The organism is Psychroserpens damuponensis, from assembly GCF_000826655.1.
Lineage (GTDB): Bacteria > Bacteroidota > Bacteroidia > Flavobacteriales > Flavobacteriaceae > Psychroserpens > Psychroserpens damuponensis.
Genome location: NZ_JXJO01000016.1, coordinates 1 through 57,671, shown reverse-complemented (window position 1 = coordinate 57,671; position 57,671 = coordinate 1). Strand labels below are relative to the sequence as shown.

Annotated in this window: 59 protein-coding genes and 2 tRNA genes (1 of these 61 running past the window's edge); 29 read left to right on the top strand and 32 right to left on the bottom strand. The window is 31.9% G+C overall.

The genetic code is table 11. The features are described 5' to 3' along the window. The 4 genes from TD29_RS07145 to TD29_RS07130 all read left to right on the top strand — a co-directional run. Positions 1-250, top strand: partial view of a peptidylprolyl isomerase gene (locus TD29_RS07145; RefSeq protein ID WP_040279803.1) — the end only. 455 nt of this gene lie to the left of the window's left edge; only the last 250 of its 705 coding nucleotides appear in the window; the start codon falls outside the window, past its left edge; the stop codon is at positions 248-250. Positions 251-709: 459 nt separating this feature from the next. Further along, positions 710-2,860 (top strand): M3 family metallopeptidase, encoded by a 2,151-nt coding sequence (locus tag TD29_RS07140; RefSeq protein ID WP_040279802.1) that lies wholly within the window; start codon positions 710-712, stop codon positions 2,858-2,860. Between the two features lie 110 nt (positions 2,861-2,970). Further along, entirely contained in the window at positions 2,971-3,480 is a 510-nt protein-coding gene (locus TD29_RS07135) for a TlpA family protein disulfide reductase (RefSeq protein ID WP_040279801.1), read from the top strand. Positions 3,481-3,505: 25 nt separating this feature from the next. Further along, on the top strand, positions 3,506-4,174 hold the full coding sequence (locus TD29_RS07130) for a hypothetical protein (protein ID WP_040279800.1): 669 nt from the start codon (positions 3,506-3,508) through the stop codon (positions 4,172-4,174). On the opposite strand, the gene TD29_RS07125 is transcribed toward TD29_RS07130, so the two are convergent. Next, positions 4,169-4,783, bottom strand: coding sequence for a trimeric intracellular cation channel family protein (locus TD29_RS07125; protein WP_040279799.1), 615 nt, complete (start codon positions 4,781-4,783; stop codon positions 4,169-4,171). The genes TD29_RS07130 and TD29_RS07125 overlap by 6 nt on opposite strands. A 90-nt stretch (positions 4,784-4,873) precedes the next feature. Beyond that, positions 4,874-5,632 (bottom strand): RDD family protein, encoded by a 759-nt coding sequence (locus TD29_RS07120; protein WP_040279798.1) that lies wholly within the window; start codon positions 5,630-5,632, stop codon positions 4,874-4,876. 23 nt (positions 5,633-5,655) lie between these two features. Between TD29_RS07120 and TD29_RS07115 the strand changes: the two genes are divergently transcribed. From TD29_RS07115 to TD29_RS07090, 6 genes are all read left to right on the top strand, one after another. Continuing rightward, positions 5,656-6,633 (top strand): stage II sporulation protein M, encoded by a 978-nt coding sequence (locus tag TD29_RS07115; protein WP_040280118.1) that lies wholly within the window; start codon positions 5,656-5,658, stop codon positions 6,631-6,633. After that, positions 6,620-7,561, top strand: a complete 942-nt coding sequence (locus tag TD29_RS07110; RefSeq protein ID WP_040279797.1) for a hypothetical protein — start codon at positions 6,620-6,622, stop codon at positions 7,559-7,561. The genes TD29_RS07115 and TD29_RS07110 overlap by 14 nt, the downstream gene beginning before the upstream one ends. Continuing rightward, entirely contained in the window at positions 7,554-8,306 is a 753-nt protein-coding gene (locus TD29_RS07105) for a DUF4129 domain-containing protein (protein WP_152611484.1), read from the top strand. Before TD29_RS07110 ends, TD29_RS07105 begins: the two co-directional genes overlap by 8 nt. Next, entirely contained in the window at positions 8,303-9,499 is a 1,197-nt protein-coding gene (locus TD29_RS07100) for a DUF4350 domain-containing protein (protein WP_040279796.1), read from the top strand. The genes TD29_RS07105 and TD29_RS07100 overlap by 4 nt, the downstream gene beginning before the upstream one ends. Before the next feature lie 107 nt (positions 9,500-9,606). Then, positions 9,607-10,605 carry an AAA family ATPase gene (locus tag TD29_RS07095; RefSeq protein WP_040280115.1) on the top strand — a complete coding sequence of 333 codons (999 nt, stop codon included), beginning with the start codon at positions 9,607-9,609 and terminating at the stop codon, positions 10,603-10,605. 148 nt (positions 10,606-10,753) lie between these two features. Further along, positions 10,754-12,034, top strand: a complete 1,281-nt coding sequence (locus tag TD29_RS07090; RefSeq protein WP_052467012.1) for a DUF58 domain-containing protein — start codon at positions 10,754-10,756, stop codon at positions 12,032-12,034. Positions 12,035-12,044: 10 nt separating this feature from the next. On the opposite strand, the gene TD29_RS07085 is transcribed toward TD29_RS07090, so the two are convergent. Further along, positions 12,045-12,722, bottom strand: coding sequence for a class I SAM-dependent methyltransferase (locus tag TD29_RS07085; protein WP_040279794.1), 678 nt, complete (start codon positions 12,720-12,722; stop codon positions 12,045-12,047). Positions 12,723-12,890: 168 nt separating this feature from the next. Here TD29_RS07085 and TD29_RS07080 point away from each other — a divergent pair, with 168 nt between their 5' ends. Both TD29_RS07080 and TD29_RS07075 read left to right on the top strand, forming a co-directional pair. Next, on the top strand, positions 12,891-13,379 hold the full coding sequence (locus tag TD29_RS07080) for an AAA family ATPase (protein ID WP_040279793.1): 489 nt from the start codon (positions 12,891-12,893) through the stop codon (positions 13,377-13,379). Between the two features lie 165 nt (positions 13,380-13,544). Continuing rightward, positions 13,545-13,964 carry a DUF2141 domain-containing protein gene (locus TD29_RS07075; protein ID WP_040280113.1) on the top strand — a complete coding sequence of 140 codons (420 nt, stop codon included), beginning with the start codon at positions 13,545-13,547 and terminating at the stop codon, positions 13,962-13,964. A gap of 94 nt (positions 13,965-14,058) precedes the next feature. Here TD29_RS07075 and TD29_RS07070 read toward each other — a convergent pair whose 3' ends face one another. Genes TD29_RS07070 through TD29_RS07060 form a run of 3 tightly spaced genes read right to left on the bottom strand, consistent with a single transcriptional unit; the run spans position 14,059 to position 17,865 of the window. Beyond that, positions 14,059-16,350, bottom strand: coding sequence for a TonB-dependent receptor plug domain-containing protein (locus TD29_RS07070; protein WP_161792604.1), 2,292 nt, complete (start codon positions 16,348-16,350; stop codon positions 14,059-14,061). Between the two features lie 5 nt (positions 16,351-16,355). Further along, positions 16,356-17,294 carry a FecR family protein gene (locus tag TD29_RS07065; protein ID WP_052467011.1) on the bottom strand — a complete coding sequence of 313 codons (939 nt, stop codon included), beginning with the start codon at positions 17,292-17,294 and terminating at the stop codon, positions 16,356-16,358. Positions 17,295-17,352: 58 nt separating this feature from the next. Beyond that, positions 17,353-17,865 carry an RNA polymerase sigma factor gene (locus TD29_RS07060; protein WP_040279791.1) on the bottom strand — a complete coding sequence of 171 codons (513 nt, stop codon included), beginning with the start codon at positions 17,863-17,865 and terminating at the stop codon, positions 17,353-17,355. 133 nt (positions 17,866-17,998) lie between these two features. Here TD29_RS07060 and TD29_RS07055 point away from each other — a divergent pair, with 133 nt between their 5' ends. Beyond that, on the top strand, positions 17,999-19,651 hold the full coding sequence (locus tag TD29_RS07055; protein WP_152611483.1) for a hypothetical protein: 1,653 nt from the start codon (positions 17,999-18,001) through the stop codon (positions 19,649-19,651). A 93-nt stretch (positions 19,652-19,744) separates the two neighbouring features. Here TD29_RS07055 and TD29_RS07050 read toward each other — a convergent pair whose 3' ends face one another. Then, a complete protein-coding gene (locus TD29_RS07050) occupies positions 19,745-20,224 on the bottom strand; it encodes a Dps family protein (RefSeq protein WP_040279789.1) in 480 nt (159 codons plus the stop codon). 103 nt (positions 20,225-20,327) lie between these two features. On the opposite strand from TD29_RS07050, the gene TD29_RS07045 reads away from it, so the two are divergent. Then, positions 20,328-21,266 (top strand): LysR family transcriptional regulator, encoded by a 939-nt coding sequence (locus TD29_RS07045; RefSeq protein ID WP_040279788.1) that lies wholly within the window; start codon positions 20,328-20,330, stop codon positions 21,264-21,266. A 110-nt stretch (positions 21,267-21,376) separates the two neighbouring features. On the opposite strand, the gene TD29_RS07040 is transcribed toward TD29_RS07045, so the two are convergent. The 8 genes from TD29_RS07040 to TD29_RS07005 all read right to left on the bottom strand — a co-directional run bounded on the left by TD29_RS07040 (position 21,377) and on the right by TD29_RS07005 (position 29,276). Continuing rightward, positions 21,377-22,342 (bottom strand): transporter family protein, encoded by a 966-nt coding sequence (locus TD29_RS07040; protein WP_040279787.1) that lies wholly within the window; start codon positions 22,340-22,342, stop codon positions 21,377-21,379. Then, a complete protein-coding gene (locus TD29_RS07035; RefSeq protein ID WP_040279786.1) occupies positions 22,305-23,348 on the bottom strand; it encodes a cytochrome-c peroxidase in 1,044 nt (347 codons plus the stop codon). The genes TD29_RS07040 and TD29_RS07035 overlap by 38 nt, the downstream gene beginning before the upstream one ends. 69 nt (positions 23,349-23,417) lie before the next feature. Further along, entirely contained in the window at positions 23,418-24,218 is an 801-nt protein-coding gene (locus TD29_RS07030) for an MbnP family protein (protein ID WP_040279785.1), read from the bottom strand. Between the two features lie 127 nt (positions 24,219-24,345). Then, a complete protein-coding gene (locus tag TD29_RS18640; protein ID WP_152611482.1) occupies positions 24,346-24,729 on the bottom strand; it encodes a hypothetical protein in 384 nt (127 codons plus the stop codon). A 343-nt stretch (positions 24,730-25,072) separates the two neighbouring features. Further along, positions 25,073-25,270 (bottom strand): hypothetical protein, encoded by a 198-nt coding sequence (locus tag TD29_RS07020; protein WP_040279783.1) that lies wholly within the window; start codon positions 25,268-25,270, stop codon positions 25,073-25,075. 183 nt (positions 25,271-25,453) lie between these two features. Further along, positions 25,454-27,796: a DUF7619 domain-containing protein gene (locus TD29_RS07015; protein ID WP_052467010.1), complete on the bottom strand. Its 2,343-nt coding sequence runs from the start codon at positions 27,794-27,796 to the stop codon at positions 25,454-25,456. A 96-nt stretch (positions 27,797-27,892) separates the two neighbouring features. Then, complete coding sequence (locus TD29_RS07010; protein ID WP_040279782.1) at positions 27,893-28,690, bottom strand: TIGR00266 family protein; 798 nt, start codon at positions 28,688-28,690, stop codon at positions 27,893-27,895. A gap of 130 nt (positions 28,691-28,820) precedes the next feature. Further along, positions 28,821-29,276, bottom strand: coding sequence for a DUF4442 domain-containing protein (locus tag TD29_RS07005; protein WP_040279781.1), 456 nt, complete (start codon positions 29,274-29,276; stop codon positions 28,821-28,823). 144 nt (positions 29,277-29,420) lie between these two features. Between TD29_RS07005 and TD29_RS07000 the strand changes: the two genes are divergently transcribed. The 7 genes from TD29_RS07000 to TD29_RS06975 all read left to right on the top strand — a co-directional run bounded on the left by TD29_RS07000 (position 29,421) and on the right by TD29_RS06975 (position 34,608). After that, positions 29,421-29,870: a DUF4870 domain-containing protein gene (locus TD29_RS07000; RefSeq protein ID WP_040279780.1), complete on the top strand. Its 450-nt coding sequence runs from the start codon at positions 29,421-29,423 to the stop codon at positions 29,868-29,870. Between the two features lie 54 nt (positions 29,871-29,924). Further along, on the top strand, positions 29,925-30,056 hold the full coding sequence (locus tag TD29_RS18820; RefSeq protein WP_262501108.1) for a hypothetical protein: 132 nt from the start codon (positions 29,925-29,927) through the stop codon (positions 30,054-30,056). Next, positions 30,053-30,397, top strand: coding sequence for a PadR family transcriptional regulator (locus TD29_RS06995; protein WP_040279779.1), 345 nt, complete (start codon positions 30,053-30,055; stop codon positions 30,395-30,397). Before TD29_RS18820 ends, TD29_RS06995 begins: the two co-directional genes overlap by 4 nt. Then, positions 30,390-32,252 carry a PspC domain-containing protein gene (locus tag TD29_RS06990; RefSeq protein WP_040279778.1) on the top strand — a complete coding sequence of 621 codons (1,863 nt, stop codon included), beginning with the start codon at positions 30,390-30,392 and terminating at the stop codon, positions 32,250-32,252. The genes TD29_RS06995 and TD29_RS06990 overlap by 8 nt, the downstream gene beginning before the upstream one ends. Positions 32,253-32,362: 110 nt before the next feature. Beyond that, positions 32,363-32,860 (top strand): nuclear transport factor 2 family protein, encoded by a 498-nt coding sequence (locus TD29_RS06985; RefSeq protein WP_040279777.1) that lies wholly within the window; start codon positions 32,363-32,365, stop codon positions 32,858-32,860. Between the two features lie 23 nt (positions 32,861-32,883). After that, positions 32,884-33,615 (top strand): head GIN domain-containing protein, encoded by a 732-nt coding sequence (locus TD29_RS06980; RefSeq protein WP_052467009.1) that lies wholly within the window; start codon positions 32,884-32,886, stop codon positions 33,613-33,615. A gap of 159 nt (positions 33,616-33,774) precedes the next feature. Beyond that, entirely contained in the window at positions 33,775-34,608 is an 834-nt protein-coding gene (locus tag TD29_RS06975; RefSeq protein ID WP_241485253.1) for a GIN domain-containing protein, read from the top strand. A 122-nt stretch (positions 34,609-34,730) separates the two neighbouring features. Here TD29_RS06975 and trxB read toward each other — a convergent pair whose 3' ends face one another. After that, on the bottom strand, positions 34,731-35,708 hold the full coding sequence (gene trxB / locus TD29_RS06970; RefSeq protein ID WP_040279775.1) for a thioredoxin-disulfide reductase: 978 nt from the start codon (positions 35,706-35,708) through the stop codon (positions 34,731-34,733). Positions 35,709-35,822: 114 nt separating this feature from the next. Between trxB and TD29_RS06965 the strand changes: the two genes are divergently transcribed. Beyond that, positions 35,823-36,314: an arsenate reductase family protein gene (locus tag TD29_RS06965; RefSeq protein WP_152611481.1), complete on the top strand. Its 492-nt coding sequence runs from the start codon at positions 35,823-35,825 to the stop codon at positions 36,312-36,314. A gap of 137 nt (positions 36,315-36,451) precedes the next feature. Here the strand turns inward: TD29_RS06965 and TD29_RS06960 are convergent, their stop codons facing one another. From TD29_RS06960 to TD29_RS06935, 7 genes are all read right to left on the bottom strand, one after another. After that, positions 36,452-37,018, bottom strand: coding sequence for a hypothetical protein (locus TD29_RS06960; protein WP_040279774.1), 567 nt, complete (start codon positions 37,016-37,018; stop codon positions 36,452-36,454). A 69-nt stretch (positions 37,019-37,087) separates the two neighbouring features. After that, complete coding sequence (locus TD29_RS18680) at positions 37,088-37,225, bottom strand: hypothetical protein (protein WP_162835818.1); 138 nt, start codon at positions 37,223-37,225, stop codon at positions 37,088-37,090. 25 nt (positions 37,226-37,250) lie between these two features. Beyond that, complete coding sequence (locus TD29_RS06955) at positions 37,251-37,412, bottom strand: DUF1328 family protein (RefSeq protein ID WP_040280108.1); 162 nt, start codon at positions 37,410-37,412, stop codon at positions 37,251-37,253. Positions 37,413-37,523: 111 nt separating this feature from the next. Beyond that, positions 37,524-38,237, bottom strand: a complete 714-nt coding sequence (locus TD29_RS17840; protein ID WP_152611480.1) for an SOS response-associated peptidase — start codon at positions 38,235-38,237, stop codon at positions 37,524-37,526. 136 nt (positions 38,238-38,373) lie between these two features. Continuing rightward, entirely contained in the window at positions 38,374-38,823 is a 450-nt protein-coding gene (locus tag TD29_RS06945) for a ferritin-like domain-containing protein (protein ID WP_040279773.1), read from the bottom strand. 158 nt (positions 38,824-38,981) lie between these two features. Then, on the bottom strand, positions 38,982-40,064 hold the full coding sequence (locus TD29_RS06940; protein WP_040279772.1) for a DNA topoisomerase IB: 1,083 nt from the start codon (positions 40,062-40,064) through the stop codon (positions 38,982-38,984). 6 nt (positions 40,065-40,070) lie between these two features. Beyond that, positions 40,071-40,505 (bottom strand): hemerythrin domain-containing protein, encoded by a 435-nt coding sequence (locus TD29_RS06935; RefSeq protein WP_040279771.1) that lies wholly within the window; start codon positions 40,503-40,505, stop codon positions 40,071-40,073. A 422-nt stretch (positions 40,506-40,927) separates the two neighbouring features. On the opposite strand from TD29_RS06935, the gene TD29_RS06930 reads away from it, so the two are divergent. Next, a complete protein-coding gene (locus tag TD29_RS06930; protein WP_040279770.1) occupies positions 40,928-41,971 on the top strand; it encodes a helix-turn-helix transcriptional regulator in 1,044 nt (347 codons plus the stop codon). Positions 41,972-42,063: 92 nt separating this feature from the next. Here the strand turns inward: TD29_RS06930 and TD29_RS06925 are convergent, their stop codons facing one another. The 3 genes from TD29_RS06925 to TD29_RS06915 are packed head-to-tail and all read right to left on the bottom strand — an operon-like array spanning position 42,064 to position 42,986. Next, positions 42,064-42,264, bottom strand: a complete 201-nt coding sequence (locus TD29_RS06925) for a hypothetical protein (protein ID WP_040279769.1) — start codon at positions 42,262-42,264, stop codon at positions 42,064-42,066. A 2-nt stretch (positions 42,265-42,266) separates the two neighbouring features. After that, positions 42,267-42,617: a phage holin family protein gene (locus TD29_RS06920; RefSeq protein ID WP_040279768.1), complete on the bottom strand. Its 351-nt coding sequence runs from the start codon at positions 42,615-42,617 to the stop codon at positions 42,267-42,269. 3 nt (positions 42,618-42,620) lie between these two features. After that, positions 42,621-42,986, bottom strand: coding sequence for a YtxH domain-containing protein (locus TD29_RS06915; RefSeq protein WP_040279767.1), 366 nt, complete (start codon positions 42,984-42,986; stop codon positions 42,621-42,623). A gap of 173 nt (positions 42,987-43,159) precedes the next feature. Between TD29_RS06915 and TD29_RS06910 the strand changes: the two genes are divergently transcribed. Both TD29_RS06910 and TD29_RS06905 read left to right on the top strand, forming a co-directional pair. After that, positions 43,160-44,521: an NAD-dependent succinate-semialdehyde dehydrogenase gene (locus tag TD29_RS06910; protein ID WP_040279766.1), complete on the top strand. Its 1,362-nt coding sequence runs from the start codon at positions 43,160-43,162 to the stop codon at positions 44,519-44,521. 242 nt (positions 44,522-44,763) lie between these two features. Beyond that, positions 44,764-45,240 carry a hypothetical protein gene (locus TD29_RS06905; protein WP_040279765.1) on the top strand — a complete coding sequence of 159 codons (477 nt, stop codon included), beginning with the start codon at positions 44,764-44,766 and terminating at the stop codon, positions 45,238-45,240. A gap of 35 nt (positions 45,241-45,275) precedes the next feature. Here TD29_RS06905 and TD29_RS06900 read toward each other — a convergent pair. The 3 genes from TD29_RS06900 to TD29_RS06890 all read right to left on the bottom strand — a co-directional run bounded on the left by TD29_RS06900 (position 45,276) and on the right by TD29_RS06890 (position 47,618). Then, positions 45,276-45,350 (bottom strand) — tRNA-Pro (locus TD29_RS06900). Positions 45,351-45,383: 33 nt separating this feature from the next. Further along, a tRNA-Ser gene (locus TD29_RS06895) sits at positions 45,384-45,472 on the bottom strand. A 100-nt stretch (positions 45,473-45,572) separates the two neighbouring features. Beyond that, the gene (locus TD29_RS06890) at positions 45,573-47,618 is read right to left on the bottom strand and encodes an HD family phosphohydrolase (RefSeq protein WP_040279764.1); all 2,046 of its coding nucleotides are present in this window, start codon (positions 47,616-47,618) and stop codon (positions 45,573-45,575) included. A gap of 166 nt (positions 47,619-47,784) precedes the next feature. Here TD29_RS06890 and TD29_RS06885 point away from each other — a divergent pair, with 166 nt between their 5' ends. Both TD29_RS06885 and TD29_RS06880 read left to right on the top strand, forming a co-directional pair. Next, positions 47,785-48,963: an acetyl-CoA C-acyltransferase gene (locus TD29_RS06885; protein ID WP_040279763.1), complete on the top strand. Its 1,179-nt coding sequence runs from the start codon at positions 47,785-47,787 to the stop codon at positions 48,961-48,963. 9 nt (positions 48,964-48,972) lie between these two features. Then, entirely contained in the window at positions 48,973-49,722 is a 750-nt protein-coding gene (locus tag TD29_RS06880; protein WP_040279762.1) for a C40 family peptidase, read from the top strand. A gap of 54 nt (positions 49,723-49,776) precedes the next feature. On the opposite strand, the gene TD29_RS06875 is transcribed toward TD29_RS06880, so the two are convergent. Both TD29_RS06875 and gyrA read right to left on the bottom strand, forming a co-directional pair. Continuing rightward, positions 49,777-51,051 carry a tetratricopeptide repeat protein gene (locus tag TD29_RS06875; protein WP_040279761.1) on the bottom strand — a complete coding sequence of 425 codons (1,275 nt, stop codon included), beginning with the start codon at positions 51,049-51,051 and terminating at the stop codon, positions 49,777-49,779. A 27-nt stretch (positions 51,052-51,078) separates the two neighbouring features. After that, a complete protein-coding gene (gene gyrA / locus TD29_RS06870) occupies positions 51,079-53,619 on the bottom strand; it encodes a DNA gyrase subunit A (protein WP_040279760.1) in 2,541 nt (846 codons plus the stop codon). Between the two features lie 257 nt (positions 53,620-53,876). On the opposite strand from gyrA, the gene TD29_RS06865 reads away from it, so the two are divergent. After that, a complete protein-coding gene (locus tag TD29_RS06865) occupies positions 53,877-56,426 on the top strand; it encodes an ATP-dependent Clp protease ATP-binding subunit (protein ID WP_040279759.1) in 2,550 nt (849 codons plus the stop codon). A gap of 84 nt (positions 56,427-56,510) precedes the next feature. Continuing rightward, on the top strand, positions 56,511-56,879 hold the full coding sequence (locus TD29_RS06860; protein WP_040279758.1) for a hypothetical protein: 369 nt from the start codon (positions 56,511-56,513) through the stop codon (positions 56,877-56,879). 223 nt (positions 56,880-57,102) lie between these two features. On the opposite strand, the gene TD29_RS06855 is transcribed toward TD29_RS06860, so the two are convergent. Next, positions 57,103-57,671 (bottom strand): T9SS type A sorting domain-containing protein (locus tag TD29_RS06855; RefSeq protein ID WP_040279757.1); only part of this gene is annotated, 569 nt, incomplete at its 5' end.

The following is a 57,671-nucleotide window of genomic DNA, read 5'->3' as shown; positions in this document are numbered from 1 at the left end:
TGGGTTTCATCATGATAGAGGTGTCATTTCTATGCCTAGTAGTGATATTGAAAACCCTCATAAACTCGCTTCTCCTTATGAGTTTTTTATCATGTTAAAAGACGTGCATGAACTGGATGGTGATTATACCATCTTCGGAAAAGTAACCAGCGGACTAGATGTGGCAGATAAAATTGCAAACGTCGAAACCGATGATGCAGATTGGCCCTTAAAAAACGTCTATATACGTCGCGTTGAGATTTTGGATTAGCGTTTAAACCACCTCTTCTTTCATCCTTTTTCTAGGATGAAATTCACTCCTCCTTGAAAAAAGCAGGAGAATCAAAACTGACAATACACAAAATCATAAACCATTAATCTAACAACTATAACTATTTAATTCCTTCCCTTATTTCAAGGGAAGGTGGATTCAATTCCAAAAAAGAAATTGAAGACGAAAGGGTTAACAAAATTTAAGTATACAAGTTTTTTTCATCTAACAACCTCCTCGTCTTTGGTCTTTTCTCTAAGACCAAATCCACTCCTCCTTGAAAAAGGAGGAGAATTTAAATTGTTCAATTCAATTTATCTTAGTTCTTGGTTCTTGAATCTTCTTCTGTCTTCTGTCTTCTGTCTTCTGTCTTCTGTCTAAATAAATTAACAAAATCACAACAATTAACTTGAGCAATTTTACCTAACTTGAAACACACTAATTCAATAAAAATAATTAATGATTTCAAAATCCCTAAAAGCTGCATTTATATGTAGTATTGTTATGTTTTCTAGTTGTAAAGACGATAAAAAATCTAACGAAAAATCAGCTATGAACGAGACAGATAATGTTTTACTTCAAGATTGGACTGGTCCATACCAAGGACTGCCTGCTTTTGATAAAATGAATGTAAACGATATTAAAGATGCTGTCGAAACCGGAATGAAACTCGGTTTAGAAGACATTGAAGCAATTGCGAACGTTAAAGAACCACCAACTTTTGAAAATACAATTGTACCTCTCGAAGCGTCGGCAAGTGTATTAGATCGCGTATTTACATATTACGGTATTTTAAGTAGCAACATGTCTTCACCAGAATTTAGAGCTATCCAAAAAGCATTAGCTCCTAAATTATCAGATTACAGATCGAAAATATCACAAAACGAAACACTATTTAAACGCGTGAAAGCAGTTTATGACGCATCACAAAAAAATCCGTTACCTGACGATCAACAACGTGTGTTAGATTTAACTTATAAAGGCTTTGAAATGAATGGTGCTAATCTTTCCGAAGAAAAGAAAGCACGCTATGCTGCAATTAACAAAGAACTGTCATCCTTATACACAGATTTTTCTAACAATGTGTTACACGACGAAGAGAATTATGTCACGTATTTAAATAAAAACCAACTCGGTGGTTTATCTGAATCCTTTATTAAATCTGCAGCAAAAATTGCAACAGATAAAGGTCAAGATGGCAAATATGCCATTACCAATTCTCGATCTTCAATGGATCCCTTTTTAACGTATTCTACAGAAAGAGAACTTAGAAAAATAGTGTGGACCAATTACTACTCAAGAGGAGATAATGGTGATGAATACGACAACAATGCTATTATTGCTGAAATTTTAAAACTACGTAAAGAACGTGTAGGATTGTTGGGTTACGATAATTATGCACAATGGAGGCTTCAAGATCGTATGGCAAAAACTCCAGAAAATGCGATGGATTTAATGATGGCTGTTTGGCCAGCTGCTATTGCTCGTGTTAATGAAGAAGTTGCAGATATGCAAGCCATTGCTAATAAAGGCAATAATAGGCTCACAATTGAACCATGGGATTACCGTTTTTATGCCGAAAAAGTACGTCAGGAAAAATATGACTTAGATAGTGACGAAGTCAAACAATATTTACAATTAGATAAATTAACAGAGGCTATGTTTTATGTTGCAGGTCGATTATTTAATTACAAATTTACTCCTGCAGAAAAAAACATCCCTGTTTTTCATGAAGATGTAAAAGTTTGGGAAGTGTCAGATAAAGATACAGGCAAACATATTGGACTTTGGTATTTGGATCCTTATGCTCGTGAAGGAAAACGCTCTGGAGCTTGGGCAACAACCTATAGAAGTTACACATCGTATCAAGGTGAGACGAATGTATTGGCCTCAAATAATTCTAATTTTGTAAAACCAGCTCCTGGAGAATCGGTTTTAGTGTCCTGGGACGATGCCACTACATTTTTTCATGAGTTTGGTCATGCACTGCATTTCTTTTCTAGCAATGTAAAATACCCAACTTTAAATGGAGGTGTAAGAGATTACACTGAGTTTCAATCGCAGTTACTAGAGCGTTGGTTATCTACAGATGAGGTGATTAACCAATTTTTAGTGCATCATAAAACAGGCGAACCAATACCTAAAGCATTAGTTGATAAAATAAAAAAAGCATCAACATTCAATCAAGGTTTTGGCACAACAGAATACTTGGCATCAGCCTTAATGGATATGAAATTGCATCTTGCTGACCCTTCAAATATTGATATTGATACCTTTGAGCGCGAAACTCTAGCAGACTTAAAAATGCCTAGTGAATTACCTATGCGTCATAGAACTCCGCATTTTGGTCACGTATTTTCTGGAGAAGGTTATGCAACCGCTTATTATGGTTATATGTGGGCAGATGTATTAACAAGTGATGCTTCGGAAGCGTTTAAAGAAGCTCCAGGCGGATTTTACGATAAAGCAGTTGCAGATAAATTAGTGAAATATTTATTTGCACCAAGAAATGCTATGGATCCTGCTGAAGCTTATCGCTTATTTAGAGGTCGTGATGCTAAAATTGAAGCCTTAATGAAAGATCGTGGATTTCCTATTCCTGAGAATTAAATAAGTCTCAGTTTCTATAATTTTAAAAACCTCCTGTGTATAGTTGACTATATGTAAGAGGTTTTTTTATATTTTTATTTCTGAAATATCAAACACTTAAATCCTCAACTATGAAACATATCTTAATCCCTCTACTTTTTTTATGTAGTATGGCATTAAACGCTCAAGCAGATAGAGGCTCAATACTTAAAGAAAAGGATAAAGCAGCAGACTTTACCGTAGAAATGTTAGATGGCACATCTATCACCTTGTCAGATTTAAAAGGAAAAGTAGTACTTATTAATTTTTGGGCAACCTGGTGTGGACCATGCATGGCTGAGTTTAAAGAAATCCCAAAAGAACTTTTAGAACGTTTTGCAAATGAAGATTTTGTATTTGTTCCTATTTCTAGAGGAGAAAACAAATTTTTGGTCGAACAAAAAATGGAAAGCCTTAAGAAAAAAGGGATTAATTTTAATGTTGGCCTAGATCCTACAAAAGACATTTGGGATTTGTATGCGACTAAATACATCCCAAAAAATTATTTAATTGATAAGAATGGTGTGATACGTTATATTTCTACCGGATATTCTAAAGAAAGCATGAAAACGCTTGTTGAGGAGATTAGAAAGCTACTTTAAATTAAAAAACCATTAAAATTCATATATGTCAATTAGATTCTTAATGCTGTTCATATCAATAGTTGTTTTATCATCATGTCAACCTGAATCTAGGTCTACAATTAATTTTGCTGAAGCATTAGAAGACTGTCTATCAAAAGAAGATATTAATCAATTAAATAAAGCAACTGCTCAATTTGAAAAAAAGCTTATTGAGACTTATGGTTCTAAAAATAGTAATAAAAACTACTTACTTTATCTCGAAGATTTAGGCTCTTTAGACTTAAACCCAAATTTCATAACGGATTCTAATTCTAAAAAAGCGCTGAATGATTTAAAAAAATCAGGAACTTTTAATAAAATTTGGATGTCTTTGAAAGACTTAAAATCGTTTAATAGCCAAGATTCTGAAAGTGATGCTATCAAATTTGATTTTGAGGAAACTAAATCAAAACCAATAATACCAAAGATTGATATTATTACCATAAATCAAGAAGCAGATTACTGTAAATGCTTGTTAAATAATGAAATTCACGAGAGTCTCAACCAAGTTTTAGAAACACAGTCTGATGTTGCTGGTTTAAGCTTAGGCTTAACCTCTAAAACTGTTGCAAACAGTATGACTCCTAAAGATTTAGATAATCAATTACATAAAGTTGTGATTGCTACACTTTTTTACTATCCAATGGTTCATTTAGCAAATCAAAACCTATAACTCCTCACCTTTATACAAACTAGGCAAACTTATCTTAAACTTAACCGCAATTAAGCGAATTACGATGACGACGATAAGGGCAATGATAAAGATTAAATTGGTGTCTGCCATAAATTTCCGAAGTAAAAAATATGTGAGTCCACCAATAATACAAGCGGTTGCATAGATTTCTTTTCTAAAAATCACAGGAATTTCATTACACAAAATATCCCGAATAACACCTCCAAAGCAAGCTGTCATGGTTCCGAGAGCGATACAAATAATTGGGTGAAGTCCTGCTATTAATCCTGTTTCTATACCAACAACAGTATACAAACCAATGCCAATAGAATCAAACAAAAAGAGAGAGGTACGTAGATAGTTTATTTTTTTCCGAAGTAAAATTGTAAAAACAGTTGTACCTACAATGACGTAAACGTAGGTCATATTTCTCATCCAAGATACAGGTTCAATCCCAATCATGACATCACGTAAGGTACCACCACCAACGGCAGTTACGAAAGCGATAATGAGCACTCCAAAAGAATCCATTTTTTTGTCGAGAGCGACTAAAACTCCAGATATCGCAAAAGCTACGGTTCCTAAAATATCTATGATTTGAAAAAACATGAGTGTTTAATTTTTAGCAAAGGTAGTTGGCTCAATTGAGATATCATATCGTAAAATGAGTATTTATTGTTAATAAACAATAACACTATGTTAAAACGATTTTGTCATGGTATTACCTTGTGTATAATAATTGTAATCTTTTAAAATTGTACCTATAAACTCTAAATCACTACCATTAAAATCTTTAATTTCCACGACCTGTACAATTTTAGTTCGCAATTTAATAAGCGTTTCATAATCTCTGGCAGCTTTGGCTCTAACAAAGGTATCTTTAATGATTCTTGCATCATTATCTGATAATTTGATCACATTAGGATAGGTAGGTTTGTAATCATCATCTAATTCTTCTAAAATGGTATGACTAATATTTACATTATTTTTAAGTGTAATTACTGAAGTTCCTGCAGTCATATCGCCCAAACGCTGACTATTTTTACTAGTAACCACGGTAATTAAAGCAACAATACCCATAAGCATCATATCAATAGCTCGTAAGGACCAACGGATTAAATAATCTGGAAAGGAAGCTTGGTAGCCGTCAATTTTAACGACTTTTATTTTCATTATTCGCTTTCCTAGTGTTTGTCCTTCAAAGATAGATTCTAAGGTAAGTGTATAGAATAAAATGGGGAGTGCAAATATAGCAATAACGGCTTGTTGTGACCAACCGTCTAAGGCATCAAAAGTTTCGTGAAAATTAAACAAATCAAAAACTATGTAACCAAAACCAAATGCATAGGCTATCTTGATAATTAAATCAATTATATAGGCCAACATGCGTTCACCAACACTCGCTGCGATGAAATTAATATTAACGTTTTGTGTCGTATTTATTTGTAACTCTACCATTAATTGCTTTAATTTGAATGCCTATGAGAGAAGTTGCTTTTATTAAACAAAATAAAGAAAAATGGCTCAATTTCGAAAAAGCTATTTTTGGGAAAACCCTAAAAAACCCTGATGAATTAGCATCACTTTATATTCAATTAGTAAATGATCTCTCTTATGCTCAAACTTACTATCCCAAAAGTAAAACAATTCTTTATTTAAACAACTTAGCAGCTAAAGCTTTTCAAAAAATTTATAAAACTAAAAGGCAAGACACCAACCGTTTTGTTCATTTTTGGAAAACTGAAGTTCCCTTAATTGTTTATGAATATAGGCGCTATATACTATATGCCTTTCTAATTTTTGGTTTATTTTTATCTATAGGGATATTGTCTTCGTCTAAAGATGAAAATTTTGTTAGACTCATTTTATCAGATGGTTACGTTAATCAAACCAAAGAAAACATAGAAAACGGCGATCCTTTAGCTATTTATGGTACCAATACTACTTGGGGAACTTTTTTAGGCATACTTTATCATAACCTTCGCGTAGCAATTAACAATTATTTTTGGGGAATTTTTGGAGGTATTGGCTCTGTTTTAATTTTAATGTACAACAGTATAATGGTTGGATCATTTCAATATATGTTTTATGAATTTGATACCTTTTGGGTAAGCGTTAAAGGCATTTGGATTCATGGTGCGTTTGAAATTTTCTCTATGGTCATTGAAGCAGCTGCAGGTTTAATATTAGGCGCTAGTGTATTGTTTCCAAAAACGTATTCTAGAATGATGTCGTTAAAAATTGGTTTTAAAAACTCATTTAAAATCTTTTTAAGCACAATTCCTTTTACTGTCATGGCAGCATTTTTAGAAGGCTATGTGACAAGACACTATAACATTATGCCAAATTGGCTATCTGTTGGGATTATTTTAACCACACTGGCCATCATCTCATATTACTATCTAATTTATCCGTTTATACTTCATAAAAAACTAAAAAACCTACATGCAATTATATAAATCTAGAGGCTTTGGTGAATATTTTCAAGATACATTCGCGTTTTTAAAACAAAACGGAAAACACTTGTTTAAGCATTTTTTTGTAATCAATGGGATTTTCTTATTAATCTTGGTTGTTATAGGCTATTTCTTTAGTAAATTTTATACCGACGTATTGTTTGGAGGTATCATGAATGGTAGCACTTCGGCTATTGATGACTATTTAAATCAAAATTCTGGCCTCTTTATATTTCTCATTTTTGTATTTATTATTGTAGGCCTAGTAGCAGCAGTGATTTCATATTCTTTTATTCCCATCTATTTAAAACTCTATCACCAACACGATGGCAAAAATTTCACAGCAACAGATATTATAAACGCGTACAAAGCTAATATTGGTAAAATATTCATTTTTTTACTTTGTTCTATTGTTGTCTTTATTCCCGTTGCAATTAGTGCAGGTATTTTAGTATTTGTGCTCGCAATTACTATAATCGGGATACTTGGTTGGCCATTAGTGATTGGAGCTGTAAGTTTATTTTATCAAGGTACGCTTATAGAATATCTTGATGGAAAACGTGGAATTTGGAATAGCTTTGGCCACTCTTGGTCCATGATGAGTTCTAAATTTTGGGCAGCAATTGCTTGTGTTGGTCTGTTTTACTTTATGAGTTATATCGCTCAAAATGTCATTGCATTAATTCCCTACATTTTTGGAATGGTGAACATGTTCACAGACCTAGAGACCAACACAATGCAAGACCCAATGAGCGTTCAAAAAACAATGACAGTCATGATGATTGCTATTTTTCTTTTAACATTTCTAGTGAGTAGCATTTTAAACGTCATTGTACAGCTCAATCAAGGTGTTGTATATTACAGTTTAAAGGAAGACAATGAAAATATCAATACCAAAAGCGATATTGATTTAATAGGATCTGGTGAGTAAATTATATTACGTACATATCATCCTTTTTTTCTTCGGAAACGCATTACTTTTAAATGCCTCAACACTGGTAACACGAGTTCAAACCATGCAAGACTCTGTCTATATTGATACTAAACCTATTGATAAGCGCGAATTTGATGACCTTAAAGACACCTACAATGATAATGAATTTATATACGAACGCAGTGTAGAAAATTCTGGATGGTGGACACGTTTTAAACAATGGTTATCAGATTTTTTTAAAGACCTATTTGATTTTAATAGTGATGCTCAAGCTTCCGATTTTACCGATATTGCATTAACCATTTTTTATGTGGTCATTTTTCTGCTGGTCGTATTTTTTATCGTAAAAGCCATAATCAATAAAGAAGGTAATTGGGTCTTCGGAAAATCTAGCGATAAGTCCATTATTCCTGTTACAGACATTGAGAATAATATTTACGAAACAGATTTCAAATCACTCATTGAACAAGCCGAAAGTGAGAACAACCACAGACTAGCAATTCGTTATTATTACTTATGGTTATTACGAACGCTTTCTGAAGCTGAAATCATAGATTACGATGTAGAAAAAACCAATAGCGATTATTATATCGAAATAGAAAACAAAGACACAAAAGAAGAGTTTTCATACACATCATACTTGTATAATTACATTTGGTATGGTGAGTTTGATATTGACCACACTCAATTTAAAAAGGCCAAAACAGCATTTACTCAATTTTTAAAAACAGCTAAAAAATGAGTAGAACATTAAAAATATACATTGGGATTTTAGTCTTGTTATTTGTTGGAATTATTGCCATAGAATTCTCTACACCTGCTCCTATTAACTGGAAAAAAACATACAATGAAACAGAAAAAATACCATATGGCACATTTGTTTTTTACAACGAGCTAGACCGTTTATTCCCAGCAAGTAATATTGAACAAATTAAAGTAACACCTTACGAGTTTTTTGATGAATATTACTCTTGGGAAGATAGCACTTATTTAACCAGTGGAACATATGTTGTAATTGATGAGTACCCAAATTTAGACAATACCTCTGCTCAAGAATTATTAGATTTTGCATCCCATGGTAACGATATATTTATATCAAGTAATTACTTTCCAGATCGACTTTTAGACTCGCTAGGTTTTAACACAAAAAACGAATATACGTTTAAAGGCAAAGCCGATTTTTCATTTACAAATCCTGTATTTAAAAGTGATTCCATTTCCGTAGAAAAAGGATTAAACAATATTTATTTTTCTGAAATTGACACGTTAAACACAACCGTTCTTGGGCATCAAAAATTTGATGATATTACATACACTAATTTTATAGAAGTCCCTTGGGAAACAGGTTACTTTTACTTGCATTTACAGCCGGTTGCTTTTACTAATTATCACTTGCTTAAAAAAAATAATCGTAAATATGCATCTAGCGTTATGTCTTACCTTGGTGATGATACTATCTTTTTTGATTCTAGAAATAAATCTAGTAAAAACCTAGGAAGCTCGCCATTACGCTTTATATTAAGTCAGCCACCTTTACGATGGGCTTGGTATTTGGCACTCATTACTGTAGTATTATTTATGATTTTTAATGCTAAACGAAGACAACGTATTGTTAACGTAAAAGTGCCATTAAAAAATACAACTGTAGATTTCACTAAAACCATTGGTAATTTGTACTATGAAACAAAAGACCACAACAATTTAATAGAGAAAAAAATCACCTATTTCCTAGAATACATAAGACGCGTCTATTATTTAGACACTCAAATTCTAGATGATAAATTTGTGAAAAATCTGTCTTTAAAATCTGGTAAAGATCAAGATGATATTAAAAAATTAATTAACAAGATTGCACATTTAAAAGCAAAGAGCTACTGTAATGAAGACGACTTATTACAATTAAACAAAGCTATTGAAGCTTTTTATACCACATAATTATGGAACATTTAGACGACAACAAAAACGAAGATTTAACACCAAAGGCTACACCGTTAGAGACGTCTTCAATTGAAGACACTACAGCTACAACTCCAACTGAGGCTTTGGCAAATACCGAAACTACAGCAAGTGATCTTAGTTTTACTAATCGTATTGACTTAAGTGAACTTCAAGACGGTATCGCATTAATAAAAAGCGAAATTAGTAAAGTTATTGTAGGTCAAAAAGGAATGATAGACATGCTCATTGCCTCTATTCTTGCTAATGGACATTCGTTAATTGAAGGTGTTCCTGGAGTTGCAAAAACCATTTCGGCAAAATTGTTAGCTAAATCTTTAGATGTTGGCTTTAGTAGAATTCAATTTACACCAGATTTAATGCCTAGTGACATTTTAGGTACATCGGTTTTTAATATGAAAAACTCAGAATTTGACTTTAAAAAAGGTCCGATTTTTTCTAATATGATTCTTATTGATGAGATCAATAGAGCGCCTGCAAAAACACAAGCTGCTTTATTTGAAGTTATGGAAGAACGTCAAGTTACCATTGATGGTAATAAATATAAAATGGAATTACCATTTATCGTCTTAGCAACTCAAAACCCTGTAGAACAAGAAGGAACTTACCGTTTACCAGAAGCACAATTAGACCGTTTCTTATTTAAAATTGACATTGATTACCCAAATATTGATGAAGAAGTAGAAATCTTAAATCGTGAACAAAATTTACAAGGTAAAGGAAAAACAGATCATGTTACTGCACATTTAAATGCAACCAAAATTATTAAGTTTCAAGGCTTAGTAGAGCAAATTAAAATTGAAGCGCACTTGATTAAATACATTGCAGATATGATTGTGAACACACGTAACAATCCGTTTTTATATTTAGGTGCATCGCCTCGAGCGTCTATTGCTATTTTAAAAGCAAGTAAAGCCTTTGCTGCTATGAGTGGACGAGATTTTGTAACACCAGAAGACATTAAACGTGCTGCCATACCAGTATTACAGCATCGTGTAATTGTAACTCCAGAGCGCGAAATGGAAGGTGTCACAACCAAACAAATTATAAAGCAAATTATTGAGGCTGTTGAAATACCAAGGTAATGACTTAAAGGTAGTGATCCGTTTTTAGTGAACACTAATTTAATAAACGACACCTGTAATTTGAATACTAAAAAAAGTATCATAAATAAACATTTTTTTGAAACATATTAAACCATTTTTTCTCCAAAACAGATTTTTCTATGCTTGCATGGTTATTATGGTATTATTTGTTTTGAGTTTTATTTTTCCTAGAGGATTTGCAATTGTAAAATTGCTGCTTCTACTATTGATAACGTTAACAATTTTAGATACCATCATTTTATTTGCTGCTAAAAACGGAGTTAAAGGTCAACGTGTGCTACCCGAAAAATTTTCTAATGGTGATGAAAATGGTGTAAATCTCTTAATTAATAACTACTACACCTTTAATGTCAATGTTACGATTATTGATGAGATTCCAGAGCAATTTCAAGTTAGAAATTTTAGAATAGACAGAAAATTAGAGGCTTCAAGCTCTTCAGAAATCCAATATAAATTGCGACCTGTAGAACGTGGTGAGTATCACTTCGGAAAGTTGAACATTTACGTTACTTCTGTTTTCGGACTAATTTCGAGACGTTTCATTTCCGAAGATAATGCCATGGTACCAACCTACCCTAGTTTTATGCAATTGCGCAAGTACGATTTGATGGCTATTAGTAATAATTTACATCAATATGGTATTAAAAAAATACGTAAAATTGGTCATACCATGGAGTTTGAACAAATAAAAGATTACGTGTTAGGAGATGATTTACGCACCATAAATTGGAAAGCAACTGCCAAACGTAACCAATTAATGGTGAATCAATTTCAGGATGAAAAATCTCAACCTATCTACTCTATTATTGATAAAGGTCGTGTGATGAAAATGCCTTTTGATGGGCTAACACTTTTAGATTATGCGATTAATGCTGCTTTAGTTATTTCTAATGTAGCACTAAAAAAACAAGACAAAGCAGGTATTTTGGCCTTTTCAAAAAAGGTAGAAAATATTGTGGTTGCTGAGCGACGTACATCGCAAATGAATCTCATTTTAGAAACGCTCTATAATGTGAGTACAGATTTTTATGAAAGTGATTACAGCCGACTTTATGCCGATGTTAAGCGTAATATCACACAACGAAGTTTAATGCTGCTCTACACCAATTTTGAAACTTTAGATAGCTTACATAGGCAATTACCATACTTAAAAGGTATTGCAAAAAGTCATTTACTTGTGGTTGTGTTCTTTAAAAACACAGAGCTTAACACCATTATTACCGAAAAAGCCGAAACCGTACAACAAGCTTACGACAAAGTTATTGCCGAGAAATTTGCTTTTGAAAAACGATTAATTGTTAATGAGCTTCAAAAATATGGGATTCAATCGATATTAACATCGCCTCAAGATTTAACAATTGATACCATTAATAAGTATTTAGAGATTAAAGCTAGAGGGTTGTTGTAAATTATTTAGGTCAAAACAGCTCATAAAGTTTCGTTTCGATAACACCTTTACCATCCTTCAAAATAATTGATGATAATAGGCGCTCATTTTTAACCTCAAAGTTAAATGGTGACACCAAAACATTGACTCCACTTTGTTTTTTCAATCTAATGCCTTGTCCCGAAATAATGTCAATATTTGGTATAAAATCAGCCACTGGCAAGTGCTCTGTTAAAATAATGTACTTAAAATGTTTAAGCTTAGCGAGTACGCATTGTATTTCGGCATTAGAAATATGTTGCAACACTTGTCGTAAAATTGCACAATCACCTTGTGGCAACTCATCTACTGCAAGATCTAAACATTGAAACTCTAAATTATTTGCAATAAACGTTGCCCTATTGTGCGCTATAAGGTTTGCCACGATATCTACAGCAATATAGTTTGCTGTGTGTTTTACTAAGTTTTTGCCAATATTAAAATCGCCACAGCCTAAATCACAAACCACTAACGCCTTGTCAAAAGACGTTAAAAATGAGGTTACAGCCTCTACATATGGATGAACAAATTCGGGATGATGCGAGCCTTCACCAGAATAAAACGGTGTGGTATGTGTTCCCCAAAGGTTCATATCATACACCTGCTCCATTGCCTTTTTTGTTGGCCAAGGTGTTTTTTTAGTTTTCAGCGCATCATGTGTTTCGCTCATTTTAAAGTTGCCTTTATATCAAATATAACCAATCGTTTGAAAATAGGAATACAATCTTTTTATCTTCGGAAATATCTATTGGATTCAGTTTGTTTTATTAATTTAGTATTTATCTCATACGATACAACTACGACCTATATCATATTTTAATGAATAACATATATTGTCATGATACACTTAATTGTAGGAAATACAGGTTCAGGAAAAACCACATACGCTAACCAGTTGAAAGCAAAAACCAATGGCATTGTTTTCTCCATAGACACTTGGAATAACACATTATTTCTTCCAGATAAACAACCTACAGATGGTCTCGATTGGTTTTTAGAACGTATAAACAGAGCAGAAAGCATCATATTAAATATAGTTGAGCAATTAGAAGATTCTAAAACAGATACGATTTTAGATTTAGGATTATCAAAATTTGAACATCGCGAAAAATTTAGAATGTTTGCCCAACTTCATGGTTATGAACTCCAACTTCATTTTTTAGATATTTCAAAAAACACTAGGTTTGAAAGAGTGATGAAAAGAAATAAAGATCAAGGTGATACTTTTGAATTTGAAGTTAGTGAAGACCATTTTAAATTTATGGAAACTTGGTTTGAAAAACCCACAGCAAAAGAAATGACAAATGGTGTTTTAGTTACCGAATAATTTATCTTTTAACTCACTAACTATCAATAAAACAGACTCATAAATGTTTGCTTTTTACATTTCAGCCATAAAAAATCACAACTGGGTAACTCTCTTTTCGTAAATGTGTGCTTTAATTGGATATTTGAATCATCAATAACAAACAAACCATTAAAACCACATATTATGAAATCATTAGTCTTATTTATCGTATTAACTTTAATTTCAACATTAGGATTTTCTCAAGATACTAAAGGTCACACATTAACAATAACAGTAGAAAATGCTAAAAGTGACGATGGCAAAATAGTTTTAGCGTTAAACACAGAAGCTACTTTTATGAAAACTCAACCTATACAAAGTGCATCTGCTACTATTAAAGATGGTACAGCTATCTTAACTTTTGAAAACATACAACCTGGTGACTACGCCATTATTGCATTACACGATTTAAATGGCAACCAAAGAATGGATTTTGATGCCAACGGAATGCCTGTAGAATCTTACGGGACGTCAAACAACCCAAGAAGTTTTGGTCCGCCAAATTATGGCGACGCAAAATTTAATGTCGCTAATAAAGATGTAGAATTGTCTATACGCTTCTAAAATAACAGCAATCAATCAATCAATCAATCAATCAATCAATCAATCAATCCTTACCAAAAGAACCTCATTTCGAGGTTTTTTTGTTTTATAACTTTTACCAAAATAATCTAAACATAATATTAGGAGTCAACCCAATTGAGAATTTATCAATGGCTTCAATAGCTCCATTAATATCATTATTTCCACGATATTCTCTGCTTATAAAATTAGTTTTATTGTACACGTTTCTAACAGAAAAACCCACTTTTGCCCTCAGTTTACTCGTTTTAGAAAACTTAAACTTATAGGTGCTAGAAAAATCTAATCTATGATAATCGGGTAAACGTTTTGTATTTACACCTTCATTAAACTGAAAGCTATTATTTCCAAACGTAGATGCTGTATAAGGTTTTCCTGTTTGCCATCTCCAACCTAATGCTACTTCAAAATTGGATAATTTATAACTCAATGATGTTGAAAACGCATGTTTAACATTTGATGTCGCTGTAAAATAATCATCCTCATTGATACTATCATACTTACTTTTAGATGTGTTAAACGAATAACTTAACCACGAATTAAACCTATTAAAACGCTTATTTAGAAACACATCAACACCAAAAACACGTTGTTCTCCTAAATTAAAATTACTGTTTTCGGGATTTAAAAATCCTAAAGATAATGCTGTGATATGATCTATTTTTTTATAATAATGATCAACATCAATGGTCCAACCGTTATTTGTATAAATAAATCCTGCGGAAATTTGCTTGCTATTAATAATAGGGAATTCATGACCATTTGCTAATCGCCATACTCTATTCTCTAATGACAAATCACTAATAATAGTTTCATCAATTTCACTAATAATTTGATGTTTTACTTCTCCAGAAATTTGAAGCTTCACATGTTTCACGAGGTCTTTATAAAGTATTAATCTTGGTTCAAACCTAAACGCATCTAATTCATAAAAATAGGTGGCTCTCGCACCAACCTCAACATCAAACCATTTTGGATTTTTATAATTATAATTAGCATAAATGCTATGGGTTTGCACAACTGTTTTATCTTCATCTAAAATAAACTGAAGAGTTGTAGTATTTAAAAATGCATAGGCCACATCTTTTAAAACATATTGATATCCAAACGTTGCCTTATTTTGCTTATTAATTTCCCAATCCAATTCGGTTGAAATACCAGAATCAAAAATGATGTTTCGTTTTTCAAAATTGGAGGTTTGTGCTTCTCCTTCCGAAGTAATAAAATTATAATTAAGCTTATAATTTGAAAAATAAGCCGAAGTAAGTTGCTTTAAATTTGTGCGCCACAATTTAGTCCAGCCCAAACCATAACCCGTATTTTTAATTGACATACGATCATTAAAAGTTTTGTTGGCTTGCGTATCATTAACCGTAAAATCTAAAGTATTATCAATAGATATGATGCTAGCATAAAGTGTATTATTAAAATTTGGCTTATAGTTTATTTTAATATTATAATCTACAAAACTAAAGTCGTTATTAGGATTATCACCATTTTTAATTTTAGTACTTTCAAATACTTTATCTGCCAATGTATTAAAAGCAAACGATTGATATGTATTTGTATAACTAGATCCCATAGAGGCTTGTACTGCCAAGGTGTCTTTAATAATTGGCACTTCTAAGTAAGCATCACCACTAATACCATTAACACCAATTTGGGCTTTGAGTTTTTCTTCAATTTTAGACGTTGTAGTCATAGAAATGACGCTAGACACTCGCTCTCCATATCTAGGGTTTGTCCCTTTATTTATAAATGTAACCTGCTTAGTTGCATTAGGGTTAAATGGCGAAATCATACCAAAAAGATGGCCTTTGTGATACATATTAATACCATCCCAAATTATCCTATTTTGATCCATCTTGCCGCCTCTAACCAAAAATCCAGAAGCAGTTTCATTAGGACTCACAACACCTGGTAATAATTGAATACTTTCTAAAACATCAGGCTCTGTAAGTCCAGGCAAAATCCCCAAAGTTGTTGGATTGATAAGAAAAGATGCATCTTTATTTTTAGTAATTCCTTTAGTGAGGTAACTATTAATAACTATTTTGTCTAATTCTAGAATTTGTGGCCCTAAGTTTGATGTATGCACAATAATATAACGATTATTGAGCACTTCAAAATCTAATTTTGTTTTGAGTTTTATAGCATCCAAAAGTTCATGTAGCGTTCTTTTTTCCTTGTTTAGTGTGAGGCTTAATCCAGTTAATTTCTCATCTTGAAATGAGAATTTTACATCATAAAGGGTTTCAATTTTTTCAAAAGCAGCTTGAAGCTGTACAGCATTAAATGCTATATAATATTTAGCCTCTTCTTGCGAAAAGGCTAAAAAAGGTAGAATTAACAAAATGGTGATTATCAATTTCTTCACTTCGTACTCAAATAGATGTTTCCTTTTTCTTTTTCAATAAATCGTATTTGTAAAGAATTAAATACTGTTTTTAAAGCCGTATTTAAATCTTTGTGCGTAAAACTACCCGTATAAATTAAGTTGCTATTAATGTTTGTGGTATCTATTGCAATATTGTATTGAGATTCTAGGCTTGTAATAACATATTTTAAAGGCACACTTTTAAAAGTACTTTCTCCTTCTAGCCATGACGGATTAGCACTGGTTGACTCCCATTGCTCTGCAGCAAAACCGTTAATTCTTCTAACAGTATTTGTTGGCAGTAATACAAAAGTGTCGTCATTAGATTTAACACGAACTTTCCCTTCAAAACAACGCACTTCAAACAAGTCGTGTTGCGAGTTTACATTAAACTGAGTTCCTAATACTGTAACCGTTCCATTATCTGTAATAACGGTAAATGCACTTCCTTTTTTCACTTTAAAAAAACCTTCCCCTTTTAGATTTAAAGTTCTATTATGCTCCCAATCATCTTTATTATAGGTTAAGGTAGATTTGGAGTTTAAAATAACTTCAGATCCATCTAAAAGCACCATCGTTTTTTGGTCGCCATAATTGGTCTCTAATGTAACAATATCGTCACCTAGAATAAAAAACAAACCAATCAATAGCACAACAGAAGCTGCAATTCCAAACAACCATCTTCCCGATTTTAATGATCGTACGTTACTTTGATCTTGACTTTGGCTTTTGGAAATATGATCTTGAATCTTCATGAAAGAAGCATCTGATGAAGACTCTAAAACGTCAAATATATTTAACCCTTCTCTTATTTTAACATACGAATTAAAATCTGCCTCAGACACTAACACCTTTAGTTCCTTATCACTGAGTTCTCCCACTAACCATTTGGCTAAAAAGGTTTCACTATTGTTATGTAAATCTTGTTCTTTCATGATCTTCTTCTATTAATACAACGAGATGCTAAAAAACCCTACCCAAATTTTAAAATAATTAAACATTACCAATTTCTTCACGTATCACAACTAAAGCTAAATGCATTCTTTTCTCAATGGCTTTCACCGAAACATCCAACTGTAATGCAATCTCTTTGTAAGTCTTTTTTTCTATTCTATTTAATAAAAACACTTCTTTTTGTTTTTCTGGCAAAGCATTTATGGTACGTTCTAACTTATCCATAAATTCCTTTTCTAATAAGATGAACTCAGGTGTTTCATTGTTTTTGTGAACCCTTAAACTATGTTGATGTTTTCTAACCACTTTGTCATGCTTAATTGTATTTAAAAAAGTGTTATTCGCTATGGTATACAAATAACTTTTTACGCTTTCATATTTTACTTTACTACAATTATCCCATAGTTTTATAAAGGTGTCTTGTAAAATATCTTCGGTTTTATCTAGATCTTGAGTTTTATAAAATATAAAGCGCCTTAAATCTTTTGAAAACATCTTATAGACATTTTCAAAAGTTACAACTTCGCATATATTTTGCTGATCTTTAGACATTCACTAACTTAAACATAGTTCCAAAACTAGGTAAAAAATAATTATAGAAAAAAGTAGGGTATTTTAAATGTGTGTTGTTTTACTATTGATTAATCGCTATGAAATTGAAATACGAACTCAAAAAATTGAAATTATGAAACATTTTAAATTAATACTTTTAAGTGCATTATTTGTCGCATGTTGCTTCACGTCTTGCACCAATAATGAACCAGTTGTAGATGAGCAAAACATTAATGATAGCGCTTCAATCACAACTTCTTTAGCAGCACTTAGAACTCAATTTAATTCTCAAGGCAATGTGATCCCAACTGAAAACCCTACAGGCAATATTGTCTTTGATTTCTGTTTTGATTTTGTGTATCCTTTACATTTATCCTACAACAACAGCACTACAGTTACTGTAAATAATTTAGATGAATTAATAGATGTATCAATCAACACAACAAACAATCTATACATAAGTGGTATTGAATTCCCTTTTAATGTAGAAGTTTACAATGAAGACCAAGATGCTATTATAATTACTACAATCGCTAACGAAACTCAATTTGCAACTTTAATAGAAACTTGCGATTTTAATACCAGCTCATCATGTGAATGCTACGAAATTTACGATCCTGTTTGTGTAGACATTACCGCTCCAAATGGTCAAACATTTGTTATGACCTATCCAAATGCATGTTACGCAGAGTGTGATGGCTTCACCGAAGCCGATTTCATAGAAAATTGTCAAGGCGATTATAATAATCCTGGTGGTTCTAATTGCTTTACATTTAATTTCCCTTTATCAATTATTACTGATAATGGAGACACAATTACAGTAAACTCTCAAGCTGAATTAGACACTATACTCTATAATTCATATTACTTTGACTTTGTATATTCCTTTGATGTGACATTAGCAGATGGAACCTTACTTAGCATTGGTAACCAAGAGGCTTATATTGAATTATTAGATTCTTGCAATACAAATACCGATTGTGAATTAGATCTTCCAAGTTTAGAAGGATTACTAACCTCTTGCGATTTATATGAAATCGTCATATTTAATCAAAACGGAACGCTCGTTGATGTTAACCAGGTGATGTATAACGCTAACGGAAATCTTATAGTCAATGGAGAAATAGCTGTAACAGATCTAGGCACATGGAGTCTCGACAATTCTTCTAACAATCTCACATTGCATATGAGCGGATTATTAAATTTCACTTTACTTAATGGCAATTGGGATTTTCTTGACTGCTCAACCGGAAATTTAATTTTCTCAAATGGAGACTACACCATCAATTTAGCTTGCCAAGACTGTATATGCACAGGTGAAGCAATTCCTGTATGTGTTGAAGTAGACACAGGTTCAGGAATAGAAATTATTACATTCGTTAATGAATGTGAAGCAGAGTGCGCAGGTTACACACAAAATGATTTTGTTGAATGTGAAAACAATACCACCAACTGTTCTGAACAAGAATTAAATGCTATTTTAAATGAATGTGTTTGGTATGTAAATACAAGTTTATATCAAAATGTAGCTCCAGAGTTCTTTATATTTAATCCAGATGGAAGTTGGTCTGTAGGTAATCCAGAATCAAATGATACAGTGACTTTAGGTACCTGGGGAACCATACAAAACCCAAGCAAAAATCAATTAGCAGTCTCTTTTGGTACTGATGTAGAACCTTACGCATCAATAGCTGCCTTAGATTGGACCGTAGTTGTATGTAGTGAAGAGTATGTTACCTTAGCATCTAATAACCAAGTCATACAATTAGAACGAGATTGTAACTAATCTCCTGTTTTAGTTGGTTGGTTTATAAACTTAAAAACCCTTCAAAACACAATGTTCTGAAGGGTTTTATATTTATTATTTTTTCTTCGGAAATTAAACCGACTCACCCAACCAGGCTTTCATCATCCAAACCGTTTTTTCTTGTTCAGTAATAAAATCACTCATCATTGAGTTTGTACCTTCATCATTAGCCTCACCAGAATCATCTAATATTTGACGCTCAATTTTTAATAACTCTGACAGAGAATCAACAATAAGTTGTACCGCTTTTTCATCTTCAGAAATGTTCTTCCCAACTGGCACTTTAGCAGCTTTAGAATAATCTTCAAACGTATGTAAAGGTGTTGCTCCAAGGGTTAAAACACGTTCTGCAATTTCATCTACTTTAACATTGGCGTCTGTGTATAATTCTTCAAATTTAGGATGCAATTCAAAAAAACGCTTACCTTTAATATTCCAGTGAATACCTCTTAGATTTTGATAATATATTTGAAAATTAGCCAATAACGTATTTAAATCATTCGCAATTTCTTTTGTTTTTGTGGTTTCTAAACCTATACTGTTAGTTGTCATAATAATTGTTTTATTTTATGATATAAAGTTACTGAATATTAAACTTAATTCGCCATAGCTTTAATGAATAGTTGTTATATCTTTATAGCTTAAATCAATCCATATGACTATTACACAATTAAAATACGTTTTAGCCATTGCTGAATATAAAAATTTCACAAAGGCTGCCGAAAAATGTTTCGTTACCCAACCCACATTAAGTACACAAATTCAAAAATTAGAAGACCAATTAGATGTTCAAATATTTGACCGTAGTAAAAAACCAATCGAACTAACAGATGTAGGTCGTAAAATAGTACAACAAGCTAAGAATATTGTTGACGAGTCTGAACGTATTCAAGATATTGTTGATCAACAAAAAGGATTTATTGGTGGTGAATTTAGAATAGGCATTATACCTACAATAATGCCAACTTTATTGCCTATGTTTCTTAAAAACTTTATAAAAAAGTACCCTAAAGTACATCTTAAAATTGAAGAGCTAACCACCGAAGAAATTATAACACGTGTTATGGAAGGTCATCTAGATGCAGCTATTGCAGCTACGCCTTTAGAACATGAGTCTATAAAAGAGCGTGTTTTATATTATGAACCTTTTGTAGGCTACATACCTCATGACCATAGATTAAAAGACAAGAAAAAAATTGATGTTACCGATTTAGATTTAAATGATATGCTACTTCTAGAAGATGGTCATTGCTTTAGAGATGGCGTCATTAATCTTTGTAAAGTTTTAAAAACTCATGACGATGATCAATTTCAACTAGAAAGTGGAAGTATTGAAACCTTAGTAAAATTATCTAATGAAGGTTTAGGCATGACACTTCTACCGTATTTAAACACCTTAGATTTGAGCGATAAAATGTCCTCTATGTTACATCATTTTAATGATCCATCTCCTGCTAGAGAAGTAAGTATTATTTATCATAAAAATGAACTGAAGTTGCAAATTATTGATGCCTTACATGATGTTATTTCTGGTGTTATTCGTGGAGCGATCGCATTTCAAAATGTTGAAATTATTAGTCCGTTACCAAAATAAATTACAGACACGAGTTTTGTAGTTGGCACATTTCAGTAGAAAACAAAAAAATAAACCGCAGTTATACAATGACGTTATAACTGCGATTTCTTACTTTATAATACCTACATTTATAAAGCGTAATTAAGATATACAGAGAACTGCTGTTGCGACTCTACATTGCCATCAAATAAATCTTGATGAATAGGCAATGTATATTTTATACCCAACAAAAAATCATCCCTATTAAATTCTGAACCTATTGAGCCATTAAAAATAGAGCCATTTGTATCTTGCAATTGCTCACCATACTGCTCTATAGAATCATAAATATCTCCAGAAAACCCTAAAAATGGTTTTACGGTGACTTTTTTTAATTCTATGTTATAAAATGCGCTACTACCATAACTAAATTGATCACCAAACTTGTAATCATTTTTGTTTTTAGACTTAAAATAGTAACTCAAATTAGCAACGACTCCAAAATTATTTTTACTGTATCCATACATAATTGAAGGAAAAACATCTAAGCTACCTGTACCAACTTGAAAACCTGGATTTACCTTATCTGTTAGGCGTTCTTCAAATTCTCCTGTTGGTAATTTAATACCTAATCCCACATTTAGCATATGGTTAGAGCGTTCTCTTTCTGTATTAAAATCAACCTCATCATCTGCTCGCTTTTTATATAACTTTATTTGATACCAGGTCATAAAGTTTATATCTCCTAAACCGCTAATATGCTCGTTTCTATCTTCAAATTCTCGATTTAAATCTTGAAAAGGAATAACAGCTGTCACAAAAAAGGATTCACATATTGGCACTCGTCCCCAAAGTTGGTAGGTATTAAAACGCTCTTTACTTATAGGTGAGTTTGAAAAAATGCCATCACGAGACTCATAATTTTGGTGTATATATCTCAATCCAGTAAAATTGGACATACTTAAATCCCCAAATGAAGAGCTTCCTCCAGTTGTGGTGCAACTGCAAAGATCACATGCATAGATGTTTCCGAAGGAAAACAAACTAAAGAGCAAGAGTACTGTAATTTTTGTTATTTTAAAATTCTGAAAATCTATCATCTTGTAAAAATTCATGATCTGTTAATGTGTTTAAAAAAGCGATAATGCTTTCCTTTTCATAATTAGAAAGTGTAATACCATAGGTTCCATTTTCTCTTAAAAGCGAAGGATCTACATTACCATTATCTGTACCTCCAGAATTATAAAACTCTAAGACAGCTTCTAATGTTGAAAACCTACCATCATGCATATATGGATAAGTTACTTCTATATTGCGCAAACTGGGTACACGAAACTTATATAAATCATCTGGATTTTCAAATAAGTTGTATCGACCTTTATCATCTAACATTGGGTTTACAGAGAGACCGTTGTTTCTATAGGTATGATCTGTAAAAAGATCTGTTGCATGACAACTTGCACAGTTAGTTTCAAAATTTGCTAAACCATCTAACTCGATATTGCTTAATTGTACGTTATCTTCTCCTCTCACATATTTATCATATTTAGAATTTGAGGAGACCATCATATTCATAAATTGAGATAAGGCCTTAAGCATATTCTCGCTATTAATTTCTCCATTTTCAAATGCGCGCCCAAATTGATATTGGTAACCAGCATCATTTTTAAGTTTGTTAATAACGTTACTCAATATTTCTCCCATTTCTAGCTCGCTAGTAATTGGTATGATGGGTTGAAAATCTAAGTGAGAAGCCGCTCCATCCCACATAAATTCCATTTGGTAGGCCATATTTTGAATAGGTTGCGCATTTCTAAAACCCACACCTCCATTCACACCATGACTTAATGTGTGACCATGATGCGTGAAGGCAAAAGCTTGTTCATGGCAAAAGGCACATGAAATGGCATCATTTGAAGACAATTTGCCTTCATAAAATAATAATTTACCAAGTTCAAAACCCTCTTGCGTGACAGGATTATTATCTAAATTATACTGAATTTGAGGAAAATTCTCTGGGATAACGACCTCTAAAGGTGTTGCTTGATACCCATTAATTTCGTCAGTTTTAGAACATGAGAACACACACAAACTCAACACTAATAGTGTTACCTTTTTCATACTAGAATAGTATTTAGTAAATAAAAAAACTATCAGGCCATAATAGACCTGATTGCTTTTTTAATACAATTAGTTATTGTGAATGTGATGTACCTCAAACATACCCATAACATTATTTGCTATGATTGGAGTTTCGTTAGCATCTGTATGTACTTGATCGTAACCATCCATAAAATTCACCGAAGTTTCACCATCAAAGGCTTGAGAAATATCTGCAACAATATGAATTTCTGGTTGAGAAGCTTCTCTCACACGCACTGTATTTGGCAACGTTAAATTTACGGCTCTATAGTTATCTAAAGATGTACCAACGCTTCCCATGTGTAGGTTTAATGGTTCATCTGTCATTGTATCTGATGAAAAAGTACCATCAAATCGAATAAATTTATAACCCGAAGCCCATGACCAGAACATCCCTTGATCTTGAGCATATTCTAAAAAGTCACCTTGACCATCAGCTCCCAAGGCAAAACGATCTTGATCGATACCAACTCCAAAGCTTACAGATACATAATCTGCTGCAGTAACATTTTCTAACACTACATAAATTTCTCCTGCATTATTTCCATTGGCTTCATCTACTATAAATACATTATCTGCAGTAGGGTATGTAAACACATTACCTGGGTCATCGGTTAATTGAACATTACTTATAATGTACTTTAAATTGTCTAATTTATATGACTCATTGTTTGATTTTGAATAGGTTGTTCCGAAGATAAAATCTTGGTCTCCAACACCGTTATCAAATTTTAATATAAGTTCACCTGTTTGTCCTGTAAGGTCTTCTCCTGATGCGTCATCATCTGATGCGCAAGATATCATTGATATGCATAGCATAATTGCAAATGCTATTTTTGTAATTTTCATTTGTATAAGATTTAATAATTGTTTGACGCTACTTGAATTAGGACATAAAAATATTCCTAATTACAATTAGCATGAGATGTGATTATCTACAAGACAAAAAAATCTTGTAGAAAAAATTAAAAAAATCTTAAGAAATTGGAGGTCTAAACAAGGCATACTCTATATCATAAGAATAGGTATTACTATAGTTAGAATTTAACTCTTTAGACCAAAGTATGGTCTTAGAATCTTCGTTTATAAACGATTGTTCATTTAAAAATACAGGAAAAAAAGACTCAAATACAACATTAAGTACTTTGTTTTGTTCATCATCGCTACTTGAAGACACAACCTGTAGTTGTTTTGCTAGATGACATTTACCATTACATTGCATTTCTGGTTTTTCTTTATTAACGCAATATGTCTCTATTATGTAATCAATATTTAATTGATAATAGAGTACTTGACCTATAAAATACATGGGTCTAAAAGCAAACGCTATTAATAATAAAAAAAGGAAAAGCTTTTTCAAAGTTTATAACTTTTGGCGAAGATACAACAAGCATAAAAAAATAGAAAGTATATAATCATAAAAAAAAAAGCTTAAACATTAATTTAAAGGTGCGTCTTCTCTATAACAGGCTGCAATATCTATACTTGCAGAATAATTTGATATACTCCTTAGTTTTGTTTTAAAAAACTTGGGGCATTTATAAATTAGTCAAACCTCCCAAAATATTGAGCCAAAAATTACCTATATCATTAAATTAAAGCATGCGTTTACATTGACGTAAATCGTGATATTAAACTTAAATGCCTTGTATCTATGCAAAAAATTGAACCATAAAAAAAGCGACATTTAAGTCGCTTTTTTATTATGGTTTTAATAAAATTAAACATTGATCTAATTCAGGGTTTTGTAGAATTAATGATTTAATATAAATCTTGAGCTCTTCAATTTCGTATGGTAATAATCTTTGAAGTGCTTTTTGTAATTCTTTACAAAACAATGTGCTGTCAAAGCTGACTTTACTAAGTACAGTTTTAGTGTACTCAAACATTGCTCTTGCCATTCTTTTTTAGTTTTTAGGTTAAATAAAAGTAGATGTGTTGTATAGGCTTTATCTTAATTATTACTTCATAAATGTAATAAAAATTTTAAATCATTCATCAAAAGTTCAAAATTTTAACAGCTAACGAAACGTTAAATTAAAATTCTCAGTTATTAAAACTAAGCCTAATAACCAATAAACAAGCTACTTTTTAAATATCTTTAAAGTATGTTGACCAGAAGCATAAAACACCTTTAAAAAGTAAATTCCAGCTTGGAGTTCACTTAAATCTAATAAATAATGAGAATCGTCAAATTGGCTATTTAATACCACTCTACCATTAATATCATAAATACTTGCAGAATTTAGACGTGTATCACTCTCAATGGTAAGATTGTCAAAAACCGGATTTGGATGTACTTTAGTTTTTAATACACTAAACGCGTTAGTGCTTAAATTATCTTCAGAAACTTCTGTGATATAATTATTAGTGATAATTGGCGCATTAAAATCAAAATATATTTCTGCTTGGCTAGAAAATGTATCACCAAGTACTAATGTGTTTAGTGTTTTAATCTTAAAAACCACATAACCATCATTTGTTGCATCATCAAATGGCAAATTGATATTTTCAAAAATGAATTCTACATCATTACTATCATTAATTCTGGTGTAAAACTCATGACTTCCATCTAAAGGTATTAAAGTGTCGATATTAAATTTTGCAGTATCAATAGCGTTTTTCACTACAATATCAGTTGCATTGGCTGTACCTAAATTTTCAAAACGTATCATATAATGTACAAACGCACCAACATCATCAGGACCAATAGTGTCTCCTTCTAAGCATTTTATATCATTTGGATCAAATGAGTTAACAACAAATTGTTTTAAACCCATGTCATTATTATTTGGAGTTTCATCATCCTGTAGTGGATAAACTGTAGCTGCAAAGTTCAATTCAAAACCTGAGTTAAGTGGAAAATTAGAATTTGTAGGAGTATTTAGTTCAAATGTCACTAAAATCTCTCTAGTTTCTAAAGGTGCCAAATCGATGTATTCCCAAGACACCATACTATTACTTATAGATGTTTCCGAAGGGATAGAAGACACATATTGCATATAATCACTATCAAAATTGTAATCAAATTCTACTGATCCTGATAACGACGCAACACCAACATTTTTATATATAATTTTATAGGTCGATTCAAATCCTGGTATGGCTAAATTAGTTGGTATAAGCGTAATTTCTAAATCATTAAAAACACCTAAAGGAGTCATGCAAAAATCTTGAATAAACGGACTTACTTCGGAAGGAAAATCGACTGAAACACTATTTGGTGATACAGCATAATAATTTGAATTCTCCAGTATTGGAGTCACTATATATGAACCCTCTGCAACCGATAGAGCATAGTTTCCTGATGCATTTCCAATATAAGATTCTAGGCTTGAACCATCATTAATACTAAACTTGAGATTAGGATACAAGTCATCGTTTATATCACAACCATCAAGATTAAGATCTACTTTAGTATCACCTAAAACAGAATATCCATTACCTCCTGTCACAAATGAACAATATGTATTAACGTTAGTGTTTGAGTTTATTAATGCTTCTATTTGATCTATTTCTTGCTCATCAACACAAATATAATTTAGAGTTGCTATATCCAGATTATAGTATTCTGACGAATCTATTATAGAACCATTTTTTATATTCAAGACATCTAATGGGTTACTAAAACACCACAACCTTTCTAAATTAGTATTACTGCTAACATCCAAATTAGTTAATTGGTTATTATTTGCATACAACTGTATAAGATTAGGGTTATTACTCAAATCTATACTAGATATTTGACAATATTGAAATCCTAAATTTTCTAAAATAGGATTCTGACTAACATCTAATTGTGTTATTGGACTATATGATATAGAAAGAAATTTTAAAATTGGATTATTAGTGACATCAAAAGATACAAAAGGATTACCTGTTGCTACTACCGTATCTAGATTTGCGCTTTCACTAAGATCCATGTTTGATAGTTCATTATTTGAACAATTCAAAAACGCTAAACTTGGTGTATTTGCGAGATTAATATTAGTAATTTGATTTAAGTTACATATCATAGTATTTAAACTCGTACAATTAGAAACGTTTAAATCTATAATCTCATTTTCATCACATTCTACATATTCTAAAATAGAATTATTACTTATATCTATAGCTGTGAGTAAATTACCTTCACAGTTTAAATATTCTAGATTGGTAAAATATTCTAAACCATCTAATGAAGTAATATTTTGATCATCTATACGCAAGCCAATTACTGCTTGGGCTTCAGAAACTTGTATTTCACCATCATTATTACTATCAACATCATAGGTTGAATAACCACCATTTATTGGCCATGAAACATAAAACGCACAGTTTGTATTTACTAAAGCGTTTTTAAAATTATCATCTGTAAATTCAATAGTTTGGGCTTGACCAAAAGTCATAGCACAAATCATAATAAGAAGCGTTACTATTTTTTTCATAAATACAGGTATAGGTTTAGAGTCAAATTTACACAAAACAAAAAAGGTTGTGCGAAAAACACAACCTTTTAATATATTTCTTACAATAGTTACGTTTTAAAAACGATTATCACCATCCAAAATATCTCCTAAACCACCTAAAATACTGCCTTCGCCTTTGCTATTACCACCTCTTGGCAGTGAAGCAATTACACGACCTGCAAGTCTACTAAATGGTAATGACTGTACATAAACAACTCCTGGACCTTGCAATTTGGCGTAGAATAAACCTTCGCCTCCAAATATTGTATTCTTGATTCCTCCAATAAATTCTATATCGTAATCTACATCTTGTGTAAACCCAATAATACAACCTGTATCTACTCTTAAGGTTTCTCCTGCTTGCAATACTTTTCTTGCTGTTGTGCCTCCTGCATGAACAAATGCCATACCATCACCTTCTAATTTTTGCATGATAAAGCCTTCGCCTCCAAAAAGTCCGCGACCTAATTTTTTAGAAAATTCTATACCAACGCTAACGCCTTTTGCTGCACAAAGAAATGCATCTTTTTGGCAAATAAATTTCCCTCTATATTCTGTTAGATCTATTGGAATAATTTTTCCAGGATAAGGTGATGCAAATGAGACATTTCGTTTGCCTGTGAGGTTATTGTAAAAGGCCGTCATAAATAGGTTTTCACCTGTGAGAATACGTTTACCTGCGCCTAAAATTTTTCCGAAGAAACCTGTATCCTTTTGAGAACCGTCTCCAAAGATGGTTTCCATTTTAATACCGTCGTCCATCATCATAAAGCTTCCAGCTTCTGCGATAACGCCTTCTTGAGGGTCGAGTTCTATCTCGACATATTGCATTTCTTCTCCGTAAATTCTGTAATCGATTTCGTGTGATGTCATTTTTTGATTGTTTTTTACCGAAACATATTCAGTAATGATTGTTGATTTAATTATATGTTGAATAGTTTCCTTGATTGTTACAAGGATTTTTAAAATTAATTAAATTATATGCTAATTAAAATTCTAACAACTAAGACTTTACTTTAAGTGTCCACTCAAAATTAAAATCTGAAACCTGCACACCTTCACTATTAACACCTCTAGAGTTTAATATAACGGTTTGACCTTCTCCTGTTTCTATTGCTTTTGAAATTGCAACATCTATCATATCACCTTGATTACATGTAAACAAAATTCTACCTGTTGCTTTTTTTGTAAATGATGCGTTGTTTGAAGCTACAAGCATAGACATTCGTTGACCACTTGCTTTAATTTTTGTCATGACCAAAGCTCCAGTGGTGAGCTCTGCTGCCATACCTTGTACTGCCCAAAACATAGAATTAAAAGGATTTTGATTAAACCATCTGTGTTTTACAGTAACCACACATGTGGTTTCATTTAATGATTTTGTTCGCACACCACAAAAAAAAGCAGATGGCAATTTAAATAGTAAGAATGTATTGAGTTTTCTAGGAGATATAGTCATTGAGAGTGGATATTTCAGCTAAAATATTGAAAATTATCGACATAACCGTTTGTTAATATTATGTTAAATTTAAGTACTATGCGTAACATAATACCTTTTTAAAGACATATATTTGTATAAGAAATTACTATATGCTTTTTCATCATGACAACTAATCATCAAAAAAACATTGCCACTTTTATTCACTTATCAACCTTTAGCAGGTTTATAATTCCGTTAGGAAATTTCATAGGACCAATCATTTTATGGATTATGAATAAAGACAAATCAGACTTTATAGATACGCATGGTAAACAAGCCATTAACTTTCAAATGAGCATTTTACTGTATACTATAGTTATTGGCACGTTAACTATTCCGTTTTTTATTTTCAAAGTATTTAACGGTTTAGACTTTATAGATTTTCATGGTTTACATGATTTTCATATTAATGTTAATGAGCCTTCTCCTTTATTATTAATCTCTGGAGGAATTTTAGGGTTTCTTGCTGTTATAGGTTTTATTCTTGAGCTTTTATTAATTGTTAATGCAAGTATAAAAGCTAAAGATGGCCAGGTTTATGAATATCCATTGACCATCAATTTTTTAAAATAATATCATGCGACTTCATCACTCGCTATTTACAAATAACCATCAATCAATCAAAAAATGAACAGTTTATTAAAATTTAAATCACTTCGGAAAATGTCTCGTCAGTCTTCACAAATAGTATTGGACTCACAAGATGTGGTTCAGGCCAATTTCCGAAGTCATTTAAAAAACATTAGAGAAAACGTATGAAAATAGAAAACACAAAAGCGCAAATGCGAAAAGGTGTCTTAGAATACTGCATATTATCTGTATTAAAGGATGATGATGCCTATGTAGCTGAAATATTAAGCACACTCAAAGACGCAAAATTACTTGTGGTAGAAGGTACAATTTACCCGTTACTCACAAGGCTTAAAAACGCTGGATTACTCAATTATCGTTGGGAAGAATCTACATCTGGACCACCAAGAAAATACTATGGTCTTACAGAGACAGGACAGTTATTTTTAAAAGAATTAACCACAACCTGGAATGAATTACAAAACGCAGTTAACATCGTAACACGACAAAAAAAACAAACTAATGAATAAAACAGTCAACATAAATTTAGCAGGTATATTCTTCCATATAGATGAAGATGCATACTTAAAATTACAGCGCTATCTTGAGGCTATAAAACGTTCATTTACAGACTCTCAAGGTCGTTCTGAAATTATATCAGATATAGAAGCACGTATTGCAGAATTATTTAGCGAGCGTGTACAAAACGAACGACAAGTAATTGGTAATAAAGAGGTTGATGATGTTATCACCATCATGGGACAACCTGAAGACTATCTTGTAGATGATGAAATTTTTGATGATGAACCTCAACAAAAATCATATACAAATAAGCAAAATTCTAGGTCTAAAAAACTGTATAGAGATACAGATAACTCCTATGTAGGAGGTGTTTCGTCTGGTTTAGGTCATTACTTTGGTATTGATGCACTTTGGGTTAGATTAATTTGGGTATTCCTCATTTTTGGAGCTGGAACAGGTGTGTTATTGTACATTTTACTTTGGATATTTGTTCCTGAGGCTGTAACCACTTCTGAAAAATTACAAATGAAGGGTGAGCAAGTCAATATCTCAAACATTGAAAAAAAAATCAAGGACGGCTTTGATAGCGTATCCAATGCTGTTCAAAATGTAGATTTTAAAAAGCATGGCGACAAAATTAAAGAAGGCATAGATACTGTGTCTGACTCCATTTCCGAAGGTGTAAAAAAGGCAGATTTCCCACGTCAAAGTGAACGTATTAAATCATCATCAAGCTCATTTTTTGAAGCTATTGGTAATATTTTTATGTTCTTTTTGAAGTTATTTGCTAAATTCTTTGGTTTGATTATCATGTTTGTGGGAGCAGTAACTATTATCTCACTAATTATTAGTCTTTTTAGTTTGAGTTTCTTGGACAATGTACATTTTCCTGGAGTAGATTTTTATAGTGTTACCGATACTTCTGGTATGCCACACTGGTTAATGTCAATATTGTTATTCTTTTTCTTTGGTATTATAGCCTTTTTCGTATTCTATTTAGGGCTCAAAATATTGATCTCTAACATGAAGTCTATTGGTAAAACAGCCAAGTACACATTATTAGGCTTATGGATCATTTCATTTATTGCTTTATCTATAACATTTATAAAATTTGGATTGAGTTATAAAGAAGAAGGTTCAACTATTAAAACCGAAAAATTAGCAGCTATTACCGCAAGTGATACATTAACCATTAGAATGACTAACAATGATTTAATTACAAGTAGCTATTCTAGACGATTTCATAATTTCAAAACAGCTTATAATGACAATGACGAAAAAATATTATACAGTCAGGCTATTAGACTTATTGTAAGATCTACAAAAGATAGTATTGCCAAAATAAGAGTTGAACGAAGTGCAAGAGGTATTGATTTTGATGATGCCAAAAACAGAGCTAAAAACATTCGTTATAATTATAGTTTAGCTAATAATGAATTGTTATTAGACAACTATTTAACGATACCATTAGACGAAAGTAGAAAAGATCAAAAAATTACGGTCACCGTTTATTTACCAGAAGGCGCAATTCTTTATGCCGATGATAACACCTATCATTATCATAGTAACGATTATTATTACAATGATATACTCGATCATAATATGGAAGAACATCATCTCAAAATCATTAGCAATGGTGTAGAGTGTTTAGATTGCCCACTTGAAGATGACTTTAAAACCGAAGTTAATCTAGAGAATGACAACAACAACGGATTACACATTAATGAAAATGGCCTTAAAGCAAAATCTGACGATAGTAGCCTTCAAATCGATGAAGATGGCATCCAAGCAGAAAGCGAAACCATAAAAGTTAATATAGACGATAATGGTATAAATATTACAACAGAAAACGACGATAATTAACAGTTCAATCTAATCAACCAACGGTTCGAGTACTTAAAATTTAACTAACCAACCATTTTTTAAATATTTGAACCGTAATTATCATACTGAACAAAATTCAGCATCAAAAAATGAAACAGTCCATTTACTTTATTTTATTTTTCTTCGGAAACATCGCCTTAACACAAGCTCAGGCTGATAAAAATTCTGAAGTCTATGAAACACTAAAAGCAAACGACAGCCTCATATTTGAGCGCGCTTTTAACAACTGTGAATTGCAACATCTAGACGACTTAATTGCAGATGACTTCGAGTTTTATCACGACAAAGGCGGATTAATAAATTCTAAAGAAGCCTTTATAAAAACAATGAAAGAAGGAATTTGCAAATCAAATAGAACACATAAGTCAACTAGAGCATTGGTAGGCGAATTAGAAGTATTCCTTTTATATAACAATGGAACATTATATGGAGCCCTACAAAAAGGAGTTCATAAATTTTTTGAAACTACCAACAAAACCAAAGTTGCTGGCAGTACAGCGCAATTTTCACATCTCTGGATTTTAGAAAACAACAATTGGTATTTAAAGCGTGTATTAAGCTTTGACCATCAAATGAAACAACAATAACCATCAATTTAAAACAATCAATCATGACAACATTAACAAAAATCACAATCGCAGTACTAATGAGTCTATTGCTATTTTCTTGCAATTTCGACGTTAACTTTGGCACAAATGGTGTCACTGGAAACGGAAATGTCTCAACCCAAGACCGTACTTTATCTGAAGAGTTCACAGAAATTGAAGTTAGTAGAGGCTTAGACGTGTATCTCACACAAAGTGAATCACCATCCTTAAAAGTACAGGCAGATGAAAATTTACACGATATTATAATTACAGAAATTGAAAATGGTGTATTAAAAATATATTCCGAAGAGAACATTAAAAGATCTGAGTCTAAAAAGATTATGGTTAATGTTAGAGATTTAACTGCAATTAGCGCTACAAGTGGCAGTGATGTATATTCTACTAATACATTAAAAGCAGATACAATTAAACTAAGCACAACAAGTGGTGCAGATCTTGAAGTTGAACTAGATGCGCAATCTACAACCTTAGCATCGACAAGCGGAAGCGATTTGAGAGTAAAAGGAACAACCAATACATTAAGTGCATCTGCAACTAGTGGTAGCGATATAGATGCCCAACATTTAATTTCTCAATCATGTTCTGCATCTGTAACAAGTGGAGCAGATGTAATAGTGCATGCCGAAGAAAAACTTACAGCAAGTGCAACAAGTGGTGGCGATATTAAATACTACGGAAACCCTAAAAATGAAAGTATTTCTGATAGCTCAGCAGGTCATGTAAGAAAACAATAAACACCTAACAATCAACCAATCACTTGTTTTTTTTATAACCATTTCAAACTCAAATCAAGTTTGGGATGGTTTTTGTTTTATATTTGCTTTAATAATGAACTAGAATTCTCGTTTTGTTTTATACCAAAAAGTAAATACTAGTTCTAGAAACATATTATAATGAAAAACATTACATTACTTCTATTACTTGTTTTTGGTTTTAGCACTATGAGTTTTGCTCAAGACGAAGAAAAAATAAAAGGTGATAGAAACTTAACGATAGAACAAACCTATATTGATGGGTTTAAAAAAATCGTAGTTGGAGAAGACTTTGAAGTTGAACTTTTCTACAACAAAAAGCCATCAGTAGAAATTGAAACAGATGGTAACCTACACGAATATATCAATATTAATGTTGTAGATAGCGTGCTTACCATTTCAACAACACGTGAGATTCGTTACAAAAAACTAAATATTAAAGTTAATTATGGCGACTCATTTTCTGACATTGAGGTTAAAAACAATGGCGAAATTCGCTCATTAACTTCATTAGAACTAAATAATGCGTCTTTAAAAACAAGTGGATCTGCGAGAGCTTATCTTAATATAAAAGCAAACAGTTTTAGTTTTACAAGTACCGAAAAATCTAAAGTTAAACTTAACATTACAGCTCCAAGCGTCACTGTTGAAATTAGTGATAACACAAAAATGGATGCACTTATAAATGCTACAGATGTAAAAATGGATTTATATCAACGTGCAAGTGCAAATATAGAAGGTACTGTAAAAAACTTAAACCTTAGAACCGACAATAATGCGCAATTAAACGGTAAAAATTTTACAACCAATAATAGCACTGTGCTTGCCGAAATGGAAAGTAATATTTACCTAGAAGCATTAGATACTATTGCAATTGATGCTTCTGGTACTAGTGAGATTTATCTCTTCGGAAATCCTAAAATCACAATTAATACTTTTACAGGAACAGTTAAACTACAAAAGAAAGAAAAGTAGAGTTATCATATTTCCGAAGCTGCCATTGGCAACGGTATAAAATAGATTTATCACATAAAAAAAATCCGAAGATTTAAAACCTTCGGATTTTTTTGAGGATATATCAAAAAACGATTAAACGTTTAGTATTGAGGTGTTACAAACTCAAAATCAGATTCTTTTGCTGCAAGATAACGCTCAGCATCTAAAGCTGCCATACAACCAGTACCTGCTGCAGTTACTGCTTGACGGTACACATGATCTGCTGCATCACCCGAAACAAAAACACCTTCTATATTTGTTTTTGATGTTCCTGGTTTATTAATGATATAACCAGTCTCATCAAGCTCTAAAAAGCCTTTAAAAATATCTGTATTAGGTTTGTGACCAATGGCTACGAAAAATCCAGTAGCTGGTATTTCGAACTTCTCATTGGTTTTGTTATTGTAAGCTCTAACTCCTGTCACTACTTGACCGTCACCTAAAACCTCATCGGTTTCGGTATTAAATAAAATCTCGATATTCTCGGTATTTTTTACTCTAGTTGACATAATTTTAGACGCTCTAAACTCATCTCTTCTAACAAGCATTGTCACTTTTTTACATAGCTTTGACAAGTAGTGTGCTTCTTCACAAGCACTATCTCCTGCTCCAACAATAACAACTTCATGATTTCTATAAAAGAACCCATCACAAACTGCGCAAGCTGAAACGCCTCCACCTAATTTTAAATACTTTTGTTCTGATTCTAGACCTAAATATTTTGCTGATGCTCCTGTAGAAATGATCACTGTTTTACAGTGAATTTCTTGAGTATCATTTACCCAAACTTTATGCACATCTCCAGAGAAATCAACTTTTGTGACCCAACCATTTCGAACATCTGTTTCAAAACGTTCTGCTTGAGCTTGAAGCTCGAGCATCATTGCAGGTCCAGTAATCCCTTCTGGATATCCAGGAAAATTTTCAACTTCATTAGTTGTTGTTAATTGTCCGCCTGGTTGTGTACCTTGATAAAGTACTGGCTCCATGTTGGCTCTTGCAGCATAAATGGCTGCTGTATAACCTGCAGGACCAGATCCTATGATAAGGCATTTTACTTTTTCTATTGTATCTGACATGTTTTTATAGTATTCAGTTTATGTATAACAAAAGTAGGTGTTTTGAATAAAAGCTTACGTCAAAGTTATTAACAGTTATTATAGCTTTATTTGGTTTATCTATGATGTAAACCTATGAATAGAGTTAATCCTTTTAGAATTAGAGTTAAGACTACAGCCTGTTTAAAATTATTTTTATATCATAAATTAATGAGCATGGGAATCATAGCAAAACACGACAGAATGAATACACTTTATTATAGTTCGACATCTAGTATTGGCAAACAAACACTTGCCTATTTAAAGGCGTCTTTAAAAGATTTACGAGAGATAGATATATCAAAAACTAACGTCACTGGTACCCAATGGAAAGAGCTTGCCGTACTTTTAAATGTTAGTATTGGCGACCTAGTAGATAAAACCGTATTTAAAACTTATCATGATAATGCATCAAACACCGACTTTAGTGAGACCGATTGGATTGATGTTTTAAATAACACGCCTGAAGTTTTTAATTGGCCAATCGCTATTTTAGGAAATAAAAGTGTTCATATTCGTAATGCTTCGGAAATAGTAAACCTACTAGAACCGAACAGTAAAGGGATTGATGATAAAAAATCGGTATAGTATTTTGTAAATTTATAAGGATAATTTTCAATTTAAATATGACGTTAATACGTCTAGTTTGGATTATATTCTTAAATGATTTTCAGCTTTATTAACTCGATTGTTATTGAGACATTTCAGAAATAAAAACAAACATTTTAGCTATTAGAATTCTCCTTTTCTTCTTCTTTTTGCTCATCTATTTCTTCTTGAGAATAGATAAGCTCATGATCTTGTTTTAAGCCCACAATTAAAATGATATTTTTAATGGTATTAAATAACATCAATATAACGACAACCATTGTACCGCTCAAAACTGACGAAATAATCAAGGTTACCCAATAGATTATACTAAACCAACCTGTTGGAATTTCAGTTGATGCTGTTATTGGGATATTAAATAATTGAAACATGATAAGTGTTACAATAAATAAAAAGGTATCAATTCTCGCAATATTTAATACCTCTAAATAATGTACATCTTTTAATTTTGATGATGTACCAGAGCTAACACCAAGTAATGTCAATAATAATGCTAATATTGTTGCAGATGCTAATACAATGGTATTACACAACATGTTAATCCCGTTAAGAGACGTTTCTAAAAGCTTGATAGCTTCATACCCAGAAATATTTCCCAACATAAACACGCCTAAACTTATAATCATAAAAGTGACAAGTCCGCCATAAATAGCACGTTTGTTGTTTTTAAGAAATTGTATCATGGTGAGATTGCATTAATTTTTTTACACAAAAAAAGCCTCTAAATAGAGGCTTTTAATAGTTATATGTGTTTAGTCTACCGCATCTTCTACATCATCTGCAACATCTTCTACTGCATCTTCGACTTTATCTCCTGTGGTTTCTCTACAGCTTGTAAATACTGTTGAGATTGTAAATAGTATTAAAAATACTTTTGCTAATTTTTTCATAATTGATTGTTGTTTTAGTTAATAATTATTTTTTTACGACTCCTTTTAAAAGAGATAGTACAAAGAGTACAATAAATATAAAGAATATAATTTTTGCTATTCCAGCTGCTGCTCCTGCAATTCCTCCAAATCCTAATACTGCTGCAATGATTGCGATTACTATAAATGTGATTGTCCAACGTAACATAATTTTGAGTTTTAAGTTAAATAATAAACTGTCTATCAGATTACTATACTGCAATATCGTCATTTTTAGAGCTTCTATTTTGCTCATTTAGTGAGATGTTTAACTCTAATACTAGTTTCTATATACTTTAATAATATCTTGATAATGATCATTATTAATGATACGCTTAAACAGCTTAGTATTTTTATAAAATTGATCTTTAATGGGATGCGATGTAAATTTAAACCTATCATGTGTTTCAATTAATGACCTTAAATCTTTAATTTTTAATCTAGAATCTAACCAAGCGCTATGATCTTTGCGTTTTAGAATTAAAGGTTTCTGATTTCCTAAGTTAGGAATATGATTATACTCAACTCCTGCATTGGTAACTAGTATGGAACACGTTAAAAATCCATCCTGGATTTTATTAAATATACCTGCAATGCAAAAGGGTTCATGATTTTTTAAATGAATATGATGGGCTTGTAATTTACCATCTACAAGTTTTGAAGTAAAGTAACCATTAACTATGATGAGACATCGTCTTTCATCTAAGGATTTTGAATAAATTTCTTTATTAAAATTAGCGTCATCAATATTGGTATTCAAAGTATTTGTAAATCCTTGAAATGTTTGCCAATCGTCATCATAGCCTTCTGGTAATAATCCCCAAATTGCATAATCTATAGCCGAAGGCGTTTCCGAAGTTATTATTGGTAAATTAGATTCACATAAACCATTTATTATCGCTTTAGGCTCATAGACATTTGGGTATTTAAAAGTGATATTAAATTCATCTTCTATAGCAGGTAATGTGCTCGTATTAGATAATTTATAGAACATATTTTTATTTACAATTACGTGATAAATCGAAACACCTATTGACTTAAATAATGAAAAAATGTCTTCAATTGAAAAAGGCACCTTAATAAAGGTGCCTTTTGCTATCAATCAATTAAGATGTACTAAAAATCTAGTATTATCTTAAATCTTCTAAAGTTTTAATATTAGATAACCCGTTTTCTATCGTGTTTTTCTGAGAAGCCAAAATAGATTGCGTACTTGCTGGTAAACTAGTTTCATTTAAAACATCTTGATATTCATCTACCGATGCTTTTTCTCCTCTAATCGCTTCTTCAAGCATAGACTCTTCATTATCGGCTGAAAATAAAGATTTTACATCCATCCATGCTCTGTGCATTGTTCCAGTTACGCTTCCACCTTTATCTATATCTTGATTAAAAGCAGTTAACTCACTTTTTAATTCGTGCCCAAAGTTATAACGTTCTTGAGCCTTTTGATTAAAATATGATTTTAAAGCTGCGTGTTCTACGTTTTCAGATGCTTTCTTAAATCCTTTTTCTGCATCGTATGTTTTTTCTAATAAATTATTTAATTTTTTTCCTACTTCTTCAGTATATGTACTCATCATGTAAAATTTTAAATTATACGACAGCTTATTTATTGATGTCTATCGATTTACATCATTAACTTTTAAGTTCATCACGAAATTAAGACTTATCTAAAGGAGACATTATTGTAAATACTGTAACTTTTAACGCATATCAAAATTTAAGACAACATTAACTAAATAACGGGTTTATAAGACTTTATAAGTTCTAAAACAGAATGCTCTGTAGGTGTTAAATGAGCAGTAATAATTGGAGCGGTATCTATGGTTGTGAATACATCATGTAACTTATTTTTTTGATAAGTGTCTATAACAATTGGATGCACATAGTACTTTTTACATACATTTCTAGTATTACCTAATGCTTTAGCTGTTGCATTAAGCGCAGCATTAATATTTGTTTTTATTTGTTCTTCGGAAAGTGGCTTCTTAAAATCCATAAGTGATTCAAAACATATGACACTAGCAGACCAAGTTCTAAAGTCTTTTGCGGTAAATGACTTTCCTGTTATAGATTTTAAATAGTCATTCACCATCGTACTATCTACACTTTGCTTTTCACCAAATTCATCGTAAAACTGAAACAATTCCCAACCTGGTAATTCTTCACAATTACTAACTAATTTAATGAGTTTTTTGTTTTTAAGCGTAATACTATGTTTCTTCCCTTTTTTCCCAACAAATTCAAATTTTAATTGGTTTTTAAACAAGTGAACATGTTTATTTCTAAGCGTTGTTAACCCATAAGTTTTATTCTTTTTCGCATAATAATCATTACCTATTCTAATATGGGTTTCTTCCATTAGTTTAATCACTAATGCTAATACTTTTGTTCTCGTCCATGTGGTTTGAATGATATCTTTCTCTACTTGATTCCGAATTTTTGGCAAACACGATCCAAACTCAGCCATTCTAAAAAATTTGGTTTGATTTTTTACTTTGTTCCAAATAGGATGGTATCGATACTGTTTTCTATTTTTTGCATCTCTACCAGTGGCTTGCAAATGACCGTTAGGTAAAATTGAAATCTTTACTTGTTGCCATGCAGGAGGAATGACCAAAGCATTAATTCTTTCTAAATGTGTAGGATTTAATATGGGATTACCATGATGGTGATAAGAAAATTCATTTTCCTTTTTTTTGCGAAGAATAGTTAATTGGCGACTATTTACATAAACCAAATCCAGATTCTCAATGGCAGATTCTGGATTTGTTTCTATTTTTTTAAGTAATGAAGCAGTTAGTTTTTTCTCTGCCATGATGTACTATCTATGAGAATTCATGTATGTATTATAGGCTGTAGCTAAACTTATTTTTTGACTATCGCTAAGCACTTTACCAGATTGTTGAAAAAACTTATGCTCTTCATCTTCTAAATGGTGCTCCACTTTATGCTTTAAATCTTTTGCTGTTTTTAACCAAGCCGATGAGTCATAATCTGTCTCTTCTAACTTTTCAATAAGCTCATCAATTTCGTGATGTTCTGCAATGCCATGCCTAGCTTTGTCTTGCATCACATCTGAATCTATCAATGGTTTATAGTAATGACGCTCTTCAGCATCTGCATGAACTTGAAGTTCTGTTTTTAACGATTTAAATAGCTCATCACGCTTTTTAGTATCTCCAGAAGTTTTTACTAGTTTATCTAGTAAATTTCTTTGAATGTCGTGATCTTCTCTAATAGCTTCAAATATGTTCATAATATAAAATTTAAAAAATTAATGTTTTTAACAAAACCTCAGTAATAACTTATTACTGAGGTTTATCTAACCAATCAACTTATCATTAAATAATCAATCTAAATGATATACCTTAAAATTAATGCTTTAATACGTTGATAGAGTGCTATATCTATTAATATATTAACGCAATAAAAAACTCAGTAATTAGACGAAATACTGAATTATACCATATCAAATTGTTTACTATACCTTAAAACATAGGTAAACTGGTTATAATTATTCATCGTTATATTTAAGCATGTGCTGTTTTGCATATTCCTTTAACTATATACCATAAAATCGCTATTGGACAACAAATTTTAACATTTAAGGATTTTTTAAGAATTATATTTGAGTTTTGCTCGTATATTAAGTAAAAGCATATTAAATTATATAAAACCATGATAGAAATTGAAATATTAGCAACGAGCTCTAAAGACACTTTACACCTCATACAAGATATATTGGGAGGCCGTATTAAAGAGACGTCTAACGAATTCAATCTTATAATTGACAATGAGAAAGCAAAAGGAGTCATTAAGCATATTCAATTTGATTGGGGAGTTAATCTTCTAGATTTTGATATTACGTTTTCTCAAGATGTTATCTTAAAAATTGAGGCGAGTGAGTTTAATCCTATTCGTTTTGTTTACAATTACAACGGTGATTTTAAACATCGATTTGGTATTAACAACGACGAAAAATTAGTAGAGCAGTTTCATTCACTAATTTTCACCAATAAGACTGGTGGTTATAATCATGTTCATTTTCCGAAGGATAAAAAATTAGAAATTAATAGTGTTCAAATTGTTAGAAAAAATTTCTTAAAAAAGAGGACCACAAATGTATCTTCATTAAATAATAGGTTGCATGAGGTATTTGTTGACACAGATCATGATCATCGTTTTTCTCATTATGGTGCTCTCAACTTAAGAATGTCTGATTATATTAAAAAGCTTAAAAAAATTAAGTCGAAAGGTATGGTACGTATTCTTAAAATAGAATCTATTATCTATGATATGTTATCATTACATATTGAACAGCACAATAAATTTCAAAGAGGTGTTCAATTGCCAACATCATTATCTAAAACTGAATTAAAATTGGTGAGAAAATTGGGTAATAAAATTATAAAAGATCCTTCTTTTAATTATTCATTAGAAGAATTATCTACAGAGTCTGGTTTATCGCAAGCTAAATTACAAGACGGTTTTAAATTTTTATACAATAGAACCGTTACAGAATATGTGAGACACATAAGGCTAGAATCGTCACGAGAGCTGATGAGAAATGCAGACTTAAATGTATCTCAAGTGGTTTATAGCATTGGGTTTACAAGTAGAAGTTACTTTTCTAAAATATTTAAAGAAAAATATAATGTAACTCCTAATGAATATAGAAAAAATGCGCTTAACAATTTAATTGTTGAAGAATCGGCTGCTTAAGCAAATTATGATTTAAGCATGTTACAATGATATAAAAAAAGCACAGATTTAATAATCTGTGCTTTTTTGTTTTAAAATTTTTAATGTCGATATTATCTAATCACCTTTTTTAACAACATAAACCAACCATATTTAGATACATATTTAAATACTGTTTGCATCCAATGGTATGGAGCTAGATCATCTTTTATCTCACCTTTTACACCTTTAAGTTCTTCAAAAGCTATTTGCCTTTCTAAACTTAATCGTTTAAGGTCATATTCTATGTCTTCAAATGTTTTATAATGTTTCATAATTACTCGTCAAAAAATTTATTAGATACAGACTGAATGATTTTGGTGTTAATTTTTCCTTTCAAAAAGTATAATATAAATGAAAGTACTAAATACACTAAACCAACTATCAAGTAACCAAGTGGTAAACTTTCTAGCTCCTCTCCTATCGCCATTGCTCCTGCAATTGACATAAATATTAGGGCAAAAGCTACAAGTCCGCCAATAATTGCAAATTTTACTATAAAACTTAAGGTTAATGTTAATTGTTGAAACACTTTAAGTTTAAAGTATGTCTTAGAGGTTTTATAATACCTCTCTGCAGTATCAGTTGCCTTATCGGTTGTTTCGTTTAAAGATTCAAAAACAGTCATCTATTATGAGGTTTTTTGCAATTTTTTGTTTTTTGCCTTTAATTCAGCTAATTTTTTCTCTAAAGTCGAAATCACATCATCGGCCTTATGGCTTGCATCAGTAACTATGCTATCTACTTTTTCGTCTAGAGTTTGCTTTTGCTCAGTAACTGTTGTAGTTACTCGATCTCTCAAGTCTGAAGCTCCTGCAGCAACTCTATCTTTTAAATCGACAGCACTATTTGCTAATCTATCTTTTTGTAACTGAGCTTCATCGGCAATTTTTTGCCTTGTGTTGACACCTTTATCTGGTGCAAATAAAATTCCTAAGGTTGCTCCAATTGCTGTTCCTGCTAATATTCCTAATATTGTATTACTATCTTTTCCCATTGTTTTAAAATTTAATTAATTAATGTTTACACCAAATTTAATATATAACACTCTGGTTAGTTGACGCTATACCTATAAATATTGACGTAAATAAAAATTGTATAAAAGCTAATACTTTACGCTTTTGAGTTAAACTGAAATGAGCTAACACAGTAATTTAACAAATAAAAAAAATGGCTACAATCGAAACCAAAAATCCGTATACCAATAAAAGTATCAAACAATATAAAATGTTTTCTAAAAGTGAAGTTCACACAAGTTTAGAAACAGCTGACAGAGCTTTTCAGGAATGGAAATTAGTGAGCATAAAAGACAGAACAAAACTACTTGATAATGTTGCAGAAATCCTATATCAAAACATAGACACATATAGTCAACTTATCACAGATGAAATGGGAAAGCCAATTTCAGAAAGTAAAGCAGAAATAGAAAAATGTATTTTACTTTGCGATTTTTACAGAAAAAATGCCGAAGACCTATTATCAGATGAACTTATAGATACTGAAGCTCATGAGAGTTTCATAAGTTATGATCCATTAGGTGTAATTCTAGCAATTATGCCATGGAATTATCCATTTTGGCAAGTCATGAGGTTTGCAATACCAACTCTTACATCTGGTAACACCGCACTCCTAAAACATGCCTCTAATGTCACAGGATGTTCATTAATTATTCAAGATATTTTTGAAAAGGCTAATTACCCAAAGGGTTGTTTTCAAACACTTCTAGTATCACACGATCAAATAGAAACCATAATTGAAAATGACGTTGTTAAAGCTATTTCTTTAACCGGAAGCGAAACAGCAGGTAGAAAAATTGCAGAAATAGCTGGTAAAAACTTAAAGAAAACGGTATTAGAATTGGGAGGAAATAACGCTTGTATTGTTCTAGAAGACGCCAACTTAGATAAATATTTAGACACTATGGTTAAAGCTAGAATGCAAAATACAGGTCAAAGTTGCATTGCGGCAAAACGATTTATCGTTGTGGAATCAATTTATGAACAGTTTTTAAATGAATTCACAGCCAAAGTTGAGGCATTAACCATTGGAGACCCTTCTAAAAAAGACACTACCATAGGAGTATTGGCTAGAAAGGACCTCGCAGATACTTTAGAAGAGCAAGTAAATAAGTCTATTAAAAAAGGAGCTCATGTTCACTTCGGAAATTTAAAAGATCAAACGTATTATCAACCTACAATACTAACAAACGTCACTCCAGGAATGCCTGTATTTGATGAGGAAACCTTTGGACCTGTAGCATCAATAATTAAAGTTAAAAACAAAGACGAAGCTTATAAAATGGCTTCTAATTCTAAATTAGGACTGGGATCCATGATTTTCACTAAAGATATTGAAGATGCCAAACAACATATTTCTTTAATAGAGGATGGTTCATTCTTTATCAATGAACTGGTAAAATCAGATCCTAGACTTCCATTTGGAGGTACTAAAGCCTCAGGTTATGGAAGAGAATTGTCCAGAGAAGGAATTTTAGAATTTGTAAATAAAAAAACTATATATATTAATAAATAAACACTATAAACTATGAAATTTGTAAAAGACGAAGACGAAAAAAGAAGAGATTATATATTACAAAAAGATGAAACTACTAAAAAGACATCCACGTTTGTAATAGTAGTTCTAATACTCCTTGTAATTGCTGTAGCAATATCTGGATTCTATTTCATAAACAATTAATTTTCAATGCATAGAAATAGATTTCTCATACTTTTTTTGTAAATTTAAAGTAATTCACTTTTTAAAATCAACTCGTTATGAAAGTATCTGTTGTATCATTATTCATTTTAGTTTTGATTTTTTCTTGTAAACAAAGCGCTACAAATGAAATTAAAGAAACTCCAATAATTATTTCCAATACCGAAGCCATTAATCCGTTAGAAGGCGCTTGGGAGCTTGTTGGCTACTATAATTATATGGATAATAAAGTCATAGATTCCTTTAGTACAACTCAAGGATATAGACAAATAAAAATGTACACACACAATAAAGTGATGTGGAGTAAAGATGTACCTTCAGACTCAACAGAATGGTTTGGTTATGGAGCATATACCGTTAAAGATGCTGAACTCATTGAAATTCTCGAATACGGATCAGAGATGATGAGCAAAATTATTGAAGAGAAAAAAGAGTTTAAGCATGAACTCATTATTAATGGAGATACTTTTAGTCAAATAGAAATTGACGAAGAAGGAAATAGAATTTATGCTGAAAACTACAAAAGGATAGACTAAAAAAAAAGCCTAACTTAAAAAAGTCAGGCTTAAAGTCGGGGTGGCAGGATTCGAACCTGCGGCCTCCACGTCCCAAACGTGGCGCGATAACCGGGCTACGCTACACCCCGAAATTGGTTATATTTTTTTTTAAAAAAAATTTGCGGAGAGACAGGGATTCGAACCCTGGGTACCTATTTCTAGGTACGACGATTTAGCAAACCGCTCCTTTCGGCCACTCAGGCACCTCTCCGTTAATTATATGAACTTAGCATTTTATCTCAAATGCGGATGCAAATGTAAGTTTTCATTATCAACAACACAACTATTTTTTTGTTTTTTTCTTTGAAAATTTATTCTGGGTATTCAATTCTCAAGTGAAATATGTTTGCAAGCTTGGCTTTCAATACTTTCTTAATAGATTGAATCTCTTTAAAGGTAATGTTTGCATTCAAAAATTGACCATCTTCCATTTGCTTATCTATAATAGATTCTACAAATGTATCAATCTTTGTAGAGGTTGGTTCTTTTAAGCTCTTAGATGCAGCCTCTACACTATCACACATCATTAATATAGCTGTTTCTTTACTATAAGGTTGTGGTCCTGGATATCTAAAATAATCCTGATCAGTTGCTTCATTAATATCCTTTTCTTTCCTATAAAAATAATATACTAAACTGGTGCCGTGATGTGTTCTTATAAAATCAATAACACGATCAGGCAGGTTATTTTTTTTAGCAATTTCAATCCCATCAAGAACATGATCAATTATAATTTTGGTGCTCTCACGTGGTGATAATTCATCATGAGGATTTAGACCTGTCGCTTGGTTTTCAGTAAAATATGTAGGGTTTTTCATTTTACCTATATCATGATACAGTGCACCTACTCTAATCAACATAGCGTTAGCTCCTATTTCATTTGCTGAGGCTTCAGCTAAATTAGCCACGTTTAAAGAGTGATGAAATGTTCCTGGCGCCTTATTAGATAATTCTTTTAAAAGCCTTGTATTTGTATCTGAAAGCTCTAATAATGATACATCAGAGACTAAACCAAACAACTTTTCGTAAATATAAATTAAAGGCTGTACGAACAAGGTAGCAAGTCCACATAATACAAATAAACCAAATGTTGAAGGGTCTAGACTTGAAATATTTCCTTCTTGTATTACAAAGAATGCAAAATAAGCAATAATGTATATGAGTGTTATTTGCCCTACCGAAATAAATAAATTGGCACGTTTGTACAATTCTGAAACCGTTAATATAGTGACGATACCTGCTATAATTTGAAGAAACATATACTCATAACTATTAGGAACTATAAAGCCTAATAGCAATACGGTAAGCACATGCGCAAACAATCCTAGTCTCGCATCAAAAAATGCTTTTAACACTAAAGGAAGAATGCATAATGGAACAACGTAAACGTACTTTGAATTATAATTGATTACCAAAGTCGTCAATAAAATCATTAATAAGATATTGAAAAAGATAAAGGTAACTTTAGTATTATCTATAAATACTTCCATTCTATATTTCCGAAGAAATAATAAAAGCATCAATAATGCCAATGCTACAAGTAGAGAGTATGCTAAAATGATTAAATTATAATTTGAATCATTCCAAACTTGAGATTCATATTCTGTTTCAAGTGATTTGAGAACATCATATTTATTACCTTCAACTATTTCTCCTTTAGATATTATTAATGTTCCTTTTTCAATACTCCCTCTAACACTCGAAATGGATTCTAATTTCTCTTCTAAAGCATTTCGCGTTAAGGATGAATTTAGTTTTAAATTTGGTTTAATAACATCAAAAAAAACAGATACAAATGTCGCCTCAAATTGAGATAATCCATTAATATCTAACTCATTTTCTACAATGCTCCTAAACGCATCAAGCTTTGTAAGATTAGAAAACTGAGTCTCCCCATCTTGGGTTTGTTTATGAACCAAAATGATGTTTTTATTTTCAGAATATTCATAATCTTCATCTAAAACTCCATATTCATAAATTGTATTTATAACAGATTCACCTACACCAAATAATTTACTATTATTGGTAATTACACTATCAGTAAATGAGGTTTTAAACTTTTCTGAATAAGACTCTAATACACTATTTTTTATAGATTTGTCTATATCAAAATAGATAGGACTACGATTTGATGCTTCAATTTTTTCTTGATTGATTTCCTTTGCAGATTTTTTAATTGCAAAGTCAAAAGGCGCAAGAAGACTTTCTGATTGCCAAGGTTTTCCTTTATCAAAATCATATCTAAATTTTCCGCTCTTCGGAAATAAATAAACTATCAAAAAAGTCGTACTTAAAAATAAAAGCACTTTATACAAAAGTGCATGATTACGATACCATTTATTTATTAAATCATTCATTTAAAAAAAATTTAAGCACTCAAATTAAATCAAAAATGCTTTTTAAACTGATAGCTTAGGCTTTCAAAAGTAAGAAAATATAATAGAATTGATGTTATTATAACTAAGCTCCTATTTAATTAAAAAATGATTAATTTTGCAATAAGAAAATAAAACAAAAAAAAAAATGAGTAGAAAGGTCGTTATCGTATCAACTGCAAGAACTCCAATTGGAAGTTTTTTAGGAGCATTATCAACAATTCCTGCACCAAGACTTGGAGCAATAGCTATAAAAGGAGCATTAGATAAAATCAATTTGAAACCAGAATTGGTTGAAGAAGTATTGATGGGAAATGTTGTGCAAGCTGGAACTGGTCAAGCGCCTGCTAGACAAGCAGCCATTTATGCTGGTATACCTGATACCGTTCCGTGCACAACGATTAATAAAGTTTGCGCATCTGGAATGAAAGCTGTTATGCAAGCTGCTCAATCTATTGCACTAGGTGATACAGATATAGTTGTTGCTGGAGGAATGGAAAACATGAGTTTAATACCTCATTACTTCCACGCTAGATCTGCTACAAAATTTGGACCTGCATCTTTAATAGATGGGATGCAAAAAGATGGATTGGTAGATGCTTACGATGAAAATGCAATGGGTGTTTGTGCAGATGCATGTGCTACAGAATATGAATTTTCTAGAGAAGACCAAGATAATTATGCTATTCAATCTTATAAAAGATCTGCAGCGGCTTGGGAAGCTGGCAAGTTTGACGATGAAGTTGTACCTGTCGAAGTACCTCAACGTCGTGGTGAGCCAATTACCGTTTCTAAAGATGAAGAATTTAGTAATGTAAAAATGGAAAAAATACCAGCTTTACGACCTGCATTTACTAAAGAGGGTACTGTAACTGCTGCAAACGCATCTACAATTAATGATGGAGCTGGTGCAATGGTTTTAATGAGTTTAGAAAAAGCTAATGAATTAGGTCTAACCCCTTTAGCTACAATTAAAAGTTATGCAGATGCTGCACAAGAGCCAGAATGGTTTACTACGTCTCCTGCTAAAGCGTTACCAAAAGCTATTGATAAAGCTGGAATATCGTTAGATGATGTTGATTATTTTGAATTTAATGAAGCATTTTCTGTAGTTGGTTTAGCTAACATGAAAATATTAGGCTTAAATGATAGTAATGTCAATGTAAACGGTGGAGCTGTTTCATTAGGACATCCTTTAGGTTGTTCTGGAGTAAGAATTATTATTACCCTATTAAGTGTTTTACAACAAAACGAAGCCAAAATTGGAGCAGCTGCTATTTGTAATGGTGGTGGTGGAGCTTCTGCTATTGTAATTGAACGCAACTAAAATACAGTAATGCAATACGGAATTTGTAATCTAAGCATTGTCCCTCTTAGAATTGAACCTAGTGATCCAACAGAGCTTGTTTCACAAGTTCTGTATGGAGAAATCTTTAAGGTTCTAGAGCAGCGCAAATCTTGGAGTAAAATTAGGTTAGCATTTGATAAGTATGAAGGGTGGATAGATAACAAACAATATTTAGAAATTACTGAAGAAAATTACAAGAACATTACTAGTGAGAATCATAGGTTATCATTAGATCTCATAGAATACGTTCAGGATGATAATAATAATTTATATACAATTCCTTTAGGATCTTCTTTAAATGGATTAGACATTTTAAACCATACATTTGATGGACACTCTATCAATAGTAAAAATGACAAATCTAACCTTATTAAAACCGCATTTAACTATCTTAATGCACCATACCTTTGGGGAGGAAAAACCCCTTTTGGAATAGATTGTTCTGGTTTTACCCAAATGGTGTATAAATTAAATGGGTATCATATTTTGAGAGACGCATCTCAACAAGCTACCCAAGGACAAGCATTAAGTTTTATTGAAGAAAGTGAACCAGGAGATTTAGCTTTTTTTGATAATCAAGATGGTCAAATTGTTCATGTTGGTATCATTATGGAAGACAACTATATTATTCATGCACATGGTAAAGTTAGAATTGACAGAATTGACCACTCAGGCATTTACAATGTAGACAAGCGAATACACACGCACAAATTAAGAGTTATAAAAAAAATAATATAAATAAAAAAAAAAGCGATTAGAATTTCTAATCGCTTTTTTTTATCAATAATCTTTTTAGTTTCCAGCTTCTAATGTTTCAAGTTTAGCTTTCATCTCTTTATACTTATCTGTTTGCCCACTACCTCTATAAATATTCATCAAGGTTTGAACAGCTTGAATATCTTTAGGTTTTAGCTTTAAAGTTGTTTCTAAATACGGAATTGCCGATTCAAAGATCTCAGTTCTCTTTGCTCTTAACTCATCATAACGCTTATTATCAGCACTTGAATTACCTAGAGAATTCATTTCTTCTACAATTGCACCTTCATCTGCTAAAATTAGAACTGCCATATTATTGTAAGCATCAGCATACGAAGGATCTAAAGCAATTGCTTTCTCATAATACTTCATTGCAGCCTCTTTTTCTCCTGCTTCTGCTGCAATAACACCTAAATTATATTGTAATTCAGCGTTATCTGGATCTTTAACTGTCGCTTCTTCCATAAGTTCTTTAAAACGATCTTTGTTACCCATTTTTAATTGAACGTTAGCTTCAGAAATTAATAATCCTAAATCATCAGGATTTTGTTCTCTAGCTAATTTCATGGCCTCAATAGCTTTTTCGTTATCACCATTACTTAAATGAATTAGTGCTATGTTTTTTACAATTTCGGCCGACTTAGATTCTGTTTTGTTTTCTTTAGGAGCTGTATGTGTACCTGCTCTTACAGATAAATCTCTTAATGATTTATTACTGAAAGTTTCTACTTCACCAGACTCTTTATTTACAGCATTATACTCTGTACCTATACCTGTAAATTTTAAATCTCTAAGTTCCTCATAATACTTTAATGACGTATTATAATCCTGACCCGTTACTGCAGTTGAAGCTGCATAATATAAATATAATGTATCTTTTGGAGACATACGGTATGCCTTTTCAAAACCAGAAGATGACGTTGGATAATCTTTGCTTTGCAATGCTGCATTAGCTTTAGTTAAAAAATTATTAAGCATTTGAGACTTAAGATCTTTAATAGTTGAACCATACTTTCCTTTAGAAGAACCTTCAACTTCTTGCACCATATCAAAGCTCTCAATTGCTTTATCAATATCTGAGTTTGACCCAGTACCATTAGCATATAATGCCTGCCCTTTGAGGAAATAATATTTAGCTTTTAATTTGTCATCTGCATTAGCTATTAGTGACTCTGCAGAATTAATTGCTGATTTAGCATCTGCAAAATTACCTGATTTGATTGCCTTTTCTGCTGTTTTAAGTTCGCTCTTTTGTGAAAAAGTAAGTGTACTTACTAACATTGCAAGTGCAACTATAAACTGTTTTTTCATTATTAGTTATTTTAATTGTTAATGTATTTATTCTTCTTCGTTAGAATCAAGAGTTGTGCCATTTTCGTTAATATTTTCAATATCAACACCTTCAACTTCTTCTTCATCTTCTTTCATTACTTTAGCTACTGCTGCGATAGAATCATTTCCTTTTAGATTAATAAGCTTCACACCTTGTGTTGCTCTACCCATAACCCTCAAGTCTGCTACGGCCATTCTAATAGCTATTCCTGATTTATTTATAATCATTAAATCATCTTCATCTGTTACTGTTTTTATGGCAACTAAATGTCCTGTTTTCTCTGTAACAGAAATCGTTTTTACTCCTTTTCCTCCACGATTAGTGATTCTATAAATAGCTTCTCCATCTTCTGGATCATCTATATAGCTTCGTTTTCCGTAGCCATTTTCAGAAACAACTAAAACAGATTCTTCTTGTGAGTTTTCAATAGCAACCATACCGATTACTTCATCGCTATCATTATTTAAGCGTATACCTCTTACTCCAGAAGCATTTCTTCCCATTGGTCTCGTTTTTTCTTCTTCAAATCTAATGGCTTTACCAGATTTTAGAGCTAACATAACTTGACTGTTTCCTGTGGTAAGTTTCGCTTCTAGTAACTCATCATCTTCCTTAATAGTAATAGCATTAATACCATTGGTACGAGGTCTAGAATATTGTTCTAAAGCTGTTTTCTTAACTTGACCTTTTTTAGTAGCCATGATCACATAATGACTATTGATATATTCTTCATCCTTTAAATCTTGAGTACAGATAAAAGCCATGACTTTGTCATCCTGCTCAATATTTATTAAATTTTGAATTGCTCTACCTTTTGAAGTTTTACTTCCTTCTGGTATTTCATAAACACGCATCCAGAAACATTTTCCTTTTTGTGTAAAGAACAACATATATTGATGGTTTGTACCTACAAATAAATGTTCTAAGAAATCTTCATTACGAGTGGTTGATGCTTTTTGTCCAACACCTCCTCTATTTTGTGTTTTGTATTCAGTAAGTGATGTTCTCTTAATGTATCCTGCATGAGAAATAGTAATAACGACCTGCTCATCAGGAATCATATCCTCAATACTTAAATCTCCACCTGCATATTCAATTAAAGAGCGACGATCATCACCGTATTTATCTTTAATAACTAAAAGTTCTTCTTTAATAATGTCGTAACGACGTTCTCTTTTATCAAGAATATCTTTTAAATCTTCGATGGTTTTCATTAATTCATCATACTCATTACGCAATTTATCTTGTTCTAATCCCGTAAGTTGACGTAATCGCATTTCTACGATTGCTTTGGCCTGTATTTCTGAAAGTTCAAAACGTTCAATCAATTTAGCTCTTGCTTCCTCTGCATTTGAAGATGCACGAATAAGTGCTATAACTTCATCTATATTATCTGAAGCTATAATTAAGCCTTCTAAAATGTGTGCTCTTTCTTCCGCTTTGCGTAATTCGTATTTTGTACGTCTTACTACAACTTCATGTCTATGCTCAACAAAGTAATGAATCATTTCTTTTAGATTCAATAATTGTGGTCGTCCATTAACCAAAGCAATATTATTTACACTAAAAGAAGATTGTAATGCTGTATACTTATACAACATATTTAATACGATGTTAGGGATTGAGTCTCGTTTTAACACATAAACGATACGCATTCCGTTTCTATCAGATTCATCTCTAATGAGAGAAATACCATCTATTTTTTTATCATTTATTAAATCGGCAGTTTTTTTAATCATGTCTGCCTTATTAACTTGATAAGGAATTTCAGTAACTACAATACTTTCTCTTCCTTGTACTTCTTCTATTCTTGCATTTCCTCGTATGACAATTCGTCCACGTCCAGTTTTAAAAGCTTCACGTACACCATCATAACCATAAATTGTTCCTCCAGTTGGAAAATCTGGAGCTTTTATATGCTGAATTAATTCATCGATCTCAATATCGTTATTTTCAACGTATGCTATTGTACCATCTATAACTTCAGATAAGTTATGTGGAGGCATATTGGTTGCCATACCTACTGCAATACCTGATGCTCCATTAACTAATAACCCAGGAATTCTAGTTGGAAGTACTGTAGGCTCTTGTAAAGTATCATCAAAATTCAACTTATGATCCACAGTTTCTTTATCTATATCTGCTAACATTTCTTCAGATATCTTCTTCATTCTAGCCTCAGTATAACGCATTGCTGCAGGACTATCTCCATCAATAGAACCAAAGTTTCCTTGTCCATCAACTAGCATATATCGTAAACTCCACTCTTGAGCCATACGAACCATAGCGTCATAGACAGATGTATCACCATGCGGATGGTACTTACCTAATACTTCACCAACAATTCTCGCCGATTTTTTATGAGCAGTATTTGATCTAACACCAAGTTCATGCATTCCATATAGTACGCGTCTGTGAACGGGTTTTAATCCATCTCTCACATCAGGTAAAGCACGTGACACAATGACCGACATTGAATAATCAATGTAGGCAGATTTCATTTCATCCTCAATGTTGATAGGGATCAATTTCTCTCCTTCTTCCATATATTATATAAATTAGATTTTTGTAGGTTTTCAAATCAGGCTAAGATAACGATTTCCATAGTGTTTAAGCGTCTTTTTGATGCAAAATTTAGAACTATTTATTAACAAATTTCTTGTGTGTTTTTAATAAGTCTTTTGTTAAAAGCTTTGAATTTGTAAACTTTTTTCACTCTATTAGTAGCAGTCCTTTATTTAAGGTATAGTTTTTGCCTTTTTATAGGTAGATTTTATTATTTTTAATGCAGAAAGAGATTTATATGGATGATAATTTTTCCCCAAGAGTTAAAGATGTAATTGCGTATAGCAAGGAAGAAGCCCTGCGATTAGGTCACGATTTTATTGGCACTGAACATTTAATGTTAGGCCTGCTTCGTGATGGTAATGGTAAGGCTATAGATATTTTAAATGCACTGGATGTAGACCTCAACCACTTAAGACGAAAGGTTGAGATATTAAGTCCTGCAAACCCAAATACCACTATATCCTCAAACGAAAAAAAGAACTTACACCTCACTCGACAAGCCGAACGCGCTTTAAAAACTACTTTTTTAGAAGCTAAGTTATTTCAAAGTACATCAATCAATACTGCACATTTATTATTGTGTGTTTTAAGAAATGAAAACGATCCAACTACAAAACTTCTAAATAAGTTAAAGATTGATTACGATAATGTAAAAGAACAATTTAAATTTATGATTACAAACGATGACGATTATTTAGATATTCCAAAAAGTGAATCATTTTCTGATGATGAACCAAATCAAGAAGATGAAGCAAAAGAAAATCCTTTTGGACAATCCACAGGTAAATCAACTAAGAAATCTAAGACACCTGTTTTAGATAACTTCGGAAGAGACCTTACTGTTATGGCAGAAGAGGGTAAACTGGATCCAGTTGTAGGACGAGAAAAAGAAATTCAACGTGTTTCACAAATATTAAGTCGTCGTAAAAAGAATAATCCCCTATTAATTGGAGAACCTGGCGTAGGTAAATCTGCAATTGCAGAAGGTTTAGCGCTTAGAATTGTAAAACGTAAAGTCTCCAGAATACTTTTTAATAAACGTGTTGTCACTTTAGATCTTGCCAGTTTAGTGGCAGGTACGAAATATCGCGGACAGTTTGAAGAACGTATGAAAGCGGTCATGAATGAACTTGAAAAGAACGATGACATTATTCTTTTTATTGATGAAATTCACACTATTGTTGGAGCAGGTGGCGCAACAGGTAGTTTAGACGCTTCAAACATGTTTAAACCAGCATTAGCTAGAGGAGAAATTCAATGTATTGGAGCAACAACTTTAGATGAGTACAGACAATACATCGAAAAAGATGGCGCCTTAGAACGTCGTTTTCAAAAAGTAATTGTTGAGCCAACTACCGTAGAAGAAACCATAGAAATTTTAAATAATATTAAAGGTAAATACGAAGAACATCATAATGTTGATTATACAGATGCTGCAATTGAAGCCTGCGTTAAATTAACCAATAGATATATGACTGAACGTTTTTTACCAGACAAAGCTATTGATGCTTTAGACGAAGCAGGTTCTCGTGTTCATATTACCAATATTGATGTACCTAAACAAATTCTTGAATTAGAACAAAAATTAGAAGAAGTCAAGGAAACCAAAAACACTGTTGTTAAAAAGCAAAAATACGAAGAGGCTGCTAAGTTGAGAGATGACGAAAAACGTCTCGAAAAAGAACTAGCGATAGCTCAAGAAAAGTGGGAAGAAGAAACCAAACAGAATAGAGAAATTGTTTCTGAAGATAATGTTGCAGATGTCGTTTCTATGATGACAGGTATACCTGTGAATAGAATCGCTCAAACCGAAAGTAACAAACTAGCCCAATTACCAGAATTAATTAAAGGTAAAGTTATAGGTCAAGATGAAGCTGTTGCCAAAGTCGTTAAAGCTATACAGCGTAATCGCGCTGGACTTAAAGACCCTAACAAGCCTATCGGGTCATTTATCTTTTTGGGTCAAACTGGAGTTGGTAAAACGCAATTAGCTAAGGTGTTAGCTCGTGAGTTATTTGATAGTGAAGAAGCTCTGGTTAGAATTGACATGAGTGAATACATGGAAAAATTTGCAATTTCTAGATTAATTGGCGCACCTCCAGGTTATGTAGGCTATGAAGAAGGTGGACAATTAACAGAAAAAGTACGTCGCAAACCATACGCTGTCATCTTATTAGATGAAATTGAAAAAGCACATCCTGATGTTTTTAACATGCTATTACAAGTTTTAGATGATGGTTATTTAACCGATAGTCTTGGACGCAAAATTGATTTTAGAAATACAATCATCATAATGACATCAAACATTGGTGCCAGAAAACTTAAAGATTTTGGACAAGGTGTGGGGTTTGGCACTTCTGCTCGATCTGCTCAAGCTAGTGATAATACAAAAAGTATTATAGAAAATGCACTTAAAAAAGCATTTGCTCCAGAGTTTTTAAATAGAATTGATGACGTCATGGTTTTTAATGCGCTAGAAAGAGAAGATATTAATAAAATCATTGATATTGAATTAACACACCTTATGACTAGAATTAAAGGTTTAGGTTATCATCTTAAATTAACTAAAAAAGCAAAAGATTATATAGCCGAAAAAGGATTTGATAAAGATTATGGTGCAAGACCTTTAAAAAGAGCAATTCAAAAATATATTGAAGACGCGCTTGCCGAAGAAATCATTAACTCTCAGCTGCAAGAAGGTGACACAATTCACATGGATTTAGATAGCAAATCAAATGAATTGACTATTAAAATTGTTAAATCTGAAACCAAAACAGAATCTTAAAATATTAAAGATAAAATCAAAAAGCCTCTTAATATTAAGAGGCTTTTTTTTGTTCCAAATTTTTTATTGCTTAACTTTAAAGACATGACTAATAAAATCACACTTGATTTTTGTGAAATTCATATTTATGAATACTACATGATAGTTACCATGAATACAGGAATCACTGTAACTGCGCATCACAATAACTCTCTAAAAGAAATTGCTAATATCCATTTCAAAAACAGACCATTTGTTTACATTACCCATAGAATAAATTCGTACTCTGTAGACCCTGCAGTATATAAAGAAACTTCGAAAATCAATAATCTAATTGGGATTTGTGTGGTTTCAAATAGTTACATAGCTAAGAGCACTGCACAAATAGAGAAGTTATTTTTAAACAACAAACCTTTTGAAATATTTAGTGATTTAGACAAAGCCATAGAGTGGGCAAATTCAGTAACTAAATAAATAATTTTCTTCCTTCGGAAATTTTAATCATGCCATTGTATTGCTTATGGGTTTCTATGTTTTATTCGGAAATGTTGCCTATACTCAACCTATTTCTTAAAAAAGACTAATTTTTTATGCGTCACATTTCCGTAGAAAAACTTGGGCACAAAAAAAAGGCAGCTATAAATAGCTGCCTTTAATTTACACCCTTAGAGAATTTTCTCTAATTATTTATCAATGCTTATTTACCAGAAGAAACAATCTTCTTAGTGACTTTACCTTGACTTGTAGTTAACGTTACATAGAACATTTGACTTGAGTATCTAGATAAATCAAACGTTGATACATCTTTAGAGCCTGCAACATAGTTCTTGTTAGTTGTGCTAAAGACTTGTAAACCTTTAGTATCATATAACTCGATTGTTACATCTGTATCAAATTCAAATGAGTAAGCAATGTTTACTTCATTATCAAATGGTACTGGGTAAGCAGTGAAATCGATTTTTACGTCTTCAATAGGAACCTCAGATTCTCTAAAACTCGATACACAATTTAAACTTAATTCATAAGCCCCTACACTAATTTCACTAAAACCTGTAATAAACACTTGGTACTCAACACCAGATTCAGCGTAAAAGTTAAGCTCTGATGAAAATCCTGAACATCCAGTTCCATCATCGTTTTGGGCTACAAAAGTTGCTCCAGAATCTGTAAATACTACAATTCTTGAATCATAATTAGTCATATCACAAGTACTTAAGATAGACATATCACTACCAGACCCTATGAAAGTATACCAGTTTCCTGTTC

Excerpts from the sequence above, each read along its gene's own strand:
- TD29_RS07140 (WP_040279802.1), top strand. The coding sequence starts at position 710 with ATGATTTCAAAATCCCTAAAAGCTGCATTTATATGTAGTATTGTTATG.
- TD29_RS07135 (WP_040279801.1), top strand. The coding sequence starts at position 2,971 with ATGAAACATATCTTAATCCCTCTACTTTTTTTATGTAGTATGGCATTA.
- TD29_RS07130 (WP_040279800.1), top strand. The coding sequence starts at position 3,506 with ATGTCAATTAGATTCTTAATGCTGTTCATATCAATAGTTGTTTTATCA.
- TD29_RS07125 (WP_040279799.1), bottom strand. The coding sequence starts at position 4,783 with ATGTTTTTTCAAATCATAGATATTTTAGGAACCGTAGCTTTTGCGATA.
- TD29_RS07120 (WP_040279798.1), bottom strand. The coding sequence starts at position 5,632 with ATGGTAGAGTTACAAATAAATACGACACAAAACGTTAATATTAATTTC.
- TD29_RS07115 (WP_040280118.1), top strand. The coding sequence starts at position 5,656 with ATGAGAGAAGTTGCTTTTATTAAACAAAATAAAGAAAAATGGCTCAAT.
- TD29_RS07110 (WP_040279797.1), top strand. The coding sequence starts at position 6,620 with ATGCAATTATATAAATCTAGAGGCTTTGGTGAATATTTTCAAGATACA.
- TD29_RS07100 (WP_040279796.1), top strand. The coding sequence starts at position 8,303 with ATGAGTAGAACATTAAAAATATACATTGGGATTTTAGTCTTGTTATTT.
- TD29_RS07090 (WP_052467012.1), top strand. The coding sequence starts at position 10,754 with ATGGTTATTATGGTATTATTTGTTTTGAGTTTTATTTTTCCTAGAGGA.
- TD29_RS07085 (WP_040279794.1), bottom strand. The coding sequence starts at position 12,722 with ATGAGCGAAACACATGATGCGCTGAAAACTAAAAAAACACCTTGGCCA.
- TD29_RS07080 (WP_040279793.1), top strand. The coding sequence starts at position 12,891 with ATGATACACTTAATTGTAGGAAATACAGGTTCAGGAAAAACCACATAC.
- TD29_RS07075 (WP_040280113.1), top strand. The coding sequence starts at position 13,545 with ATGAAATCATTAGTCTTATTTATCGTATTAACTTTAATTTCAACATTA.
- TD29_RS07065 (WP_052467011.1), bottom strand. The coding sequence starts at position 17,294 with ATGAAAGAACAAGATTTACATAACAATAGTGAAACCTTTTTAGCCAAA.
- TD29_RS07060 (WP_040279791.1), bottom strand. The coding sequence starts at position 17,865 with ATGTCTAAAGATCAGCAAAATATATGCGAAGTTGTAACTTTTGAAAAT.
- TD29_RS07055 (WP_152611483.1), top strand. The coding sequence starts at position 17,999 with ATGAAACATTTTAAATTAATACTTTTAAGTGCATTATTTGTCGCATGT.
- TD29_RS07050 (WP_040279789.1), bottom strand. The coding sequence starts at position 20,224 with ATGACAACTAACAGTATAGGTTTAGAAACCACAAAAACAAAAGAAATT.
- TD29_RS07045 (WP_040279788.1), top strand. The coding sequence starts at position 20,328 with ATGACTATTACACAATTAAAATACGTTTTAGCCATTGCTGAATATAAA.
- TD29_RS07040 (WP_040279787.1), bottom strand. The coding sequence starts at position 22,342 with ATGAATTTTTACAAGATGATAGATTTTCAGAATTTTAAAATAACAAAA.
- TD29_RS07035 (WP_040279786.1), bottom strand. The coding sequence starts at position 23,348 with ATGAAAAAGGTAACACTATTAGTGTTGAGTTTGTGTGTGTTCTCATGT.
- TD29_RS07030 (WP_040279785.1), bottom strand. The coding sequence starts at position 24,218 with ATGAAAATTACAAAAATAGCATTTGCAATTATGCTATGCATATCAATG.
- TD29_RS07020 (WP_040279783.1), bottom strand. The coding sequence starts at position 25,270 with ATGGCAAGAGCAATGTTTGAGTACACTAAAACTGTACTTAGTAAAGTC.
- TD29_RS07015 (WP_052467010.1), bottom strand. The coding sequence starts at position 27,796 with ATGAAAAAAATAGTAACGCTTCTTATTATGATTTGTGCTATGACTTTT.
- TD29_RS07010 (WP_040279782.1), bottom strand. The coding sequence starts at position 28,690 with ATGACATCACACGAAATCGATTACAGAATTTACGGAGAAGAAATGCAA.
- TD29_RS07005 (WP_040279781.1), bottom strand. The coding sequence starts at position 29,276 with ATGACTATATCTCCTAGAAAACTCAATACATTCTTACTATTTAAATTG.
- TD29_RS07000 (WP_040279780.1), top strand. The coding sequence starts at position 29,421 with ATGACAACTAATCATCAAAAAAACATTGCCACTTTTATTCACTTATCA.
- TD29_RS18820 (WP_262501108.1), top strand. The coding sequence starts at position 29,925 with ATGAACAGTTTATTAAAATTTAAATCACTTCGGAAAATGTCTCGTCAG.
- TD29_RS06995 (WP_040279779.1), top strand. The coding sequence starts at position 30,053 with ATGAAAATAGAAAACACAAAAGCGCAAATGCGAAAAGGTGTCTTAGAA.
- TD29_RS06990 (WP_040279778.1), top strand. The coding sequence starts at position 30,390 with ATGAATAAAACAGTCAACATAAATTTAGCAGGTATATTCTTCCATATA.
- TD29_RS06985 (WP_040279777.1), top strand. The coding sequence starts at position 32,363 with ATGAAACAGTCCATTTACTTTATTTTATTTTTCTTCGGAAACATCGCC.
- TD29_RS06980 (WP_052467009.1), top strand. The coding sequence starts at position 32,884 with ATGACAACATTAACAAAAATCACAATCGCAGTACTAATGAGTCTATTG.
- TD29_RS06975 (WP_241485253.1), top strand. The coding sequence starts at position 33,775 with ATGAAAAACATTACATTACTTCTATTACTTGTTTTTGGTTTTAGCACT.
- trxB (WP_040279775.1), bottom strand. The coding sequence starts at position 35,708 with ATGTCAGATACAATAGAAAAAGTAAAATGCCTTATCATAGGATCTGGT.
- TD29_RS06965 (WP_152611481.1), top strand. The coding sequence starts at position 35,823 with ATGAATAGAGTTAATCCTTTTAGAATTAGAGTTAAGACTACAGCCTGT.
- TD29_RS06960 (WP_040279774.1), bottom strand. The coding sequence starts at position 37,018 with ATGATACAATTTCTTAAAAACAACAAACGTGCTATTTATGGCGGACTT.
- TD29_RS18680 (WP_162835818.1), bottom strand. The coding sequence starts at position 37,225 with ATGAAAAAATTAGCAAAAGTATTTTTAATACTATTTACAATCTCAACA.
- TD29_RS06955 (WP_040280108.1), bottom strand. The coding sequence starts at position 37,412 with ATGTTACGTTGGACAATCACATTTATAGTAATCGCAATCATTGCAGCA.
- TD29_RS17840 (WP_152611480.1), bottom strand. The coding sequence starts at position 38,237 with ATGTTCTATAAATTATCTAATACGAGCACATTACCTGCTATAGAAGAT.
- TD29_RS06945 (WP_040279773.1), bottom strand. The coding sequence starts at position 38,823 with ATGAGTACATATACTGAAGAAGTAGGAAAAAAATTAAATAATTTATTA.
- TD29_RS06940 (WP_040279772.1), bottom strand. The coding sequence starts at position 40,064 with ATGGCAGAGAAAAAACTAACTGCTTCATTACTTAAAAAAATAGAAACA.
- TD29_RS06935 (WP_040279771.1), bottom strand. The coding sequence starts at position 40,505 with ATGAACATATTTGAAGCTATTAGAGAAGATCACGACATTCAAAGAAAT.
- TD29_RS06930 (WP_040279770.1), top strand. The coding sequence starts at position 40,928 with ATGATAGAAATTGAAATATTAGCAACGAGCTCTAAAGACACTTTACAC.
- TD29_RS06925 (WP_040279769.1), bottom strand. The coding sequence starts at position 42,264 with ATGAAACATTATAAAACATTTGAAGACATAGAATATGACCTTAAACGA.
- TD29_RS06920 (WP_040279768.1), bottom strand. The coding sequence starts at position 42,617 with ATGACTGTTTTTGAATCTTTAAACGAAACAACCGATAAGGCAACTGAT.
- TD29_RS06915 (WP_040279767.1), bottom strand. The coding sequence starts at position 42,986 with ATGGGAAAAGATAGTAATACAATATTAGGAATATTAGCAGGAACAGCA.
- TD29_RS06910 (WP_040279766.1), top strand. The coding sequence starts at position 43,160 with ATGGCTACAATCGAAACCAAAAATCCGTATACCAATAAAAGTATCAAA.
- TD29_RS06905 (WP_040279765.1), top strand. The coding sequence starts at position 44,764 with ATGAAAGTATCTGTTGTATCATTATTCATTTTAGTTTTGATTTTTTCT.
- TD29_RS06890 (WP_040279764.1), bottom strand. The coding sequence starts at position 47,618 with ATGAATGATTTAATAAATAAATGGTATCGTAATCATGCACTTTTGTAT.
- TD29_RS06885 (WP_040279763.1), top strand. The coding sequence starts at position 47,785 with ATGAGTAGAAAGGTCGTTATCGTATCAACTGCAAGAACTCCAATTGGA.
- TD29_RS06880 (WP_040279762.1), top strand. The coding sequence starts at position 48,973 with ATGCAATACGGAATTTGTAATCTAAGCATTGTCCCTCTTAGAATTGAA.
- TD29_RS06875 (WP_040279761.1), bottom strand. The coding sequence starts at position 51,051 with ATGAAAAAACAGTTTATAGTTGCACTTGCAATGTTAGTAAGTACACTT.
- gyrA (WP_040279760.1), bottom strand. The coding sequence starts at position 53,619 with ATGGAAGAAGGAGAGAAATTGATCCCTATCAACATTGAGGATGAAATG.
- TD29_RS06865 (WP_040279759.1), top strand. The coding sequence starts at position 53,877 with ATGGATGATAATTTTTCCCCAAGAGTTAAAGATGTAATTGCGTATAGC.
- TD29_RS06860 (WP_040279758.1), top strand. The coding sequence starts at position 56,511 with ATGACTAATAAAATCACACTTGATTTTTGTGAAATTCATATTTATGAA.